The sequence below is a fragment of the Ruegeria hyattellae genome, assembly GCF_041537925.1.
GTDB lineage: Bacteria > Pseudomonadota > Alphaproteobacteria > Rhodobacterales > Rhodobacteraceae > Ruegeria_C.
Genome location: NZ_JBGOSH010000004.1, coordinates 281,871 through 338,751, shown reverse-complemented (window position 1 = coordinate 338,751; position 56,881 = coordinate 281,871). Strand labels below are relative to the sequence as shown.

At 60.7% G+C, this 56,881-nt stretch carries 51 protein-coding genes and 2 pseudogenes (2 of these 53 only partly in view); 23 read left to right on the top strand and 30 right to left on the bottom strand.

Annotated features, from left to right (window positions below; all coding sequences use genetic code 11):
• The 4 genes from purB to AB1E33_RS12410 form a co-directional block, all read left to right on the top strand.
• On the top strand, nt 1-1,007 hold the 3' portion of the coding sequence (gene purB, locus AB1E33_RS12425; RefSeq protein ID WP_372577595.1) for an adenylosuccinate lyase. Its footprint begins 298 nt before the window's first position; only the last 1,007 of its 1,305 coding nucleotides appear in the window; its start codon lies beyond the left edge, outside the window; it ends in the stop codon at nt 1,005-1,007.
• 429 nt (nt 1,008-1,436) lie between these two features.
• Nucleotides 1,437-1,982 carry a tetratricopeptide repeat protein gene (locus AB1E33_RS12420; protein ID WP_372577594.1) on the top strand — a complete coding sequence of 182 codons (546 nt, stop codon included), beginning with the start codon at nt 1,437-1,439 and terminating at the stop codon, nt 1,980-1,982.
• Between the two features lie 69 nt (nt 1,983-2,051).
• On the top strand, nt 2,052-3,146 hold the full coding sequence (locus tag AB1E33_RS12415; RefSeq protein WP_372577593.1) for a flagellar motor switch protein FliG: 1,095 nt from the start codon (nt 2,052-2,054) through the stop codon (nt 3,144-3,146).
• Between the two features lie 105 nt (nt 3,147-3,251).
• On the top strand, nt 3,252-4,166 hold the full coding sequence (locus AB1E33_RS12410) for a lysophospholipid acyltransferase family protein (RefSeq protein WP_372577592.1): 915 nt from the start codon (nt 3,252-3,254) through the stop codon (nt 4,164-4,166).
• A 4-nt stretch (nt 4,167-4,170) separates the two neighbouring features.
• On the opposite strand, the gene AB1E33_RS12405 is transcribed toward AB1E33_RS12410, so the two are convergent.
• On the bottom strand, nt 4,171-4,872 hold the full coding sequence (locus AB1E33_RS12405; RefSeq protein ID WP_372577591.1) for a DUF1223 domain-containing protein: 702 nt from the start codon (nt 4,870-4,872) through the stop codon (nt 4,171-4,173).
• 230 nt (nt 4,873-5,102) lie between these two features.
• On the opposite strand from AB1E33_RS12405, the gene acnA reads away from it, so the two are divergent.
• From acnA to AB1E33_RS12390, 3 genes are all read left to right on the top strand, one after another.
• Nucleotides 5,103-7,793, top strand: coding sequence for an aconitate hydratase AcnA (acnA, locus tag AB1E33_RS12400; RefSeq protein WP_372577590.1), 2,691 nt, complete (start codon nt 5,103-5,105; stop codon nt 7,791-7,793).
• Between the two features lie 72 nt (nt 7,794-7,865).
• Nucleotides 7,866-8,570 carry an SDR family NAD(P)-dependent oxidoreductase gene (locus AB1E33_RS12395; protein ID WP_372577589.1) on the top strand — a complete coding sequence of 235 codons (705 nt, stop codon included), beginning with the start codon at nt 7,866-7,868 and terminating at the stop codon, nt 8,568-8,570.
• A gap of 21 nt (nt 8,571-8,591) precedes the next feature.
• Nucleotides 8,592-9,461: a DMT family transporter gene (locus AB1E33_RS12390; RefSeq protein WP_372577588.1), complete on the top strand. Its 870-nt coding sequence runs from the start codon at nt 8,592-8,594 to the stop codon at nt 9,459-9,461.
• Here AB1E33_RS12390 and AB1E33_RS12385 read toward each other — a convergent pair whose 3' ends face one another.
• From AB1E33_RS12385 to yajC, 10 genes are all read right to left on the bottom strand, one after another.
• On the bottom strand, nt 9,462-10,010 hold the full coding sequence (locus AB1E33_RS12385) for a DsbE family thiol:disulfide interchange protein (RefSeq protein WP_372577587.1): 549 nt from the start codon (nt 10,008-10,010) through the stop codon (nt 9,462-9,464).
• On the bottom strand, nt 10,003-10,161 hold the full coding sequence (gene ccmD, locus AB1E33_RS12380; RefSeq protein WP_372577586.1) for a heme exporter protein CcmD: 159 nt from the start codon (nt 10,159-10,161) through the stop codon (nt 10,003-10,005). The genes AB1E33_RS12385 and ccmD overlap by 8 nt, the downstream gene beginning before the upstream one ends.
• Nucleotides 10,158-10,931, bottom strand: coding sequence for a heme ABC transporter permease (locus tag AB1E33_RS12375; protein ID WP_372577585.1), 774 nt, complete (start codon nt 10,929-10,931; stop codon nt 10,158-10,160). The genes ccmD and AB1E33_RS12375 overlap by 4 nt, the downstream gene beginning before the upstream one ends.
• Before the next feature lie 45 nt (nt 10,932-10,976).
• Nucleotides 10,977-11,633 (bottom strand): heme exporter protein CcmB, encoded by a 657-nt coding sequence (gene ccmB, locus AB1E33_RS12370; protein WP_372577584.1) that lies wholly within the window; start codon nt 11,631-11,633, stop codon nt 10,977-10,979.
• On the bottom strand, nt 11,630-12,244 hold the full coding sequence (ccmA, locus tag AB1E33_RS12365) for a heme ABC exporter ATP-binding protein CcmA (RefSeq protein WP_372577583.1): 615 nt from the start codon (nt 12,242-12,244) through the stop codon (nt 11,630-11,632). Before ccmA ends, ccmB begins: the two co-directional genes overlap by 4 nt.
• Nucleotides 12,245-12,390: 146 nt before the next feature.
• On the bottom strand, nt 12,391-12,744 hold the full coding sequence (locus AB1E33_RS12360) for an Mth938-like domain-containing protein (RefSeq protein WP_372577582.1): 354 nt from the start codon (nt 12,742-12,744) through the stop codon (nt 12,391-12,393).
• Nucleotides 12,745-12,747: 3 nt separating this feature from the next.
• Nucleotides 12,748-13,497 (bottom strand): sulfite exporter TauE/SafE family protein, encoded by a 750-nt coding sequence (locus AB1E33_RS12355; RefSeq protein WP_372577581.1) that lies wholly within the window; start codon nt 13,495-13,497, stop codon nt 12,748-12,750.
• A gap of 36 nt (nt 13,498-13,533) precedes the next feature.
• A complete protein-coding gene (gene secF / locus AB1E33_RS12350) occupies nt 13,534-14,502 on the bottom strand; it encodes a protein translocase subunit SecF (protein ID WP_372577580.1) in 969 nt (322 codons plus the stop codon).
• Between the two features lies 1 nt (nt 14,503).
• Nucleotides 14,504-16,165: a protein translocase subunit SecD gene (secD, locus tag AB1E33_RS12345; RefSeq protein WP_372577579.1), complete on the bottom strand. Its 1,662-nt coding sequence runs from the start codon at nt 16,163-16,165 to the stop codon at nt 14,504-14,506.
• A 33-nt stretch (nt 16,166-16,198) separates the two neighbouring features.
• The gene (gene yajC / locus AB1E33_RS12340; RefSeq protein ID WP_372577578.1) at nt 16,199-16,483 is read right to left on the bottom strand and encodes a preprotein translocase subunit YajC; all 285 of its coding nucleotides are present in this window, start codon (nt 16,481-16,483) and stop codon (nt 16,199-16,201) included.
• Between the two features lie 220 nt (nt 16,484-16,703).
• On the opposite strand from yajC, the gene serS reads away from it, so the two are divergent.
• Entirely contained in the window at nt 16,704-17,996 is a 1,293-nt protein-coding gene (gene serS / locus AB1E33_RS12335; protein ID WP_372577577.1) for a serine--tRNA ligase, read from the top strand.
• Between the two features lie 30 nt (nt 17,997-18,026).
• Here serS and AB1E33_RS12330 read toward each other — a convergent pair whose 3' ends face one another.
• From AB1E33_RS12330 to AB1E33_RS12310, 5 genes are all read right to left on the bottom strand, one after another.
• The gene (locus tag AB1E33_RS12330) at nt 18,027-18,788 is read right to left on the bottom strand and encodes a helix-hairpin-helix domain-containing protein (protein ID WP_372577576.1); all 762 of its coding nucleotides are present in this window, start codon (nt 18,786-18,788) and stop codon (nt 18,027-18,029) included.
• Nucleotides 18,789-18,882: 94 nt separating this feature from the next.
• Complete coding sequence (locus AB1E33_RS12325) at nt 18,883-19,869, bottom strand: fatty acid desaturase (RefSeq protein WP_372577575.1); 987 nt, start codon at nt 19,867-19,869, stop codon at nt 18,883-18,885.
• A 162-nt stretch (nt 19,870-20,031) separates the two neighbouring features.
• Nucleotides 20,032-21,489 carry a ribosome biogenesis GTPase Der gene (gene der, locus AB1E33_RS12320; RefSeq protein ID WP_372577574.1) on the bottom strand — a complete coding sequence of 486 codons (1,458 nt, stop codon included), beginning with the start codon at nt 21,487-21,489 and terminating at the stop codon, nt 20,032-20,034.
• 48 nt (nt 21,490-21,537) lie between these two features.
• The gene (locus tag AB1E33_RS12315) at nt 21,538-22,854 is read right to left on the bottom strand and encodes a PQQ-like beta-propeller repeat protein (RefSeq protein ID WP_372577573.1); all 1,317 of its coding nucleotides are present in this window, start codon (nt 22,852-22,854) and stop codon (nt 21,538-21,540) included.
• A 50-nt stretch (nt 22,855-22,904) separates the two neighbouring features.
• Complete coding sequence (locus tag AB1E33_RS12310) at nt 22,905-23,576, bottom strand: tetratricopeptide repeat protein (protein WP_372577572.1); 672 nt, start codon at nt 23,574-23,576, stop codon at nt 22,905-22,907.
• 242 nt (nt 23,577-23,818) lie between these two features.
• Between AB1E33_RS12310 and AB1E33_RS12305 the strand changes: the two genes are divergently transcribed.
• Both AB1E33_RS12305 and AB1E33_RS12300 read left to right on the top strand, forming a co-directional pair.
• A complete protein-coding gene (locus AB1E33_RS12305) occupies nt 23,819-25,063 on the top strand; it encodes an efflux RND transporter periplasmic adaptor subunit (protein WP_372577571.1) in 1,245 nt (414 codons plus the stop codon).
• Nucleotides 25,060-28,884 (top strand): efflux RND transporter permease subunit, encoded by a 3,825-nt coding sequence (locus tag AB1E33_RS12300; protein WP_372577570.1) that lies wholly within the window; start codon nt 25,060-25,062, stop codon nt 28,882-28,884. Before AB1E33_RS12305 ends, AB1E33_RS12300 begins: the two co-directional genes overlap by 4 nt.
• Nucleotides 28,885-29,131: 247 nt before the next feature.
• On the opposite strand, the gene AB1E33_RS12295 is transcribed toward AB1E33_RS12300, so the two are convergent.
• The gene (locus AB1E33_RS12295) at nt 29,132-30,136 is read right to left on the bottom strand and encodes an AraC family transcriptional regulator (RefSeq protein ID WP_372577569.1); all 1,005 of its coding nucleotides are present in this window, start codon (nt 30,134-30,136) and stop codon (nt 29,132-29,134) included.
• A 307-nt stretch (nt 30,137-30,443) separates the two neighbouring features.
• Between AB1E33_RS12295 and AB1E33_RS12290 the strand changes: the two genes are divergently transcribed.
• The 5 genes and pseudogenes from AB1E33_RS12290 to AB1E33_RS12270 all read left to right on the top strand — a co-directional run.
• A complete protein-coding gene (locus AB1E33_RS12290; RefSeq protein ID WP_372577568.1) occupies nt 30,444-31,676 on the top strand; it encodes a metal-dependent hydrolase family protein in 1,233 nt (410 codons plus the stop codon).
• A 27-nt stretch (nt 31,677-31,703) separates the two neighbouring features.
• Nucleotides 31,704-32,468 carry a DUF3299 domain-containing protein gene (locus AB1E33_RS12285; protein WP_372577567.1) on the top strand — a complete coding sequence of 255 codons (765 nt, stop codon included), beginning with the start codon at nt 31,704-31,706 and terminating at the stop codon, nt 32,466-32,468.
• The gene (locus AB1E33_RS12280) at nt 32,465-33,646 is read left to right on the top strand and encodes a carbohydrate porin (protein WP_372577566.1); all 1,182 of its coding nucleotides are present in this window, start codon (nt 32,465-32,467) and stop codon (nt 33,644-33,646) included. The genes AB1E33_RS12285 and AB1E33_RS12280 overlap by 4 nt, the downstream gene beginning before the upstream one ends.
• Before the next feature lie 97 nt (nt 33,647-33,743).
• Nucleotides 33,744-34,290, top strand: a pseudogene (locus tag AB1E33_RS12275) (IS5 family transposase); the annotation flags it as partial.
• A 6-nt stretch (nt 34,291-34,296) separates the two neighbouring features.
• Nucleotides 34,297-34,563, top strand: a pseudogene (locus AB1E33_RS12270) (IS30 family transposase); the annotation flags it as partial.
• 106 nt (nt 34,564-34,669) lie between these two features.
• Here AB1E33_RS12270 and AB1E33_RS12265 read toward each other — a convergent pair.
• The 3 genes from AB1E33_RS12265 to AB1E33_RS12255 all read right to left on the bottom strand — a co-directional run bounded on the left by AB1E33_RS12265 (nt 34,670) and on the right by AB1E33_RS12255 (nt 38,579).
• Nucleotides 34,670-35,077 (bottom strand): DUF2147 domain-containing protein, encoded by a 408-nt coding sequence (locus AB1E33_RS12265; protein WP_372577565.1) that lies wholly within the window; start codon nt 35,075-35,077, stop codon nt 34,670-34,672.
• Nucleotides 35,078-35,213: 136 nt separating this feature from the next.
• Nucleotides 35,214-37,040 carry an ABCB family ABC transporter ATP-binding protein/permease gene (locus AB1E33_RS12260; protein WP_372577564.1) on the bottom strand — a complete coding sequence of 609 codons (1,827 nt, stop codon included), beginning with the start codon at nt 37,038-37,040 and terminating at the stop codon, nt 35,214-35,216.
• Nucleotides 37,041-37,064: 24 nt separating this feature from the next.
• On the bottom strand, nt 37,065-38,579 hold the full coding sequence (locus AB1E33_RS12255; protein ID WP_372577563.1) for a LysM peptidoglycan-binding domain-containing protein: 1,515 nt from the start codon (nt 38,577-38,579) through the stop codon (nt 37,065-37,067).
• A 129-nt stretch (nt 38,580-38,708) separates the two neighbouring features.
• Here AB1E33_RS12255 and AB1E33_RS12250 point away from each other — a divergent pair, with 129 nt between their 5' ends.
• A complete protein-coding gene (locus AB1E33_RS12250; protein WP_372577562.1) occupies nt 38,709-39,260 on the top strand; it encodes an LOG family protein in 552 nt (183 codons plus the stop codon).
• A gap of 40 nt (nt 39,261-39,300) precedes the next feature.
• Here the strand turns inward: AB1E33_RS12250 and AB1E33_RS12245 are convergent, their stop codons facing one another.
• Nucleotides 39,301-39,648 (bottom strand): hypothetical protein, encoded by a 348-nt coding sequence (locus tag AB1E33_RS12245; RefSeq protein WP_372577561.1) that lies wholly within the window; start codon nt 39,646-39,648, stop codon nt 39,301-39,303.
• Nucleotides 39,649-39,829: 181 nt separating this feature from the next.
• Between AB1E33_RS12245 and AB1E33_RS12240 the strand changes: the two genes are divergently transcribed.
• Nucleotides 39,830-41,035 (top strand): MFS transporter, encoded by a 1,206-nt coding sequence (locus AB1E33_RS12240; protein ID WP_372577560.1) that lies wholly within the window; start codon nt 39,830-39,832, stop codon nt 41,033-41,035.
• Nucleotides 41,036-41,060: 25 nt separating this feature from the next.
• Here the strand turns inward: AB1E33_RS12240 and AB1E33_RS12235 are convergent, their stop codons facing one another.
• The 8 genes from AB1E33_RS12235 to AB1E33_RS12200 all read right to left on the bottom strand — a co-directional run bounded on the left by AB1E33_RS12235 (nt 41,061) and on the right by AB1E33_RS12200 (nt 49,628).
• Nucleotides 41,061-42,551 carry a mannitol dehydrogenase family protein gene (locus tag AB1E33_RS12235; protein ID WP_372577559.1) on the bottom strand — a complete coding sequence of 497 codons (1,491 nt, stop codon included), beginning with the start codon at nt 42,549-42,551 and terminating at the stop codon, nt 41,061-41,063.
• Entirely contained in the window at nt 42,551-43,318 is a 768-nt protein-coding gene (locus AB1E33_RS12230; RefSeq protein WP_372577558.1) for an L-iditol 2-dehydrogenase, read from the bottom strand. The genes AB1E33_RS12235 and AB1E33_RS12230 overlap by 1 nt, the downstream gene beginning before the upstream one ends.
• A complete protein-coding gene (locus AB1E33_RS12225) occupies nt 43,315-44,319 on the bottom strand; it encodes an ABC transporter ATP-binding protein (RefSeq protein ID WP_372577557.1) in 1,005 nt (334 codons plus the stop codon). Before AB1E33_RS12225 ends, AB1E33_RS12230 begins: the two co-directional genes overlap by 4 nt.
• A 12-nt stretch (nt 44,320-44,331) precedes the next feature.
• Nucleotides 44,332-45,162, bottom strand: coding sequence for a carbohydrate ABC transporter permease (locus AB1E33_RS12220; protein ID WP_372577556.1), 831 nt, complete (start codon nt 45,160-45,162; stop codon nt 44,332-44,334).
• A gap of 10 nt (nt 45,163-45,172) precedes the next feature.
• Complete coding sequence (locus AB1E33_RS12215) at nt 45,173-46,051, bottom strand: carbohydrate ABC transporter permease (RefSeq protein ID WP_372577555.1); 879 nt, start codon at nt 46,049-46,051, stop codon at nt 45,173-45,175.
• Nucleotides 46,052-46,178: 127 nt separating this feature from the next.
• Nucleotides 46,179-47,483: an ABC transporter substrate-binding protein gene (locus AB1E33_RS12210; protein ID WP_372577554.1), complete on the bottom strand. Its 1,305-nt coding sequence runs from the start codon at nt 47,481-47,483 to the stop codon at nt 46,179-46,181.
• A gap of 94 nt (nt 47,484-47,577) precedes the next feature.
• Nucleotides 47,578-48,609, bottom strand: a complete 1,032-nt coding sequence (locus AB1E33_RS12205; RefSeq protein ID WP_372577766.1) for a LacI family DNA-binding transcriptional regulator — start codon at nt 48,607-48,609, stop codon at nt 47,578-47,580.
• Between the two features lie 140 nt (nt 48,610-48,749).
• Complete coding sequence (locus tag AB1E33_RS12200; protein WP_372577553.1) at nt 48,750-49,628, bottom strand: haloalkane dehalogenase; 879 nt, start codon at nt 49,626-49,628, stop codon at nt 48,750-48,752.
• Here AB1E33_RS12200 and AB1E33_RS12195 point away from each other — a divergent pair.
• Together AB1E33_RS12195 and AB1E33_RS12190 are read left to right on the top strand one after the other, a co-directional pair.
• Nucleotides 49,627-50,310 (top strand): TetR/AcrR family transcriptional regulator, encoded by a 684-nt coding sequence (locus AB1E33_RS12195; RefSeq protein WP_372577552.1) that lies wholly within the window; start codon nt 49,627-49,629, stop codon nt 50,308-50,310. The genes AB1E33_RS12200 and AB1E33_RS12195 overlap by 2 nt on opposite strands.
• Nucleotides 50,307-50,891 (top strand): exonuclease domain-containing protein, encoded by a 585-nt coding sequence (locus tag AB1E33_RS12190; protein ID WP_372577551.1) that lies wholly within the window; start codon nt 50,307-50,309, stop codon nt 50,889-50,891. Before AB1E33_RS12195 ends, AB1E33_RS12190 begins: the two co-directional genes overlap by 4 nt.
• A gap of 15 nt (nt 50,892-50,906) precedes the next feature.
• Here AB1E33_RS12190 and dctP read toward each other — a convergent pair whose 3' ends face one another.
• On the bottom strand, nt 50,907-51,923 hold the full coding sequence (gene dctP / locus AB1E33_RS12185; RefSeq protein ID WP_372577550.1) for a TRAP transporter substrate-binding protein DctP: 1,017 nt from the start codon (nt 51,921-51,923) through the stop codon (nt 50,907-50,909).
• Between the two features lie 480 nt (nt 51,924-52,403).
• Between dctP and acs the strand changes: the two genes are divergently transcribed.
• The 4 genes from acs to AB1E33_RS12165 form a co-directional block, all read left to right on the top strand.
• Nucleotides 52,404-54,368, top strand: coding sequence for an acetate--CoA ligase (acs, locus tag AB1E33_RS12180; protein WP_372577549.1), 1,965 nt, complete (start codon nt 52,404-52,406; stop codon nt 54,366-54,368).
• Entirely contained in the window at nt 54,368-55,051 is a 684-nt protein-coding gene (locus AB1E33_RS12175) for an adenylate kinase (protein WP_372577765.1), read from the top strand. Before acs ends, AB1E33_RS12175 begins: the two co-directional genes overlap by 1 nt.
• Before the next feature lie 171 nt (nt 55,052-55,222).
• Nucleotides 55,223-55,507: a DUF4212 domain-containing protein gene (locus tag AB1E33_RS12170; protein WP_249711378.1), complete on the top strand. Its 285-nt coding sequence runs from the start codon at nt 55,223-55,225 to the stop codon at nt 55,505-55,507.
• 5 nt (nt 55,508-55,512) lie between these two features.
• Nucleotides 55,513-56,881 carry the 5' portion of a sodium:solute symporter family protein gene (locus AB1E33_RS12165; RefSeq protein ID WP_372577548.1) on the top strand. It continues 422 nt past the right edge of the window, so 1,369 of the gene's 1,791 nt are visible here — the first part of the coding sequence; its start codon is at nt 55,513-55,515; the stop codon falls past the right edge of the window.

Sequence of the window (56,881 nt, the reverse complement as noted above, 5' to 3'; positions counted from 1 at the left end):
TTCTGGACACCTGTTTCAACGTCCAGTTGACCCGCGCCGCCGATATCCTGATCGAGGACATGAAAGGGTTGCTCGCCGCGCTAAAGCGCCGCGCGCATGAACATAAAGACGCGGTACGCATCGGGCGCAGCCACGGCATCCATGCCGAGCCCACCACGATGGGGCTGACATTCGCCCGCTTCTATGCCGAAATGGATCGTAACCTTAACCGGCTGGAAAAGGCCCGTTATGAGATCGCAACCGGCGCCATCTCGGGCGCGGTCGGCACCTTTGCCAATATCGACCCGCGCGTCGAAGAGCATGTCTGCGCCAAGCTGGGCCTTGAGCCCGAGCCGATCAGCACCCAGGTGATCCCGCGCGATCGCCACGCGGCGTTTTTCGCCGCCCTCGGTGTTGTCGCCTCCTCGATCGAGAATGTAGCCACCGAGATCCGCCACATGCAGCGCACCGAAGTTCTGGAAGCCGAAGAGTTTTTCTCGAAAGGTCAAAAAGGCTCGTCCGCCATGCCGCATAAGCGCAACCCGGTGCTGACCGAGAACCTGACCGGTCTGGCGCGGCTGGTCCGCATGGCCGTTGTTCCGGCCATGGAAAACGTGGCGCTCTGGCATGAACGCGACATCTCGCACAGCTCGGTCGAGCGCAATATCGGCCCCGATGCGACCATTACGCTGGATTTCGCGCTAGCACGTCTGACCTCGGTGATCGACAAGCTAGTGATCTATCCCGACAACATGATCGCCAACATGAACAAGTTCCGCGGTCTGGTGATGAGCCAGCGCGTTTTGCTGGCGTTGACGCAGGCCGGAGTCAGCCGCGAGGACGCCTATAAGCTGGTTCAGCGCAACGCGATGAAGGTCTGGGAAGAAGGCAAGGACTTCAAGACCGAGCTGTTGGGTGACGCGGATGTGACGGCCGCTCTCAGCCCGGACGAGATCGAAGAAAAATTCGATCTGGCCTATCACACCAAACATGTCGACACGATCTTTGCGCGTGTATTCAAGGATTAGGCCCAGGCCCCTCCAACATCGCCAACCATGATTGCACGGACCTGCACTTGGCAGGGCCGCGCCCATGCAACGCTCCGCCGCTTATTAGTGACGACGCAAGGCCTCACGGGTGTTATGCTGCGATAGCCGGTTGACCGGTTGTTAAAAGGAGCGCGACCATGACACTCAGGACTATTCTGATCGCAACTGTACTGACCCTTGCGCCCGGTCTGGCGTTGGCGATGGGGTGTAATTTTGGCCAAGACCAGCAGACGCAATCCTGTGCACCGGGTACGGTATGGGACGCCGAAAGCCAAAATTGCGCGCCTATTGTAAATAGCTGAGGGAGACCTCACCTTAGTTTGAAGCGCCGGGATCAAATCCGGTGCTCGTCTTTTGATAAAATGTACTATCTTGGTTCTAAGTTGATTTGTTAAAGGGAGATCCCCAATGCGTATTCTTCTCGCCGTTGCGCTTGCGCTGCCCAGCTATGTTGCGATGCCCCATGCCGGATTGGCGGCAGGCGGCGGATCAAGCCCGCCCAAACCCACAAACACCACGCGCAAATGCCTGTTTGGCCGGGTCTGGGACCAGAATGCGGGCCGCTGCATGAAGCCGAAAAAGACCAGTTTTTCGGATGATGCGCTGTATGATGCGGTGCGCGAGCTAGCCTATGACGGCCAGTATGAACACGCTCAGGCCGCCCTGTCCGAAATGCGTGATCAGGACGATGACCGGGTCCTGACCTATTGGGGGTTCACCTATCGCAAGATGGGCGAGATCGAACTGGCCAACATGTTCTATGAACAGGCCATCGCGGCCAATCCCGACAATCTGCTGGCCCGCAGCTATATGGCGCAGGGCTTTGTCGAGGAAGGCAAGACCGATCTGGCCGTCGTCCAGTGGCGCGAGATAAAGGCGCGCGGCGGCGAAGGCAGCTGGGCCGAGGTCTCGCTGCGGGATGCGATCCGTACCGGGCTGACCTACAGCTACTGAGTTTCAGGGTTTCTTTACGCCCCCTGCCCTATCCTGTCCGCGACAGACCTTAATGGATGACGCGGACAGATGCAGCACGATACCGCCTTGATGCCGCTTGGCATGAACACTGTGGATCCCGGAACGATGGATGCGGCGCCCGAAAAGCGGGTGCCGCGCCGTTTGGACGGGCGCCAGAAGGCAGCTGTGATCGTTCGGCTATTGTTGACCGAAGGGGCTGATATTCCGATCGAGGAGTTGCCCGAGGATTTGCAGGAAATCCTCACTCATCAAATGGCAGACATGGGGCTGATCGACCGGCTGACGCTGGACGCGGTCGCAAATGAATTTGTCGAAGCGCTCGAAGGGGTCGGGTTGTCCTTTCCGCATGGGATCGCCGACGCACTGACAACGATGGATGGCAAGATTGCGCCCGGCACTGCTGCGCGCCTGCGCCGGGCAGCCGGTGTGCAGCAAACCGGTGACCCATGGCCAAAACTGCGCAAGCTGGATGCCGGGGAACTGGCCGCGTTCGCCCAATCCGAAAGCACCGAAGTGGCCGCCGTCCTGTTGTCAAAGCTTGACACGCCCAAGGCCGCCGAATTGCTGGGTCTGCTGCCCGGCCCGACGGCGCGGCGGATCACCTATGCGATCTCGGGCACCACCCATATTTCTCCTGACGCGGTGGACCGGATTGGCCGCGCCTTGCTGACACAGGCCGAGACGCGCCCGCCCACCGCCTTCGAAGACCGGCCCGAAAAGCGGGTTGGCGAAATCCTCAACCAGTCTCCTTCGACGACAAGGGATCAGGTGCTGTCGGCTCTGGATGAAGAGGATGCCGATTTCGCCACCTGCGTGCGCAAGGTCCTGTTCACCTTTGCCGATATCGCCCGGCGCATCGCTCCCAAGGATGCCACAACCGTCGCCCGCGCGGTCGAGCAGGACGTCCTGGTCACCGCGCTGGTTGCCGCAACGGAGCCTGACGACGTCAGCACGGCGGAATTTTTGCTCAGTAACTTGTCCAGCCGCATGGCCGACGCCCTGCGCGAAGAGATGGCCGAGAAGGGCAAGGTCAAACAGGCCGACGGCGAACAGGCCATGACCGTCATCGTCGCCGCCATCCGCACGCTGGAACAGGATGGCGGCCTGACACTGCTTTCCCTTGAAGAGGAGGATGACGGCTAATCCGTGATCGGCACTGCTGCCCTTGCCCTGTTCGACACGCTTGTGATCGCCTATGCAGGGCTATATGTCTGATCAAACGATAGAAACAGGCAATGAGACGGCAGAATGCCCGCAGAAAAGTCGGAACTGAGTAAATCCAAACTGGCCGGGTATTACGTCTCGAACCTGTTCCTGCAGGCCCTGATCGGCGGGTTGCGGCTGTTGCCCTATGAGACCAGACTGGCGCTGATGGCACGCATCACGCGGGCGGTCTCGCCGCTGGTGGGGTTTCGCAAACGGGTGCGCGACAACCTCGCGCTGGTCTGCCCCGACCTGCCCGAAGCCGAGGTCACGCGCATCTGCGGCGCCGTGCCAGACAATGCCGGGCGCGCCATCATGGAGCATTTCTCGCCCGAGGAGTTCACCGAACGCCATAAAACCGCCAAGGTCAGCGGCCCCGGCATCGCCGCATTCGAGGCGGCGGTGGCAGAAGGCAAGCCGATCATGATGATCACCGCCCATTTCGGGCATTACCTGGCCGCGCGCATCGCGCTGCAGGCCCGCATCGGCAAACCCATCGGCGCCCTCTATCGCCGCATGGCCAATCCCTATTTCAACGACGCCTATGTCGAAGCGTTTATGCGCACCGGTGGACCGATGTTCGAACAGGGCCGCCGCGGCATGATGGAAATGGTTCGGTCACTGAAACAAGGCGGCATCATTGCCATCGTCTCGGACCTGCACGCCCATGGCGGGGAAGAGCTGATGTTTTTCGGCAAACCTGCCGTAACTTCGGTTCTGAACGCGGAACTGGCGATGAAATACGATGCGGTGATGATCCCCTGTTATGCCATCCGCCAGCCCAACGGCATCGATTTCGAGATTGTGCTACACGATCCCGTGCCTCGTTCCGATGCCAGGACCATGACCCAGTACATCAATGACGACCTGGAGGCTCTGGTGCGCCAGCATATGGGTCAATGGTTCTGGATTCACCGCCGCTGGAAACCCTGGTACGGGCTGGGCGTACAGGACGTCTGAGGCGCTATTGCACCCGCGCCGCCGCCACGATCGGGCCATGCCCGGCCACTTGAACCAACACCACCGCCGGCAGATCGCCCTCCAGCGCCGTGGTCAGCTCTGCCGGCGCGACGCCGTCCCACTGCCCGACCTGATCCCAGCTTTCGACCACGTTGGCGTAGTCCAGCTCATGCCCGGCCAGCTCACCCCGCTTGATCGAGGCGTGTTTCATCGGCGTGTAGCGGACCAGTTGCACCACATATTCGCCGCGCGTCGCGCTTTCATAGGGTTCGACCGAGATCGACAACGCTTCTCCACTGCGCGTGGCAGTGACCACCGCGCTGTCGGGTGCAGCCAGATGAGTGTCGATCAACGCCATCAGCTCTCCTGAGCGCGCACCGACCACATCCTCTTGCCCGGCCACGATCATCTGCGGTGTGTAGATCATCGTACGCCCGCCGCTGCGGGCATAGCCCTGCTGGCGCTTGGTATGGGCAGGATCGGCAAACTGGTCCTTCCAGCCAATATAATCCCAGTAATCCACATGCAGCGCCAGTCCGATTACATCGTCTCGCGCGGCCAGTTCGTGCATCATCGCATCCGCGGGTGGGCAGGATGAGCATCCTTGCGAGGTGTAGAGCTCGACCACCACCGGGTTGTCCCCGGCGGCAAGCGGTGCCGCAAGGCTGGCAAGCAGGAGGGCAAGGGTCAATCTGCGGGTTTTCATGGCACGACTTTCGGCTTTCTCTCTCTTGGGTCTACCCATCGGGGTCCGGTTTGACGAATCAAGGTTTCTTGAAATTTTGGTGATCGGCGGCGTTGTTTTGGTAAAATTGTGTGCGATGGTATACAAAAATGCCGCACTTGGCCTGTTGAGCCTTGAAGTACGGTCCCGCGTAATGCAGATACCCCTCAGCGAATCCCGCAATCCACCACATTTGAGAGGGAGGCCATCAGATGCCCATCAAAGTTGGACAGGACACCGCCAAGACACGCCGCAGCCTGAGCGTGAATGGCAAGACCATCTCCTATTATTCGATCCCCGCCGCGCAGGATGCCGGTCTGGGCGATTTTTCCCGCCTTCCCGCCGCGCTCAAAGTGGTGCTGGAAAACATGCTGCGCTTCGAGGATGACGGGTTCTCCGTCTCGGTCGACGACATCAAGGCATTTGCCGAATGGGGTGCCAAGGGCGGTAAGAACCCTCGCGAGATCGCCTATCGCCCGGCCCGCGTGCTGATGCAGGATTTCACCGGTGTGCCCGCCGTGGTCGATCTGGCCGCGATGCGCGACGGGATCGTCGGTCTGGGCGGTGACGCGCAGAAGATCAACCCGCTGAACCCGGTCGATCTGGTCATCGACCACTCGGTCATGATCGACGAGTTTGGCAATCCGCGCGCGTTCCAGATGAACGTTGACCGCGAATATGAGCGCAACATGGAGAGGTACCAGTTCCTGAAATGGGGCCAGTCGGCCTTTGACAACTTCCGCGTTGTGCCCCCCGGAACCGGTATCTGCCACCAGGTGAACCTGGAATATCTGGCCCAGACCGTCTGGACCGATACCGACCAGAATGGCGAAAACGTGGCCTATCCGGACACGCTGGTGGGAACCGACAGCCACACCACCATGGTCAATGGCGCAGCCGTTCTGGGCTGGGGCGTTGGCGGGATCGAGGCAGAGGCCGCGATGCTAGGGCAGCCGATCTCGATGCTGATTCCCGAGGTCGTGGGCTTTGAGTTGACCGGTGATCTGGTCGAGGGCACCACAGGAACCGATCTGGTTCTGAAGGTCGTGGAAATGCTGCGTGAAAAAGGCGTGGTGGGCAAATTCGTCGAATTCTACGGCAGCGGTCTGGATCGCCTGCCGCTGGCCGACCGGGCAACCATCGCCAACATGGCCCCCGAATACGGTGCGACCTGTGGCTTCTTCCCGATTGATGCCGAAACCATCCGCTACCTGCGTAACACCGGCCGGGACGAGGACCGGATCGCACTGGTCGAGGCCTATGCCAAGGAGAACGGCTTCTGGCGCGACGCGGATTATGCGCCGATCTACACCGACACGCTGAGCCTCGACATGGGCACCATTGTTCCGGCGATCTCCGGCCCCAAGCGCCCGCAGGACTATGTCGCACTAACCGATGCGAAGACCGCCTTTACCAAAGAGATGGCGGAAACCTTCAAGCGTCCCATGGGCAAGGAAGTCGCGGTCAAGGGCGAGGATTACACCCTGGATTCCGGCAAGGTGGTGATCGCCTCGATCACCTCCTGCACCAACACCTCGAACCCCTATGTGATGATCGGCGCCGGTCTGGTGGCGCGCAAGGCCGCCGCTCTGGGGCTCGACCGCAAGCCGTGGGTGAAAACCTCGCTCGCACCGGGCAGCCAGGTCGTCAGCGCCTATCTTGAGGCAGCTGGCCTACAAGAGGATCTGGACAAGGTTGGCTTCAACCTCGTGGGCTATGGCTGCACCACCTGTATCGGCAACTCCGGTCCCATTCAGGCCGAGCTGTCCGAGGCGATTGCCGAGGGCGATCTGGTCGCAACCGCCGTACTGTCGGGCAACCGCAACTTCGAAGGTCGGATTTCGCCAGATGTGCGCGCCAACTATCTGGCCTCGCCGCCGCTGGTGGTGGTTTATGCGCTGGCCGGCACCATGGATATCGACCTGACATCCGAGCCGATTGGCACCGACAAGGACGGCAATGATGTCTACATGAAAGACATCTGGCCGACCCAGAAGGAAATCGCCGATCTGGTCCAGCAGACCGTGACCCGTGATGCGTTCCTGTCTAAATACGCCGATGTCTTCAAAGGCGACGAGAAGTGGCAGGAGGTCGAGACCACCGACGCCGAGACCTATGACTGGCCGCCGACCTCGACCTATATCCAGAACCCGCCCTATTTCCAGGGCATGGGGACGGAACCCGGCACGATCTCGAATATCGACGGGGCCAAGGTGCTGCTGATCCTCGGCGACATGATCACCACCGACCACATCTCACCCGCGGGTTCGTTCGCCACCACCACTCCGGCGGGCACATATCTGACCGACCGGCAGGTGCAGCCGCGCGAGTTCAACTCCTACGGATCGCGCCGTGGCAACCACGAGATCATGATGCGCGGCACTTTTGCCAATATCCGCGTCAAGAACGAGATGCTGGACGGCGTCGAAGGCGGCTATACCAAAGGCCCCGATGGCGCGCAGACCTCGATCTATGATGCGGCCATGGCTTATCAGGATCAGGGCACGCCGCTGGTCGTGTTCGGTGGCGAGCAATATGGCGCGGGGTCCAGCCGTGACTGGGCTGCAAAAGGCACCGCACTGCTGGGCGTAAAAGCCGTGATCGCCGAAAGTTTCGAACGAATTCACCGTTCGAATCTGGTGGGCATGGGCGTCATCCCGTTCGAGTTCACCGGCGGTGACACCCGAAAATCGCTGGGTCTGAAGGGCGACGAGACCGTCTCGATCCACGGGCTGGACACGATCGAACCGCTGCAGGAAGTGCCCTGCACCATCACCTATGGCGATGGTAGCGAAAAAACCATCTCGCTGAAGTGCCGGATCGATACCGCTCCTGAGATCGAATATATCGAGCATGGCGGCGTGCTGCATTATGTGCTGCGCAATCTCGCGAAGGCCAGCTGATCCAGCCGGATATCCGCTTGACGGGCGCCCCACGGGGCGCCCTTCTTCATTCAGGCATGAGAAGGATATTGGATGCAGAAAGTTGCCCTTGTCACCGGTGCGGCACGCGGCATCGGACGCGCGATTGCCGAAGATCTGGCCCGCGACCATAAGGTTGCGATCACCTGGCGCAGCAGTGATCCCGAACAACTTCTGCAATCCTGCACCGACATCCTGGCGATCAGGGCCGACCTGACCGAAACGGGCACTCCGCAGAAGGTCATAGATCAGATCATCGACCGGTTCGGGCGTTTGGATGTCATGGTGAACAATGCCGGGCTGGTGACGCTGACCCCAGTGGACGCGTTCGACCATGCGGCCTACCGCGCCACGTTCGACACCAACCTGACCGCTCCTGCTGCACTGCTCGCTGCCGCATTGCCGCATCTAACGCCGGGGGCGGCCATTGTGAATATCTCCTCAACCGACGGAACAACAGGACCTGACATTGCCGGAGCTTATGGCGCGAGCAAAGCCGCGCTAAATCTCTGGACGCGGAGCATGGCCAAGGTGCTGGGACCGAAGGGCATTCGCGTGAACGCCGTTGCGCCCGGTGCGATCAGCACGCCCGAAAAGCCCAGAACAGAAGAGGTCTTGCAGGAAATCAGACAGATGGCACCGCTTGGGCGGGTCGGCGCCCCGCAGGACATTGCGCGGGCCGTGCGCTTTCTGGCCTCGGATCAAGCCGATTTCATTACCGGAGAGGTTCTTTCAGTCTCTGGCGGAGCACAACTCTGAACCACGAAAAGGACTCCTGATTTGGACATCCGCGCTTTGATCATGGGGCTGGCGTTTGCCCTGATGTGGTCCTCGGCCTTTACTTCGGCGCGAATCATCGTGGCGGACGCCTCGCCGCTGTTCTCGCTTGCGTTCCGGTTCCTGATTTCCGGCCTTCTGGGCGTCTGGATCGCGCGGCTGATGGGGCAGAGCTGGCATCTGACCCGGGCGCAGTGGCGAGCGACAATCATCTTCGGTATCTGCCAGAACGCGCTGTATCTGGGTCTGAACTTCTATGCGATGCAGACGGTGCAGGCCTCGGTCGCGGCCATCATTGCCTCGACCATGCCGCTATTGGTGGCACTGGCGAACTGGCTCATTCTGGGTCAGCGGTTGAACCTGATGGGGGTTCTTGGCCTGCTGGCGGGACTGGTCGGCGTGGCGCTGATCATGGGCGCACGGATCAGTGCCGGAGTTGATCTATTTGGCGTGATGCTCTGCGGGATAGGTGCGGTGGCGCTGACATTTGCCACGCTCTCGGTGCGCAATGCCACCACCGGCGGGAATTTCATGATGGTGGTGGGGCTGCAGATGCTGGTGGGCTCGGCGATCCTGTTCGTGGCGGCCCCTGTCTTCGAGACGATCCGTGTCACGCCCAGTTGGCCGCTTGTGGCGGCCTTTGCCTATACGACGCTGATCCCCGGTCTCGCGGCGACCTATATCTGGTTCCGGCTGCTCGACCGAATCGGAGCGGTCCGCGCAGCGACCTTCCACTTTCTCAATCCGGTTTTCGGGGTCGGCATCGCGGCGCTGCTGCTGGGCGAGCGGCTGACATTGCTGGACGTCATTGGAGTGCTGGTCATCACCGCCGGAATTCTTGCGGTGCAACTGGCCCGGCAGCCGAAAGCCTGATCAGTTGCCAGCGCGGGCGCGAGCCTCGGACAGAATCGGCTCGATCCGCTCCTTGTAGGCACGCTGGGTGACCGGCCCGGCAAAGCGCAGCAGGATCGTGCCATCGCCATCGACCACATATGTCTCGGGTACGCCATAGACACCCCAATCCAACGCCATGCGCCCCTGCGGGTCGCGACCCAGAGCGGTATAGGGATCGCCCAACTCGTCTAGAAAATCGGCGGCGTTCTGCGGCTGGTCTTTGTAATTGACGCCATAAACCGGGATGCCCTGTTTCGCCAGCGCGTCCAGATTGGGATGCTCGACGCGGCAGGGCGCACACCAACTGGCCCAGTAATTGACCAGCTTCACCTCGCCATCACGCAACGTCGCGTCGTCAAATCCTGGTTTGTCGCCAAATGGCTCCATCACCACCGGGGGCGCGGGTTGACCGGCGCGGGCCGAAGGCAACGCGTCTTTGTCATCTCGAAACATGCCCACGGCGGCCAACAGCACAAAAGCCCCGAAGATCAACGGCGGCGCGATCATCATTGGTGAGATCTTAGCCATTACGCGACACCCTCTGCTCGGTCTGTTCCATCTCGGCCCGGACCTTGCGCCCACGCCACAGGCTCAGCACGACCAGCAGCACCAGCATGAGTAGCGACAGCGCATAGGAGGACAGGACCGCATCAGCATATTTCCCCAGATCCGGCATCATGCACCCGCCCTTTCCCGTGCCAGCAGCGCCCGAATGCGACGCGCGCGAATCTCTGTCCCGGTGCGGTAGAGCACCAGCGCAATGAACAGAAACACGAAGCCGATGATGCACAATAACAGCGGGTAGAAGAACACGTTGGAGACCTTTTCGGTGGTATCCGTTCCGGTCACGGCCCCCGCCCGCATCACCGAGGCCCCCTGATGCAGGCCCTGGTTCCAGAAGTTCACCGCATAGCGGCTGAGAATGGCAAAGACGCTGCCCACCAGACACAGGACCGAGGTCAGGTCGGCGGCGGTATCGGGGTCCTCGATCGCCTCCCAGAGCGCGATATAGCCCAGGTAGAACAGGAACAGAATCAGGAACGAAGTCAGGCGCGGGTCCCAGGCCCACCAGGTACCCCACATGGGTTGACCCCAGATTGCGCCGGTAATGAGCGCAATTAAGGTCATTACCACCCCGATTGGTGCGGCAGCACGGGCCGCCAGCGCGCTGACATGGTGGCGGCGCACCAGCCAGACCAGCGAAGTGACCAGCATCATCAGCCAGCAATTGATAGCCATCAACGCAGAGGGCACGTGTAGGTAGATGATCTTGACCGTCGATCCCTGCCGGAAATCATCGGGCGTGAAGAAGAAACCCCAGACCAGCCCCACAACAAGGCAGATCGCGGCAGAGGCCCAGAAAAACGGCAGCACCCGTTCGGTGGTGGCCAGAAATTTCTTGGGATTGGCATATTGCCAGATCGTGTTGGCTTTGGCGGCTATCGACATGGGGGTTATCTAGCCCGACTCAGGGGCATTCTCAATTGACACATATCAACGCAGGTTCACGCGCAGCACCGCCGCGCTGGCAAAAGGCAACAGCGCGATGGTCGCCAGCGTGATCCCTGCCAGCATCAGCAGCGGTGTGCCGGTCTCCATCTCTTGGGCGCCGCGCCGCGCCACCTCGGCCCCGAAGATTAACGTTGGCACGTAGAGCGGCAGCACCAAGAGCGACAACAACAGCCCGCCGCGTTTCAGCCCCACGGTCAGCGCCGCCCCAAACGTTCCCACCACGCTGAGCGCGGGTGTGCCCACTGCCAGCGACGCCACCAGCCAGAAGAAGCCCGGCCCCGGCAGGTTGAGCAGCACACCAAAGACCGGAGCTGCCAGAACCAGCGGCAAGCCGGTTGTGATCCAGTGTGCCAGCGCCTTGACCGAGACGACGGCCTCCAGCGGCAAGGGCGCGGTGGCTAGCAGATCGAGCGTGCCATCCTCCCAATCCAGCGCCAGCAGCCGGTCGAGCGACAAAAGGCAGGCCAAAAGCGCGCCCAGCCACAGCACACCCGGCGCGATGCTGGCGAGAAGGTCGGATTGCGGACCGACCGCAAAGGGCACAAGCGTGGTCACGATCAGGAAAAAGACCAGCCCCAGACCAAAGCCGCCCCCAGCCCGCATGGCCAGTTTCAGGTCCCGGAGCAACAGCGCGATCACAGGAAATCTCCATCGAAATCATCCACTGGTTTCGGCACGGCACGGAACGGCCCAACATCCAGCGTTGCGGCATCGAGCCCCAGATCGATATGGGTGGCGATCAGCGCCGACCCGCCCAGCCCCAGATGCGCCCGAACGGCATCAGCAAATTTGCCGACGGCCTCCTTGTCGAGCGAGACGGTGGGCTCGTCCAGCACCCAGATCGGTCGACCGGTGACCAGCAGGCGCGCAAGGCCCAGACGGCGCTTCTGCCCGGCCGAAAGGTTGCCCGCATGGCGATCCGCCAGATCATGCAGGTCATAGGCGGCCAGCGCGCCCTCAATGGCGGGCGCGCCAAAGACGGCAGCCCAGAAAGTCAGGTTTTCGGTTACAGTCAGGGTCGGCTTGATTCCGTCGGAATGACCGGCATAGGCAATCTGGTCCTCGGCTCCGTCGATCCGACCCGACAACGGCGGCTGCAACCCGGCAATGGTACGCAGGAGCGTTGTCTTGCCGATCCCGTTCGGCCCGCGCACAACCAGCGCCTGCCCCTGTTCAAGGGCAAAGCCAAGCCCTTCGAGCACGGGCACGCCCCCTCGGGCAATGGCAAGGTCTGTGACGGTCAGGGTCATAAAGCCCGCTTAACGGATTGCCGGGGCGTGCAAAAGGCCAGAGTCGCGCAAGGACGGAGTGTCGCGCCGGTAGTGCCGGAAAGGAGTGAGGGACCAGCCCCTGACACTCCCCGGGATATTTTCAGCCAGATGAAGAGCGGATCGGGTCACACCGGCAGCGCCGCCAGCGCGATGCGGCGACCTTCGGAGAGCAGGACGTTATAAGTGCGGCAGGCAGCGGGTGAGGACATGTTCTCTACGCCAATCCCGGCCTCTTCCAATGCGCGGCGCAGTTCGTCGGGCAGATGCGCCATCTCACCCCCGGTACCGATGAACAGTACGTCGACTTGCCCGGCCAGTTCCAGCAGCGGCGCGGAATCGTCGTAGCCAGCCCATGGGGCGGTGCCGGATGGACCGGTCAGGATGGGACCATAAAGAACCTCGCCCGCGATACGGAAAAACCCCGGGCCATAGCCGTCGACGGGTTGGGCATCGGTAAAGGCGATCTCGTTGAGGCGCATGGGTCAGGTCCAGATCGGCATCCCCGCAAGTGCCACACCGAAGATCAGCGCATAGGCGGCGGAGCGGTAGAGTTTCTCTCGTTCCGGCACAAATAGCGCGCTGCCGATCAGGTTGCCAAGCATATTCGGGACAGTCAGCAGTAGCCCGGTCAGCGCAATTGCCGGGTCAAGGCGGCTGGCCAGCGCCAGAAATGCAACCAGCAGGATGTCATAGCCCAGCAGGAACAGCGTGGTATTGGCCCGGATCACCTGCGCCGGGTGCGGGCTGGCCATGTATATGAAGATCACCGGCGGGCCAGGCATGCCCACCGCGCCACCCAGAAATCCCGCCATCAGCCCGGTTCCGAACACCGCGCGCGGTCCCAGCGAACCGGCATAGCGCCAGCCCAGCAACAGCCCCGCCAGCATCAAGATGGCCACCGACGAAACTAGCACGCGGAACAGGTCCGGATTCATCACAAACAGCGCGGCAAGCCCCAGCGGTGCGGCAATCACGGTCCCTGCCAGTAACCGCAGCAAGTCTTTGCGATGGGCGTGCGCAAGAACCTTGGGCACTATTGGAACCGGCCCCAGAATATCCATCATGATCAGCGTGGTGATAGCGGAAACCGGGTCCAGAACCATGCCTGCCAAGGGCAGATAGACCATCGCAGTGCCGAAGCCGGTAAACCCCCTGACACAGCCCGCCGCCAGTGCCGCGAGAAACAGCACTGCCAGATCGTTGGCACCCAGTGAAAGCAGATGCTCGGTCACCCGATCCGGCCCTTATGCCAGACGGGTGACCGGGGATCAGGCATCGATATTGGCGTATTGGTTTCCGGCAGTGTTGGACGGTTTCGTCCAGTCGCGCTTGACGCCCAGATAAAGCAGGATCGCCGAAGCCACGAAGACCGACGAATAGGTTCCCACGATCACGCCCCAGATCATCGCAAAGACAAATCCTTTGATCACATCCCCACCCAGCACATAAAGCGAGATCAGCGCCAAGAGCGTGGTGACCGAGGTCATCACCGTCCGGCTCAATGTTTCGTTGATCGAGACGTTCAGTACATCCTTGAGCGGGGTTTTCTTGTATTTCCGCAGGTTCTCGCGCACCCGGTCAAAGACCACCACGGTATCGTTCAGCGAATAACCGACAATGGTCAGAAGGGCTGCGATAATCGCCAGGTCAAACCGGATCTGCAGTTCCGAGAAGACGCCGATGGTCAAGATCACATCATGCACCAGCGCGGCCACGGCCCCCAGCGCGAACTGCCATTCAAAGCGCAGCCAGATATAGACAAGCACCGCCCCGATCGCGAGTACAACCGCGATCACCGCCGTCTGGATCAACTCGCCCGAGACCTTGGGGCCAACGGATTCGACCGATACGAACTGGATATCGGGCACCGCGCCCTGCATCGCGCCTTCGACCTGAGCGACCATCGAAGCGGTTGCGGCCTCTTCGCCTTCCTGCGCCTGAATGCGCAGCATGGCGACGTTCTGGTCGGGGCCGAAGGTCGGGTCGAAGACCTCGGTAATCGTAATATCGCCCAGCTCAAGCGGGTCCAGCGCACCGCGATAGACACCTACATCCACCGGCTGCGCGCTTTCGGTACGGATGGTCGTCCCACCGCGGAAGTCGATGCCGTAATTCAGACCCTGATACAGGAACGACCCCGCAGCCAGCAGCATCATGAAAGCCGAGATACCCAGCCAAAGTTTCCAGCGGCTGAAGAAATCGAACGAGGTGTTCTGGGGGACAAGCTTCAGTCTCATATCACACCTCTATCATTTTTGGACGGCGGCGTTCGAACCAGATTATCACCAAAAGCCGCGTCACGAATATCGCGGTGAAGACCGAGGTGAGAATGCCCAGCCCCAGCGTGATGGCAAAGCCGCGGACCGGGCCCGAGCCCATGGCAAACAGGATCACCGCCGTGATGAAGGTGGTGATGTTGGCGTCCAGAATGGCGCTCAGCGCCTTTTCATAGCCTAGTTCGATGGCGCGGGCGGGTCCCTTGGCGGTTTTGAGTTCTTCCCGTATCCGCTCGAAGATCAGCACGTTGGCGTCCACCGCCATACCCACTGTCAGCACGATACCGGCAATACCCGGCAGCGTCAGCGTCGCTCCGATCAGCGACAGCAGGCCAAAGATCAGCCCGATATTGATGATCAGCGCCGCATTGGCAAAGAGGCCAAACAGTCCATAGCTGAGCGCCATGAAGACCAGTACCGCAGCGAAGGCCACCATGGTCGCCACCTTGCCCGCGTCGATGCTGTCCTGCCCCAGTTCGGGGCCGATGGTGCGCTCTTCGAGGAATTCCAGCCCTGCGGGCAAGGCCCCTGCCCTGAGAAGCACGGCCAGATTGGTGCTTTCCTCGACCGTGAAATTTCCGGTGATGATGCCCGAGCCGCCGGGAATGTGGCTCTGGATCACCGGAGCCGAGATCACTTCGTCATCCAGCACGATGGCAAAGGGCGCGCCGACATTGTCGCGGGTATAGTCGCCGAATTTGCGCGCGCCGGTGGTGTTGAAGCGGAAATTTACCGCCGGACGCCCGTTCTGGTCAAAGGCGGGCTGGGCATCGACCAGTTCCTCGCCGGTGACCACGGGGGCGGATTCGATGATGTAGAACGTGCCTGTCTCATCGAGCGAGGGAACGAGTTTTTCCCCCGGACCGACACGGGCCTCGGCGTCGCTTGAACGCGAGACCACCGGGTTGAAGGTCAGCTGCGCGGTGGTACCGATGATCTCTTTGAGTTCCGAGGCGCTGCCGATGCCCGGCACCTGGATCAGGATACGCTTCGGTCCCTGCCGCTGGATCGTCGGCTCGCGGGTGCCAACCTCGTCGATCCGGCGGCGGATGATTTCAAGCGCCTGCCGTACGGTGCGGTCGTCCGAGGCCAGCTTCTCGGCCTCGCTCAGTGTCACGACAATATCGCTGCCCTGGCTGGAAACCTCGATATCGGTGCCGGTAGGCCCGGCGAGGGTCTGGATCGGAGTTGCCAGATCGCGCACCACCTGCAGGGCGCGTGACATGCCCTCAGACTGGCTGATGCGGACGCGAATCTCGCCCGGCGCGCTGTCCTGGCGGCGGATGGTGCCGACCGTCGCACGCTCATCGCGCAGCGCGTCGCGGATTTCCGGCCACATGGCATCCATGCGGGCCTCGTACACATCCTCGACCTGAACCTCGGCCAGCAGGTGCGCACCGCCGCGCAGATCAAGACCCAGATTGACCAGCGACGACGGCAACCAAGACGGCCATTGTGCCGCCTCGGCCTGCATCTGCGGCGTGTCGATGCCCAACTCGATGGCGGCAAGTGCGTCGTTGGATTGTTCCACACGGGTGTAGAACGCATTCGGCAGGGCCATCAGCAGGCCAGCCACCACGACCAGCCAGATCAGGACCCGTTTCCAGGTATCGATTTGCAGCATTACCCTGCCTTTTCAATAGGTTGACAGGCGTACTTATTTCGCCGGTTCGGTCTTGTTCAGCACCTGGGAAATCGTCGACTGCACAACCCGCACCTTGACGCCATCGGCGATCTCGACCTCAAGCTCGCCGTCATCCTTGACCTTGGCAACCTTGCCGATCAGACCGCCTTGGGTGACCACCTGATCGCCCCGGCGCAACGCGTTGACCATGGCCTGATGTTCCTTGACCTTTTTCTGCTGCGGGCGGATCAGCAGGAAATACATGATCGCGAAGATCAGGATAAGCGGGAGAAACTGGGCAATAGCGCCACCGTCCATGGGATGTTCCTTTGTTTAGAGAAGCGGGCCGCACCCGCGAATTTTGCGGGAACCTATGCGCTGCAGCGAAAAGGTTCAAGCGGCGTGGAGGTCGGCGTGTTCGAAAGTTGTGTTGGCTTGCACCTCTGAAGCTGTTCGAACGAACGAGGTGTTGTCAGTCGCCGCAGAATTGGGTCTAAGGGCGCTACTTACAGGGACCCAATCTGAAGGACGCTGACCCATGCATGACATCCGCGCAATCCGCGAAAATCCAGCCGCTTTCGACGCCGCATTGGCGCGGCGGGGGGATGCGCCGATGTCGCCGGAATTGCTGGCGGTGGATGAGGCCCGTCGGGCCAAGATCCTGGCCGCCGAGACGGCGCAGGCTGAGCAAAACAAGGCCTCCAAGGAGGTTGGCGCCGCCAAGGGCCGGGGCGATGAGGCGGAATTTCAGCAGCTGCGGGCGCTGGTCTCGGACAAGAAGGCCGAAGTGACGGCGATGCAGGGTGAGGCCAAGGAGCTGGACGCCAAGCTGACCGACATGCTGGCCCGGATCGCCAACGTGCCTGCCGAGGATGTGCCCGAGGGCGCGGATGAGGATGACAATGTCGAGGTCAACCGTTGGGGCGAGCCTGCGTCCTTCGCCTTCGCGCCCAAAGAGCACTACGAAATCCCCGCCGTTGCAGCGGCGATGGATTTCGAGACCGCGGCCAAGACCAGCGGCAGCCGGTTTGTGAACCTCTCCAAAGGTGTGGCGCGCATTCACCGGGCCTTGGCGCAGTTCATGATCGACACTCATGTGGACGAAAACGGCCTGACCGAGATGCAGACGCCGGTTCTGGTGCGCGACGAGGCGATGTATGGCACGGATAAACTGCCGAAATTTGGCGAGGACAGCTATCAGACCACCAATGGCTGGTGGCTGATCCCGACCTCCGAGGTGACGCTGACCTACTCGGTGGCAGGCGATATTCTCGACGAGCGCGACCTGCCGATCCGGATGACCGCGCATACGGTCTGCTTCCGCTCCGAGGCGGGCAGCGCGGGCAAGGACACGGCGGGCATGCTGCGCCAGCACCAGTTCGAAAAGGTCGAGATGGTCTCGGTTACACATCCCGATGCCTCCGACGATGAGCAGAAGCGCATGCTGCGCTGCGCCGAAGGGCTACTGGAGACGCTGGGTATCGCCTATCGCACCGTGGTGCTGTGCACCGGTGACATGGGCTTCGGCGCGCGGCGGACATTTGATATCGAGGCCTGGCTGCCGGGGCAGGATGCCTATCGCGAGATCTCCAGTGTCTCGACCACCGGCGATTTCCAGGCGCGGCGGATGAATGCACGGTTCCGGCCCGAGGGCGGTGGTAAACCCGCCTTTTTGCACACACTGAACGGTTCGGGTCTGGCCGTGGGCCGCTGCCTGATCGCAGTGCTGGAGAACGGCCAGAACGAAGATGGTACCGTCACCCTGCCCGACGTGCTGGCGCCCTATCTGGGCGGCAAGACCACGCTGGGACTGGATGGTCAGCTGCGCTAAAGCAGCTCTGACCTGAGAGGCGAAGAAGGGCTACTTCTTCGCCTTTTTCTTGCCTTTGCCCTTTTTCTTGCTGTCCTTGGCTTTGGCCTTCGCCTCTTTGGCTTTGGCTTTGGCCTTTGCGTCTTTGGCTTTCTCCTTCTTGGCCTTCGCCTTGGCCTTTTCCTTGGCTTTCTTGAACTCGGCCTCCAGCGCCTTGGCCTTCTTGGCGGCCTTTTCGGCCTTTGCTTTCGCCTTGGCTTTCTTGGTCTTCTTGGCGGCGTCCGCGTCGGCTTTGGTCTTTCCACCGGAAGGTTTCGATGGTGTCGGCGCAGCAGCGGCTTTGCTTGCGGCAGGTCTGGTCGCAGTCACTTTGGGTGCGGACGCCTGGGCGGCCGCCGGTTTGGCGGCAGCAGGTTTCGCAGCGGCTGACTTCGCCGAAGCGGATTTCGCGGCAGCAGGTTTCGCGGCAGCAGGTTTGGCAGCAGCAGGTTTCGCAGCAGCAGGTTTCGCAGCAGCGGGTTTCGCGGCAGCGGGTTTCGATGCCGCGGCTCTCTTTGCAGGCGCTTTTCTTGGCGTTGACCGGGTTCTCGGCTTGGCAGCGGCGGCGCGTTTGGTGCGGTCCGTCGCCGGCGCTGAAGCGTCAGCCTTGGCCGAAGCGATCATCTTTGCGGCACGCACTTTGCCCACTCGGGGCAGCGCAATCAATTGTTCGGGCTGCGCTTTGGCCAGATCGGCAGGGGTCTTGATGCCGATGCCGCCCATCGCCTTTTCAAGCGCGACACCAACGCCGCTCAGATCAGAAAGTTTGGTCATTCAATTGTCCTTCGTTCCGTTGAGGTCGCCCTCCCATCTTCCAAGGGCCGGTGACCGATTGCTGAAACCCGGGCGATCCAACTGGCTGGTGCGCTCAGCCAGCTTGGGGCACATCCGGATGGTGCGAGGGTTTCTGGAATGGGACCAGCCTTTTGCGGTCCTCATCCCAAAGCTTCAGATTGAGCGCCGCCAAAGCTTCTGGGAACTTGATCCGGCGCGGGGCATACTCGGGCGGCAGGTTATAGTGGCAGGCACGCAGCCGGTAAGAGGGGATGCGCGCGTTGAAATGGTGGATATCGTGCAGGGTGATACAGGCCACGGCCATGTCGAACCACCAGCCGAAATCCAGCGCCGACGAGCCCTGCAGCGCGGCGATCTGTGGATCGAGATCTGGACGGCGGTCCCAGTAGGTATCCTCGAAATTATGCTGCAGATAGACGAGGAACACGCCCAGCATCCCACCCAGAAACGAAAAGGCCAGCCAGACCCATATTCCAGTCATGCCCGCCACCGCATAAAGCAACCCCAGCATCACCACGATGGACAGGTTGTGCAGAGCCACGCCCCTCCAGCCGAAGCGCAGCGTGTTCTTGGGCCAGCGGTAGCGGATGAAATAGGTGAAGGCGGCCCCGACCGGCACCAGGATGAACGGGTTGCGATAAAGCCGGTAGACCAACCGCGTTTTCCAGTCCGCCGTGTTCCATTCGCGGACGGTCATCGTGTTGATCTCGCCGGTTTCGCGATGTTCCAGATTACCGATCCCGGAATGATGCAGGTTGTGATTCTGCTTCATCACTTCGAACGGCGCGAAGGTGAAAGGCGACAACCCATGGCCCGCCCATTCGTTCTGCTGGCGGGTCTTGAACAGGGAATGGTGGCCACAATCATGCTGCAGGACATAGAGCCGCACTGCCGCAAAGGCAAATACCAAGCCTGCTGGTAGCATTATCAGCCAAGTGTCCACATAGCGGATCGCCAAGTAGAGCGATGCGAAATAGGCCGCAAACGTGCCGAAATAGCTGAGTGATGCCAGCCTGTTGTCCTGGATGGCGTATTGGCGCGTATAAGCTCTTAGATCCATTCCGCCCGTCTCCTGCGCGTTTGGTCTGGTGTGTTGCACGACCTTGGATAGCACCCTGTTCAACGTCAGGATGCAATCAAAATGACACTCTCTCGCCATGCATAACGCCCCTTTCCAGGGCTTGTCACGCCTTGAGATGAAAAATGCAGCAAATTGGCGCGGTTACGCGCGTCCTTTGAGATGTTTGCGCAGTTTCGACGGCCCTGCCTTCTTTTTTCCCTTATAGGGGTTCTTGTCGCCCTGCCCGCGCATGGTCAGCCGGATCGGCGTGCCGGGCATGTCGAAGTCCTCGCGCAGACCATTGACCAGATAGCGGGTATAGCTGTCGGGCATCTTGTCGGGATGGCTGCACATTACCACGAATCCCGGCGGGCGGGTCTTGGCCTGGGTCATGTAACGAAGCTTGATCCGGCGACCGGCAGGCGCTGGCGGCGGGTGCTGTTCCAGCATCGCGGTAAGCCAGCGGTTCAGCGCCGCCGTGGTCACCCGGCGGTTCCACACGTCATGGGCCCGCAGGATCGCGTCATGCAGCCGGTCCAGCCCCCTGCCCGTCTTGGCAGAGACCGTGATCAGCGGCGCGCCGCGCAATTGCGGCAGCAGCCGATTGAACGCCTCTTTCAGGTCGCGCAGTTTTTCCTGCTTGCTGTCTTCGATATCCCACTTGTTGACGGCGACCACCACGGCGCGGCCCTCACGCTCGGCCAGATCGGCGATGCGCAGGTCCTGCTGTTCGAAAGGGATCGCGGCATCCAGCAGCACCACGACCACTTCGGCAAACTTGACCGCGCGCAACCCGTCGCTGACCGAGAGCTTTTCCAGCTTTTCCTGTACTTTGGCCTTCTTTCGCATTCCGGCGGTGTCAAAGACCCGCATCGGCGTGCCTTTCCAATCAATCCGCAACGAGATCGCATCGCGGGTGATCCCGGCCTCGGGACCGGTGAGCAAACGCTCTTCGCCCAGTATCTTGTTGATCAGCGTGGATTTTCCCGCATTTGGCCGGCCTACGACGGCAACCTGCAGCGGCTTGGCGGCGGTGATTGCGGGCGCAGCGCCCGCTTCGGCCGCCTCGTCTTCGTCCAGATCCACATCGGTCTCTGGTGCGATCCGCTCGGCCTCTTCGGCCATCCGGTCGGCCACCGGCATCAGTTGCGAATAGAGATCGTTCAGCCCCTCGCCATGCTCTGCGCTCAGCCGCACCGGCTCGCCCAGACCCAGCGCATAGGCTTCGATCACACCGGCATCGGCGGCAGACCCTTCGGCCTTGTTTGCGGCCAGGATCACATGGTCGGAGCGTTTGCGCAGGATATCGGCAAAAAGCTCATCCGTGGGCGTCACGCCCGCGCGGGCATCGATCATGAACAGGCACACATCGGCCATGTCAACGGCACGTTCGGTCAGACGGCGCATCCGGCCCTGCAGGCTGTCATCGGTGGCCTCTTCCAGACCGGCGGTATCGACCACGGTAAAGCGCAGGTCGCCCAGCCGCCCCTCGCCCTCGCGCAGATCACGGGTCACGCCGGGCTGGTCATCAACCAGCGCCAGCCGTTTGCCGACAAGGCGATTGAAAAGCGTGGATTTGCCCACATTGGGGCGCCCCACAATGGCGAGGGTCAAGGACATCGGGCTTCACTTTCAAAACTCAGACGCGCCCTTTAGCGCATGTTTGCGTCAACGGAAAGCGTGTAGATCACCTTTGGCACTGACAACATAAAGCGTGCCCCCCGCCACGACAGGCCCGGTGGTGGCGCCGCCGGGCACCTCGACCTGGTTCAGCAGCGTGCCGTCCTCGGGGCGGAAGAACCGCAGGAAACCGTCATTGGAGGCGACCACAAGGCGCCCACCCGCCAGGACCGGACCGTAATTGGCCACAACCTCGCCCCGCTTACGCGGCTTGTCCCGCAGAAAGCCCGGCAGGTCCCGCGCCCAGATGACCGATCCGTCGCTGGTACTGAGGCGCATGAGCTGACCGCGATCGCTGATCTGGAAGATGCTGTCGCCCGCAGGCCAGACCGGCGAGATTGCGCCCTCATCCGCTGTCCATTGCCGTTCGCCCAGTTGGGTTTCCAGCGATAAGGTGCGGCCCGAATGGTTGCCGACATAGACGCGGCTGCCCACCACAACCGGCCCGCCGGTCACATCGGCGATGCGCGCCACGGCGCGGCCCTTGCGCTGGCCCGAGACCGAGGCGCTCCAGCGCCGCAGCCCGCCCTTGCGAAAGCTCGCGATGATATCGCCTGAGGCAAAGGCAAAGATCACCAGATCCGAGGTCAGCGCCGGGGCCGGTGCGCCCAGAACGTTGCCGATGCTGGGCGTGCCCTCGATCTGCCAGGCGATGCGTCCGTCTTTGGTGTTGATGGCCCAGCCGGTCTCGTCCCCGGCGATCAAGTAAAGCAACCCGTCGCGCACGGTCGGAGTGCCACTGCCAGTTGCATTGAGCCGCTGCTGCCAGCGTACGGCGCCCGAGGTGGCATCCAATGCGCTCAGGCGGCCGAAGCCGCTGGATACATAAAGCGTGCCATTGTCATAGGCCATGCCACCACCGGTCGCCTGACCGTCACCCTCGCCCGCCGGGACGAGGTTGCGGGTCCAGACCACGCCACCATTTGGCGAGACGGCAGTTACCTGAGCTGCGGCGTCCAGCGTATAGATCAGCCCGCTGCCGACCACTGGGTCAGCGGTGATGCGCTGGCGGCGGCTGTCGCCCGCGCCGATCGGGGTGGTCCAGATGTGCTGCGGCGTCGCCCGCAAAGCGGGATTATCGGTGCGATAAGCTGGCGTGCCGAAGCTTTGCGGCCAGGAGGCGTTGCTCTTCTGCGCAGGCAGGCGGATTGGTTTCGAGGCCGACACCTCGCCCTGCCCGACTTCCGCACCGCGCAGTGTTTCGCGCTTGCCGGGCAGAACCGGATCGGGCTCCTGACAGGCGCCGAGCAGCAACACGGCGCCAATCGCGGCAAGTCCGCTGCGCGAGAGTGAGAGTTTTGCCATGCCCGATCCTGCCTGTCCGTTACCAATTGCCGGTCCCCGCGGGGACCGGATCAACCCCGTTGACCGGGCGCCTGTTCCGGCGTTCCGCCCAGCGCGACAATCAACTGTGCGGCGCGCTGTTGCAAGTCCGTGCTGGCCTCAGCGTCCTGAATGAGGGCCTGGAGCCGGGTGATCGCCGCTTCGGCCTCACCATGGGCGATGTCGATCAACGCCAGTTGTTCGTTGGCCAGCAGACGCAGCGGCGCGCCGGGCTGCGCCAAAGCTTCGAACCGTTGCCGCAGGTCTTCGACCGCCAGGGTCTCGCTCTGCAGGGTCAGTGCCTTGAAACTGGCGATATCGCGGTAGATGCGGGGCAGTTCGCCATTTGCGGCAATCGCATCAAGGCTTTGCACTGCGGCATCGGCCTGTTCCGATCCGGCCTGTGCCGAGGCGGTCAGCATCTTTAGAATTGCGTCGCCACCGCTGGAAGAGGCACCGATCTGTGAAAGCTTGTCGGCCCGCGCCGCCGTGTCATTCTCGCTCAGCGCGGCGATGATGCCGTCACCCAACTGTTCGGCCTGCGAGCGCACCTGCGCCTTGGAATATTCATTATAGGCCGCACCGCCGACGATCGCGACAACGGCCAGCGCGCCAACCCATCCCCAGCGCTTGAGCAGCAGGAACATACGGTCGCGGCGGACCTCTTCGGTCACTTCATCGATGAAACTGTCAGTGTCGCTCATGCTTGTCCCCGGTCCGGCCCCAATGCGTTTTCTGGCGGTTGTCATAGCGTGCCCCACCGGGCAAGCCAAGGGCCGTAAGGCACGGGAACAGCAAGCGCTTGCACAGCGCGCCGAAAAAAAATAATCTGAACTGGTCAGTTTAGCGTAGACATCATGGAAACGAGACACCATGTCACAAGTCGCAGTGCAGGTCTGATTGGACCACCCCTGCTGCGCCGTGAAAAATTTGAAAGAGGCAAAAGATGCGTCTGATCCCCATAGTCACCGCGATTCTGGTGACAATTGCGCTTTATCTTTTGGTGTTTGAACGTGACGCGTTTCTGGCATTTGCCAAAGGGGACGCCGCCGCCCAGACCACCGCCGAGTCCGTCGAAGCCGAGGGCACCGACGCCACGCCCAAAGATGATACGGCCAGCCTGATCGGTGTCGTCGCGATGCAATCGACCGCGCGCGAGATCGATAGCGCGGTGGTTCTGCGCGGCCAGACGAAGGCGATCCGCCAGGTTGCGGTGCTGGCCGAGACCACCTCGACCGTGGTGTCCGAGCCACTCCGCAAGGGCGCATTTGTCAAGGCGGGCGACCTGCTGTGCGAGTTGGATGTGGGCACCCGTCAGGCTGATCTGCTAGAGGTCCGCGCCCGTCAGAGCGAGGCAAAAAGCAGGGTGCCCGAATCTCAGGCGCGGCTGGACGAGGCCAAGGCCCGTCTGGAAGAGGCACTGATAAACAACAACGCAGCTCAACGCCTTTCCGAGGGTGGTTATGCCTCGGAAACCCGCCGAATTTCGACCGAGGCAGGTGTACGTACTGCAGAAGCTGGTATCAAAACCGCCGAATCCGGTCTGGAAGCCACCCGCGCCGGGATCGAGGCCTCGACCGCCGCAGTGGCCGCAGCAGAACGAGAGCTTGACCGCATCACCATCACCGCCCCCTTCGACGGGCTGCTGGAAAGTGACGCGGCAGAACTGGGCAGCCTGATGCAGCCCGGATCGCTCTGCGCGACGGTGATCCAGCTTGATCCGATGAAACTGGTGGGTTTCGTCCCCGAGGCCGAGGTCAACCGGGTGCAGCTGGGCGCACAAGCCGGAGCGCAACTGGCGACCGGGTTGCAGGTCGCGGGGCAAGTGACCTTCCTCAGCCGTTCGGCAGATGAAACGACCCGCACCTTCGAGGTGGAAATCTCGGTCCCCAACCCCGAGCTGAAAATCCGCGACGGCCAGACTGCAACGATTTCGATCTCCGCCGAAGGGGCAAAGGCGCATCTGTTGCCGCAATCCTCGCTGACGCTGAACAATCAGGGCGAGCTGGGCGTGCGCGCAGTGGGCGAAGGCAATGTGGTGGATTTCATCGCGGTCGAGTTGCTGCGCGATGACGCCAATGGCGTCTGGCTGGCAGGACTGCCGGAAACGGTGAACGTGATCGTGGTCGGCCAGGAATTCGTCACCGCAGGTGTCGAGGTCGCACCGACCTATCGGGAGGCTGCGCAATGACAGGCATCGTCGACTGGGCCGCCTCGCGCGCCCGGATGGTTCTGGCCTTTATCGCGCTGTCGTTGATCATCGGCGGCTTCGCCTATGTGAACCTGCCGAAAGAGGGCGAACCGGATATCGAGATTCCGGCACTGTTCGTCTCGGTCAATTTCCCCGGTATTTCAGCAGAGGACAGCGAAAACCTGCTGGTCAAGCCAATGGAAACCGAGCTTGCCGATCTCGACGGGCTCAAGGAAATGACTGCAACCGCCGCCGAAGGTTACGCCGGCGTGGCGCTGGAATTCGATTTCGGCTGGGATAAGACCGCGATCACCGCCGATGTGCGCGATGCGATGAATACAGCGCAGGCCGAATTTCCGACCGGTGCCGAGCAATATACGCTGACCGAAATCAACTTCTCCGAATTCCCTATCGTTATCGTCAGCCTGACCGGTGCGGTTCCCGAGCGAACAATGGCCCGCATTGCCAAGGACTTGCAGGACGATCTTGAATCTCTCGACGCGGTTCTGGAAGCGGGGATCGCGGGCAATCGCGACGAACTGCTCGAGGTCATCATCGACCCGCTGCGGCTGGAGGCCTATAACGTTACCGCCGCAGAACTGATCACGGTCGTGCAAAACAACAATCAGCTGATCGCAGCGGGTGAGATCGACAGCGCACAGGGCGCATTCTCGGTCAAGATCCCGTCCTCCTTCACCACAGCGAAGGATGTCTATGGGCTGCCGGTCAAGGTGAATGGCGACCGTGTTGTGACGCTGGGCGAGCTGGCGCAGATCAACTACACCTTCGAAGACCGCGAAGGCACGGCCCGTTTTGACGGGCAGAGCACCGTCGCGCTGCAGGTGGTCAAGCGCAAGGGCTTCAACCTGATCGACACGGTCGATCTGGTCAAAGCCAAGGTCGCCGAGTCGCAGGAAAACTGGCCAAAGGAACTGCAGGCCGCTGTCGAGGTCGGCACTTCGAACGACCAGAGCCGGGTCGTGAATTCGATGGTCAGGCAGCTTGAGGGCTCGGTCCTGACCGCGATTGCCCTGGTGATGATCGTGGTTCTGGCCGCGCTTGGCAGCCGCGCCGCGCTGCTGGTGGGTTTTGCGATCCCGACCTCGTTCCTGTTGTGCTTCGTGCTGCTGGCGATCATGGGGATCAGCATCTCGAACATCGTGATGTTCGGTCTGATCCTTGCCGTCGGGATGCTGGTCGATGGCGCCATTGTGGTGGTAGAATATGCCGACAAGCGCATCCGGGACGGGATCGGCCCGATGCATGCATATGTCGAGGCGGCGCAGCGGATGTTCTGGCCCATCGTCTCGTCCACCGCGACCACGCTTTGCGCCTTCCTGCCGATGCTGTTCTGGCCCGGCGTGCCGGGTGAGTTCATGGGCATGCTGCCGGTGACACTGATCTTCGTTCTCTCGGCCTCGCTGGTGGTGGCGCTGATCTATCTGCCGGTGATGGGCGGGGTATCAGGGCGGATGAGCCGCATCCTTGGCCGCATCTCGGACTGGCTACGCGCCCGCGCCCCGTTCTGGCTGCGGGCGGCACTTGTTCCGGTCGCGCTCTACCTGGTGTTCTCGGGCGCGATGATTCTACTGCGCAGCGGTGACACCGGAACGGGCGGTTTGATCCTTGGAGCCCTCGTGTTTGTCCTTGGCGCTTTCTCTGCGTCCGTCACCATGGGAGCCGTCCAGCGCGTTCACGAGACGACCCATGTCGAACGCGCAAGCGAGCATACCGCCTTTGGTCGGGTAATCCAGTTCATCGCGGGTAACCCGATCATGCCCGTCGTGTCGATTGCCGTGGTCGGTTTCTGCGTCGTGATGACCGTGTTTACTTTCATGGGCAACAACCGCGGCGTCGAATTCTTCGTCGAAAGCGAACCGGAACAGGCCACCACCTATGTCCGCGCGCGCGGCAACATCTCGCTGCATGAAAAAGACGAGATGGTGCGTGAGGTCGAAGAGATCATCAAAGCCCACCCGGCGGTGATCAACGTCTTCTCCTTCGCTGGCGAAGGCGGGCTGAACACCGGCGGCCCCGGCGGCGGACAGTCGCCTGCTGACACCATCGGGCAGGTCCAGTTCGAGATCATCCCGTGGGAAGACCGCCCGACCAATTCCGAGCCGATCACAGGGTGGTTCTGGGGGCCAGTCACGAACCTGCTCGGGTTCGAAAAGGAAGAGATCGCGCCGGAATATGATGGCAATTTCGTCCTCGACCAATTGAACGCCGAACTGGTCAAGCTGCCCGGCATCATCGCCGAGGTCTCGGCGCTGGAACAGGGTCCGGGTCAGGGCAAGCCGGTGCATCTGCGGGTTCGGGGCGATGACTGGGAAGAGCTGACGCTGGCGGCGGAAACCGCACGGACGCAATTTGAAGCGACGCCTGGCTTGATAAAAGTCGAAGACAGCCTGCCCCTGCCCGGCATCGACTGGCAGATCGACGTGGATGTGGCCAATGCCGGTCGCTTCGGCGCCGATGTAGCGACCGTCGGCGCCATGGTGCAGTTGGTCACGCGCGGCGTGCTTCTGGGTGAGATGCGCCCCGAGGGCAGCGACGACGAAATCGAGATCCGCGTGCGCCTGCCCGAGGAAGAACGGGTGCTGAGCACGCTTGACAGAATCAAGGTGCGCACGCCTGACGGGCTGGTGCCGCTCAGCAACTTCGTGACCCGCAAACCGGTGGCCAAGCTGGCCTCGATTAACCGGGTCGATCAGAAACGGTATTTCGACATCAAAGCGGATGTAGAGCCGGGACTGGTCAAACTCACCACAGTTGATGCGGATGGTGTCGAACAGACGCTGGCCATGGTCAAGGAACTGCCCGAAGGGACCGCAGCCACTGGTCCCGTCCTGACCGCGCCGGGCGGCGCGCGCTATACGGTATTCGAACTGGTTGGGGCCGATACGATCCCGGCGGTTCAGGCCGCCCTTGACGATGGCGCTGCCAAGACCTTACCCGTCAATCCCAACGAGCGGATCGCCCAACTGACCACATGGCTGGACACAGATCCCCTGCCCGGTTCGATCGAGTGGCTCTGGACCGGCGATCAGGAGGAGCAGGAGGAATCCGGCGCTTTCCTTGTCAACGCATTCATGGGGGCGCTGGGGCTGATGTTCATCATCCTGCTGGCGCAGTTCAACAGCTTCTACAACTCGGTGCTGGTGCTGCTGGCGGTGGTGCTGTCGACCACCGGTGTGCTGATCGGGATGATGCTGATGAATCAGCCGTTTTCGATCATCATGACCGGCACCGGCATCGTGGCGCTGGCGGGCATCGTGGTGAACAACAACATCGTCCTGATCGACACCTATCAGGAATACAGCCGCTACATGCCCCGGATCGAGGCGATCGTTCGCACCGCCGAGGCGCGTATCCGCCCGGTGCTGCTGACCACGATCACCACCATGGCGGGCCTGACGCCGATGATGTTCGGGCTGAGCCTGAATTTCATCGATGGCGGCTATTCCATCGACAGCCCCACGGCGCTTTGGTGGAAACAGCTGGCGACGGCGGTGGTGTTCGGCCTGGGCATCGCCACGGTTCTGACGCTGATCCTGACCCCCTCGTTCCTGGCGCTGCGGGTCTGGATCGAGACCTATGCGGTCTGGCTCGGCCGCCTGCTGGCGCGCCTGACAGCCGGTCAGTCCAGCCGGATCGCGCGCGACATGCGCCTGTTCCGCTCGGCCAAGGATTTGAGCGCCACCGAGATCATCTGGGGCGCACCCGACAAGTCAAGCGCCGCCGTTTCGGAGTTCAAACTCCCCGAGTCTCCGGATTCGCCGGTCCCGCCCGGCACTCCACCCGTCAAGGCGGCGGAGTAAGGCTCACCTCCGGGCGCTTGTCACTTTAGCGACTGGTGCCCGGAACCATCCCTGCCGAGTTTCATCCTTGTGTGTAGTCATCTTGCTTTCAGCAACGAAGCGCGTGCATTCGATACAGAAAGCCCACATGCTCCTGTGCGCGATACAATTGCAATCTGGCCGCAAGGCGGAAATTTGTTGAGAGCGCGATTCCGGGCGCGTATTTAATGTGTTTCATCCATTAAGCTTGTTGGTCTGCCCACCACCATCAGGCGTTTGCTCTGAACGTGCTTGGTGTCATTCCGGTCTGGCTTCGAAAAAAACGGGTGAAGTGGGATTTGTCAGAATATCCCAGCAAGAGGCCGACTTCAGCGATCGTCTTTCCTCGCTGTTTTAGTTGCTCCTTGGCCACGTCGATTTTCAGGCGTTTGATTTCGCGGGGCAGTGTTGTGCCTTGTTGTTGCAACGCCCTCAGAAACCGGTCCGTTTGTATGCCTAACAAATCTGCCACCACATGTGGCCCCAAGTCCGCCTCGTCCAGCTTCTCACGCAATACAGATCGCATGGCCGCGACAACCGTTATTTCTTCGCCCTGCCGGGCGGTGACTTGCGGACTGGTTGTTACTTCTGGAAGCTGATCCCTAAACAACCACTCTACAGGAAAGCTAAGCTGCATTCCGGGATCCGCCCCAAGACCAACCTCGATCCCTTTGTAGCTGATGGGCACGCCATTGATGTACCGGCTTTCCCATCGCACCAAAGACGGATCCCAGGACGATCCAACCACGGTTTGCAGAAGCCTTACATAGATCGCAGCCCCAAAACCCGTGACCTGCACAGGCGGAACAGCTGGTTCCTGTTGCCGTTCAATTCGATAGGTCGCTTTGTCCGCATCGACAATCAGCCTATGCCGTACCGAACTGGACTCTTTGGGCACAAGTCGCACAAAGCGGGCAAAATACTCAAAAAGGGTCTTTGAGGACTGCTGGGCCTGGGCAACAGGCGGCCAAGCTTGCAGGTCGAACGTTTCCCCAACGTGAAGCCCCAGGTAGCGATCACCAGCCAAATCTGAAAAGGCATTTAAAAGGCCAAAAACCAATTCGGAATGCACGTAGACCGTCGGGTCCGTCAAAAGCTCGGCCCGAAGCCCGACTAGATCCAGTGCCGGTCGCGGATCAATCTTTTTTTCAGTGAGATGCTGCAAAAACGGTGCCGCCAAAGCGAGCCGCACAAACCCTTCGCTGTGGCCCAGAGTGATCGTGGTGAGGGGCATGATCCTCCATCTTCGGTTTGATCGTTAAACCTGATCAAGTTGCCAGTTATTCTGGCACATTCGTACATTTTTATTCAAAAGTGGCAACCGGGCTCACGGTTATTGGGTTAGCATCATACAAATCTGAATGTATTGAGGTTTTCGCATGTCTCGTTCACGCACCCACCGTCTTTCGGCTATCTTCGCTGTCACAGTTTTCTCTGCCGCGTCAGCTCTGGCTCAGGAGGCAGGCCACCCGCAGACACTTTTCACCAATGTGCACGTCTTCGATGGGACGAATGAACAGCGTATCGAAAATGCGAACGTTTTGGTCGAGGGCAACCTGATCAAAACAATAACGACCGATGGGATCGATGCACCAGGTGCAACTGTTATTGACGGAGGTGGGCGGACACTGACGCCAGGATTCATCGAAACCCACGCACATCTGATGTTGATGGGCCCCAGCCTGCCGTCGATGGAGGCCAACTCGACATGGGAGGATTTTGGCATCCATGGGACGCGAATGGCCCAGATGTACCTGATGCAGGGTTTCACGACGGTCCGTGATGCGGGCGGGGCTAATGGCGGGTTGCGACGCGCTATCGACTCGGGAGCCATTACTGGTCCACGCTATTACCCGTCCGGCGCTTTTTTGGGCACTCGCGGGGGCCATGCGGATTTTGCCAATTTCACCGCACCGCCAGAATCTGAGACGAACTTCAGCCGCCTCAACATGGCGCAGGAAGTCAGCGGTGTTGATGATGTTTACCGTTATGGGCGTAACAATTTCCGCATGGGAGCGACACAGCTGAAATTCATGCAGTCCGGAGGTGTGGTTTCAGCATTTGATCCCTGGCAACTTGTTGCCGGTTCGCAGGACGAAATTGAAGCGGCGGTGCAGGTAGCCAGCGAGTACGGCAGCTATGTCATGTCTCATTCTTATCGCAAGCAGGCCATCCTCAACGCGCTAAATGCAGGTGTTATGTCGATTGAACATGGTTTTTCTTTCGACTGCGAGATCGCGGAAGTCATGAACGAGAAAGGCGCTTACATCACGACCAATCTGACCGCGTTCGATCCAGGTCTATTGTCCATTCCTGCCGTCGCAAACGTTCCAGCCAGCCTGGCGAAGGCCAAATCCGCATCGGCAACATTTGCCAACTATATTCCGAACATGAAGGAATGCCCGGTCAAACGTGGGTTTCAGACGGATTGCGTCGGCTCAGTTGAGGCCTGCAACATTCAGATCGCATATGAGAAGAAGCTCAACAACGACTTCTTTGGCCCCTATACCTCTCTGGTCACGATGACTTCCACGGGCGGTGAGATTGTTGCGCTGTCTGGCGAATTCACCAACCCGTATACGCAAGGCAAGCTTGGTGTGATTGAAGAAGGTGCCTATGCGGACATCCTTTTGATTGATGGCAACCCGCTTGAAGACTTCTCGGTAGTCGGCACAGGGGATCAATGGTTTGGGGCCGACCCGCGGCCAGAAAGCCCTGAAACTCTGCGGCTGATCATGAAAGACGGCGTCATCTACAAGAACACGTTGGACTGATTCAGACAGGTGTGGTGGAGCGTAGTCATGCCCCAATGCTTCCTTTTCGCAGTTATCGCAGCACTGGCTTTGCTCGGTCACTCTGCCTTTGCGGCGTCGGGCACTGCGCTTGACTGGTCTGATCTGCCGGACCCGTCCGCGCAGGTCTTTGAAGACCCATACCGTGATCTAGGTCCTGAACAGTTGGAAGATGTGCTCATTGTTGTGCGCTTGCGACTCAGGTTGCAGCAAGATGTGGGCAGCGCTGAAGAACGGCAAAAATGGCAAGAGCTCCTGACAGTGACCGAAGACGCCTTGGCGGCAGATAGCATTGATGTCGACTGGTTGCTGGACCAGCGTCAGGTTGTCACCGAACGTCGTAAAAGGGCAGGCACAGCCGGCAACCCGCAATTCGAGGGTCAAACCATTACGCTGGCGGGGTTTGCAATTCCGGCGCCGCCGGATGCTGATGGTCAGCAAGTAGCGTATTTGGTGCCCAAACGTGGGATGTGCAGTCACATGCCACCGCCGCCACCAAATCAAATGATCCGAGTGCGGCTGAACGGGGACTGGACGCCCAGCTATTTCCACGAACCAGTGCGAATAACCGGGACGCTGACTATCGATCCGTCGGATCAAAACATGATGGTGGTGGATGGAGCTATGCCCATGCGCGCAACTTTCCAACTGGATGCCGACAATGTCGAAACACTGGAAACGCAGGGCGAGCGGTTGGAGTGGACGCGAAGCTTCGCCGATCACATCCGCGCAGCAGATAATCGCAAGACCGGTGGGGTTAAGGTTTCAGAATGATTCGACCACTGATTGCCGCCCTTCTGTCACTTGCTTGGGCATGCAGTGCCGTGGCGCAAGGCTTGTCCGGGCCGTCTTCTGTTGAGTCTGAGCTTGAGCCGGGTGATGGCCTGTCAGACCCGCAGTACCGCTCGGATTTCCCGCAAAACGTCACCCCGCGTTGGTTCAGATGGAAAAACCAGCTGGCCGAAAATGGATTTCGTTTCAATGTTGATTACTTGGCCTTGGGCCAGGCTTCAAACGCTGATCTGGGCACCGGAGAGGCCGCCAGCGGCATCGCTCGTTTCTACGGTACTTGGCAAGCGGCTGAGCGTGGATCTCTGACCTTCAAAATCGAAAACCGCCATAGCTATACAGATGTCGCACCGCAGTTTCTTGGACTGGATGGCGGGGCACTATCGATTACTGGAACGGCCTTCAACGACACCGGTTTGTTGCTGACCAACCTGTTCTGGACGCAAAGGTCAGAGGACGGAGGATGGACGCTGCAAGTTGGTCAAATTGACGTGACCGATTTCGTCGACGTCTACGGGCTGGTCAGTCCCTATAGTGGATTTCAGAACCTTGCCTTCAACACCAACCCGACGATCAATGCTCCAAACCAGGGTTTGGGGATCGCGGGAGGACTCAAACTTGGCAGCAACCTATACGCCGTGGCCAGCGTGGCTGATGCCAATGCTGACCCTTCAGACCCGAGTTTCGACGTGTTCAGCGACGGCAACTTGTTTAAGTCGCTTGAGCTCGGGTACACATCCGGCTTTGACCGCATCTACTTTGACAACATCCATCTGACCATTTGGCACGCGGATGCCGCCGAGGATGGCAGTCGCCCCGAAGACTACGGAGCCGCTTTTTCAGCCGCTTGGTTCGTAGACAACCAATGGATGCCCTTCTTTCGAGCCGGTGCATCCAAAGGTACGGCAGCGCTCTATGAACGTTCGGTTTCAGCAGGTGTCGGTTACTATGGCCGCAACACTGATCTGGCCGGGCTGGGCCTGAACTGGGCCAACGCCCGCGGCATTGACGGCGACCAATTTACGCTGGAAGCATTCTATCGGTTTTCGGTATCCCCCGGCCTACAGATCACACCATCGGTGCAGTATATAGTAGATCCCCTGTTAGATCCCACGCAGTCCAGTGTCGCACTAATTGGTTTGCGAACACGTATCGTGTTTTAGGTTTTTTGGGTTCGAAAAAGAGATAGTCAATCGAGGGTCAGGACCCATTGAATTCAGCTGCTCGGCATGATTCACCGCTGGAAAACAGAGCGGGGACATGTCTGATCTATTCTGGTTGAGCGATGCGCAGATGGCGCGTTTGGAATCCTATTTTCCGAAGTCCCATGGCAAACCACGGGTCGATAACAGGCGCGCATTGAGCGGCATTATCTTCATCAATCGCAATGGGTTACGATGACGGGATGATCCAAACGAGTACGGTGCGCACAAGACTCTGTACAACCGCTGGAAGCGATGGAGTGACAAGGGTATTTTCGCGCAAATGATGGTTGGCTTGGCGGCGGAACATCGCGAAGAGAAGACTGTGATGATCCCCTCTCGGGACATCACTGCGTGATGCCCTGCCGGTCAGTGGACACCACCTATCTGCAAGCTCACCGCACAGCGACCAGTATGGGCGAAAAAGGGGGCGTGGACGCCTGATAGAGCGCAACAAAGGCGGCATGGGCACCAAACTGCATGCTGTCTGCGACAGCCAAGGGCGCCCGATAAGCCTGTTCGTCACCTCCGGACAAGTCAGCGATTACATCGGCGCGCGGGCATTGCTGAGCAGCTTGCCGGATGTCGACTGGCTGCTCGGGAACGGCAGCAAGGAACTGGCGGATCATCCACGATTGACGCTTGCAACCGATGTTGATGTCTTTTTCTGAGATCCACACTCACGATGGCAGCGCGGATCTGACGAGAGTACCAACCGGGCGCTGAGACAGTATCTGCCGCGAGGAACCGATCTATCTGTGCATTCCCAAGCAAAACTGAGCGCGACCGCCCGTCAACTCAACGAACGACCGCGCAAGACTTTACAATACCAAACACCGGCCGGGAAATTCGAAGAACGTGCTGCGGCGATCAGTTGAAACCAACCCGCATTGCCGACATCCACCAATAATTTGGTTATGGGTTGCACCCAAGCGGCCCTTTTTTATGGATTTTTCGCTGGCCTGTCTCTGCCACCCCGACCAATTACAGCCGGGTCCAGGTCTGATGGCCGCAGATGTGGTGACTGCATCCCTTGACCTTTAGCTGATCGCCGTCCAGCGCCATGGTGGGAACCGCCTCGACATTGACCAGCGGCACCCAGAACTCACCACCGCCATATTTGCCGCCGCCCTCGCTGGCGACGTCCCAGAACAATCTCTTGCCGATGTTCTTGGTCTGAACTTCCTTGCCGGATTTGTCATAGGCGCTGAGGATCTTGCCGCAGAATTTACCGCCGCAGGCCGTGATCTGGATATGTGAGATCAGGTCCTTACGGTCCGGCTCGGTCTTCCATGTGCCGATGATGGGATCACCGGCGAGGGCTCCGGTGGCACAGGACATCGCGGCGCCAAACACCGCTGCGCTCAGAATTTTCCGCAGAACAGGTAACATGATCGAACCTCGTCAAATTGTCGAAACGAAACTTTGCCCAGTTTAACATGCAAACGGTGCCACTCAAAACTGTCCCCGCCCTGTCGCCAACAGAGCATGGCCGCAATGCGTCCGGAACTCAGGCACACAGCCGATGTCAGGCGGCCTCGTCGCTGTCCCTTTGCTGGCGCGACCAAAGCTGTGCGTATCGCCCGTCGCGACCGAGCAGTTCATCATGGGTGCCCTGCTCGGCGATCTTCCCTGCATCCAGAACCACTATCCGGTCGGCCTCGGCAATGGTGCTGAGGCGATGCGCGATAGTGATTACTGTACGCCCCTCACCGGCGCGGGCCAGCGCATCCTTGATCTCCTGCTCGGTTTCGGTGTCGAGCGCGCTTGTCGCTTCATCCAGCAGCAGAATGGGAGGATTTTTCAGCAGCGTCCGGGCAATGCCCACGCGTTGTTTCTCGCCGCCTGACAGTTTCAGCCCGCGTTCGCCGACCTTGGTCTCATACCCTTCGGGCAGTTGCGCGATGAAGTCATGGATTTGCGCCGCGCGCGCGGCGTCCTCGACCTCGTCCTGGGTGGCATCAGCGCGTCCATAAGCGATGTTGTAGCGGATCGTATCGTTGAAGAGCACGGTATCCTGCGGCACCACGCCAATATTCTCGTGCAGGCTTTGCTGTGTCACGTCGCGCACATCCTGCCCGTCGATCTTCAGCGCACCGCCGGTCACGTCATAGAACCGGAACAGGAGCCGCCCGATGGTCGATTTGCCCGACCCGGTGGCGCCGACAATGGCAACGGTCTGCCCGGCGCGCACTGCAAGCGAGACGCCTTTGAGGATCTCGCGGTCGGCATCGTAGCCGAAATGCACATCCTCCAGCGTGATCTCTCCGCCATTCACTGCGAGCGCGGGTGCACCGGGCTTGTCGCTGACCTCGGCAGGTTGTTCCAGCAGGTCGAACATCTCGCCCATATCGACCAACGATTGGCGGATCTCACGGTAGACCGTGCCGAGGAAATTGAGCGGCACGGTGATCTGGATCATGTAGGCGTTGACCATGACGAAATCGCCCACGGTCAATTGCCCGCTCTGCACCCCAAGCGCTGCCATAACCATCACACCCACCAGCCCGCAGGTGATCAGGAAGGATTGGCCGAAATTGAGGAAGGCCAGTGAATAGGCTGTCTTAAGTGCCGCTTGCGCATAGGCCCCCATCGACTGGTCATAGCGCAGCGCTTCGCGTTCCTCGGCGCTGAAATACTTGACGGTTTCGAAATTCAGCAGGCTGTCGATGGCCCGCTGATTGGCCTCGGTGTCCTGCTCGTTCATTTCCCGGCGCAGCTTCACCCGCCATTCGGTGACCGCAAAGGTGAACCAGATGTAAAGCCCGATGGTGACGGCAACGACGACCAAGTACCACACGTCAAAGAGCACCATCAGTACGATGGCGACCAGCAGCAGTTCCAGAATCAACGGGCCGATGGAAAACAGAAGAAAGCGCAGCAGAAAGTCCACGCCCTTGACCCCACGTTCGATGATCCGGCTGAGCCCGCCGGTCTTGCGGGTGATGTGATAGCGCATCGACAGACGGTGGATGTGCTGGAACGTCTCCAGTGCCAGCGCCCGCAGCGCGCGCTGGCCCACCGGCGCAAAGAGCGCATCGCGCAATTGCTGAAACCCAACGGTCATCATCCGCGCCACGCCATAGGCTATGGTCAGTCCAACCGCGCCCAGCAGCAGTTGCGATTGTGTATCACCCGCCAGCGTGTCCACCGCGTTGCGATAAAGGATCGGCGTGTAAACCGCGATCAGCTTGGCAACAACCAGCGCCGCCATGGCCCAGACCACCCTGCGTTTGACCCAAGACTCGTCTTCGGGCCAGAGATAGGGCGTTACCTTGCGGATCGTGCGCCAGCCCGAGCGGCGTTCAGAATCCGAGAGGTCCCGTTTGGTTTGGGTCGCGCTTGCTGGCTTCATGGCTGGCTCTGCTGGGACCAGAGATCACTCCGGCAGGTTGAAGATTTGCCCCGGATAGATCAGATCCGGGTTCCGGATGCTGTCCCGGTTCGCGTCGAACACTTTCACATAGAACACCCCGTCGCCATAGCGATCGCGCGATATCGCCCACAGCGTGTCGCCCTGCTGCACAGTGATTGCGCGTATGGTTGCGGTCTGGGTGGCGACGTCAGCGTCCGAGGCGACCAGAAGTTCAGGCGCTTCCCGGCGGAACGGAGTTTCCACCCGGTCGATCACCTTGCCGTCGGCGTCCAGCGCATCGAGGCGCAGCGTGTAGGTGCCGGGATCGATCCCGGCGATCTCGCCGCGCCAGCGGCCATCCTCACCAACGCTCAGGTCACGCAGCGCGCGATTGTTCAGATAGGCGCGCACCGTTGTGCCGGGCGCGGCGCGGCCGGTCAGTTCGACCTGACCCTGATCGGTATAACCGATCGTGTCCAGCTGCAGGCCCGGTGCCGCGGCGCCTTGTTCCTGCGGAGACTGCACCAGTTCGACACCTTCTTCGCTCGAGCGCAGGATGGCAGGCGCGTCCGCTGGCTTGTCCGCAGGAGCGTCGGGCGACGCCTCGGCCGAAACAATCTCGTTGCTGATGGTCTCCGCCTCGGGGTCGGGTTCCTGTGGTGTTGTCCGAGCCTCGCTCGCGGGTGCGGCATCGGCACTCTCGATGGCATCTGACTGCGCATCTGCGGTCTCTGTGGTCTGGGCGGGCGGCGTGGCGGTTTCGCCTTCGGCGTCTGATACAGGGGGCAGGTCGGCGTCGGCCACCTGCTCGGGCTCCGCCTCCGGTGACGCTGCGATCAGGAAATCGTCCGACAGGATACTTTGATCGCCCTGTTCTGTCCGCAAGGTCAGGGTCCGGGGCGCGTTACCCGGGGCAATCGGGAAGAAGGCCGCAAACTGTCCGCTCTGGTCGACCTCGAACGCATGTACCTCGTCCCCGTCCACCAGTACCCGCACCTTGCTGCCGGGTGTCCCACGTCCGGCCAGAATGGTCGCCCCATCCGGGGCGACCCGGATCAGATCAAGCTCGGGGGCTGCCAGATCGGCCGGGTCCTCGGATTCGACAGGGCTGGCCGAGGCGGGGTTCTGCGGTTCTGCGACAGGTTGTTCATCGGTCTGCGGATCGGTGCTTGCCTGAGCTTGTTCGTCGCTCTCGCCCTTTGCCTCGCTTTCATCGGGCAGCGGATCGTCAGTGACGGCGGGCTGTTCTGGTTCGGGCGTCTCGATATCGGGCGTCTCGGCCGCCTCAGAGCTTTCAGCGGTTTCAGCCGCGGTTGGTTGCGATGTCGCGGCCTCCGTCGGCGCCGATTCAGGCGCCTCTTCCGGCGCGGTTTCGGGCGCCACCACATCTGCAGATTCCGAGGCAGTCTCGGGAACCGGCGTGGTCGGGTCGGGCTGCGACAGAAAATAGATCACCGCAGCCCCTGCGACGGCAACGCACCCCCCGATGACGATCCACGTCGTTTTGCCTAATCCCGCGCCACCAGCGTTCTCGGCCATGTCGGTCCTTCCGTCGTTGCCACCCGGCTCCTGTCGCTGCAGACAGGAATTACGCGCCTGATATTGAGCCCGCCTTCGCGGCCCGTTATCAGGCAGTATCCTCTCATTCTGCCAGCGAAAGGCCCGACCATGAACAATAAATCCGTCTGTGTGTATTGCGGATCACGGTCCGGAGCAATGCCTGCCTATACGCAAGCTGCCCGCAGCTTCGGCACAATGCTTGCGCATGAGGGCTGGCGGCTGGTCTATGGCGCCGGTGATGTGGGCCTGATGGGAGAGGTCGCGCGTGCCGCGCAGACTGCGGGTGGCGACACGTTCGGCGTCATCCCCGAGCATTTGGTGCGGCGCGAGGTCGGCAAGTCTGACCTGACCACCTATGTGGTCACCGAAACCATGCATGAGCGCAAGAAGGTGATGATCATGAACGCCGAAGCGGTTGTGGTGCTTCCAGGTGGACCAGGATCACTGGACGAGCTGTTCGAGGCGCTGACATGGCGGCAACTGGGGCTGCATGACAAGCCAATCCTGGTGATGAATGTCGAGGGTTACTGGGACATGCTGCGCGTGCTGGTCGAGCGCACGATCGATCAGGGGTTTGCCGACCCGTCACTCGGCGCGTTTATGACCTGGGTGTCGTCGCCGGAAGAGGCGATAGCTGCATTGCGGCAGACCTTTGGCTGAGTGAGATTTCTGCAACCCGATCCGGAGTGAAACATGCGTGTCAATGTCTGCGCTTGCGACCGCGTGGATTGGCAGAGACGACCGTCGGCTCATCCAGCAGGTCCGGAGACGTATCATAAAGCGTTGGCAAGGCATTCAATTCGTCGGGCAACGGACCGTCTTCAATATCCATGTAGCAGATCAAAACATGGCGGTCCGCATCCCAATGACAGTCAATGCCCGGCCCATCGAAGTCCTTTGCCATCAACGGGACACGCAGGTAATTGCATCCGCGCGGATAGTTGGGATCGCCGATCAATTGCGCCTGCCGCACCGCCGTTTCGCGTACAAGGCCTTCGTGATCATGCGAGGGTGGCCCTTCCCATTCGATTTGATAATCCGTCTGCATATCAGCGACATAGTGAGCCCGATCCGCAGCGAAAATACCGGATCGCGCCATTGTGTCCGTGATTTGAGCCAAGGGTCCTGCCACGCAGAGCCGCCGCCGTTTGACATATGCACCGGGCCGGATAAGGCTGCGCCATGATCGAACTTTTTCCAATGGATTTCGCCCAACCTGGTGCCCTGAGATGCTGAGCGTTCTGCGCCACAGGACCTACCGAAATCTCTTTGCCGCGCAGGTGGTTGCGTTGCTGGGCACTGGTCTTGCCACCGTTGCGCTGAGCCTTCTGGCCTTCGATCTGGCCGGGGCGCAGGCGGGCATTGTGCTGGGCACGGCACTGACCATCAAGATGCTGGCCTATGTGGGGCTGGCACCGGTTGCGGCCGCCTTTGCCGAGCAGCTGGATCGCCGCAGAATGCTGATTGCCCTGGATCTGGTGCGGGCGGCGGCGGCGCTGTGTTTGCCTTTTGTCGATGCGATTTGGCAGATTTATGTGCTGATCTTCGTGCTTCAGGCCGCCTCGGCGGGGTTTACGCCTGCATTTCAGGCCACAATCCCGGACGTATTGCCCGATGAGCGCGACTATACCAACGCGCTGTCGCTTTCGCGGCTGGCCTATGATCTGGAAAACCTCGCAAGCCCGGTTCTGGCCGCCGCTTTGCTGGTGCTGGTCAGATTCGACACGTTGTTCTGGGGCACCGCGATCGGCTTCATTGCCTCGGCACTGCTGATCGGGGCACTGGTCCTGCCCTCGCCGAAACCGACCATCCGGCGGGGCATCTGGGACCGCACCACGCGCGGCATCCGCCTCTACCTGAGCCTGCCGCGCCTGCGCGGGCTGCTGGCGCTGAGCCTTTCGGCGGCGATGGTGAGCGGCATGGTTCTGGTCAACACCGTGGTCCTGATCCGAAGCACGTTGGGTCTGGGCGAGACGATGGTGGCGCTGGCGCTGGGCAGTTTCGGCGCAGGGTCAATGGCGGCGGCCCTAGCGCTGCCGCACGTATTGGAGCAACGCCCCGACCGAAAGGTCATGATGGCCAGCACGCTACTTGCGGTCGCAACCTGCTTCGGGTTGGGGTTCATCGCGGCATGGACCGGGCTGACGGCGGGTAGTCTGCTTGCCGGGTGGTTCGTGATCGGGATTGGCTATTCGGGGGTGATGACACCGGTGGGCCGCCTGTTGCGCCGCTCTGCCCCACCCGAGGACCGCCCGGCGCTGTTTGCCGCCCAGTTCACCCTGTCGCATGCCTGCTGGTTGCTGGCATATCCGCTGACCGGCTGGTTGCTGGCCCGATTTGGCCCTGCCCCGAGTTTTTTTGCGCTTGGCGCCATTTGCGGGCTCAGCCTGCTTGCCGCAAGGCGGCTCTGGAGTTCGCACACTGTGAAACAATAGCGCTCATGGTCATGCCTCAACCAGTCTATTGGGACCGGGTATAGGTTTCGAGAGCCGCTGACACACCCTCCCGCCAAATGAGAGTGAGCCAATGCTCAAAGGTCCGCACGACCCGCGCATCCGTTGCAAGCGAGCCATAAAGCCCGGTCTCTTCCAGCCAGACCTGCGGCCTGTCCTTCGCGCGTTTGGCAATGGGCACCAGACGGTCCCATGCGGGGTCGTTCGGTTCGATCCGCGTTCCATCCTCGCATGTTCCCGCGCACATGCGCGCCCAGAGCGCCTCGACCAGTACCAGCCCGTCGATGGAACCGCCTGCGGTAAGCGCATCGCGCAGGATCGGCAAAACAAAACCGGGATGCCGGGAAGAGCCGTCAAATGCCACTCGTCTTGTGGTGTCGCGGATAGCATCATTGGCAAAGCGTTGTTCGATCAGGTCGATATAGACCTCCGGCGTCATGCCGGGAACCGGGGCGACATAAGGCGCAATCCCGGTGCGTTGCACCTTGCGGAACAGCCCCTTGATAAGCGGATGGGACAGGCAGCTCGCGATGGTCTCGACGCCCAGCAGTACGCCCGCATTTGCGACCACCTGATGCCCGGCATTCAGAACCCGGATTTTCATCATCTCATAGGCGTGGACATTCTCTGAAAAGGTGGCACCTGCCTTGTCCCAGTCGGGGCGGCCCATGGCAAAGGCATCCTCTATCACCCATTGGCGGAAGTTTTCATGGGTGACCGGCGCGGCATCCCTCACGCCCATCTCGCGCGCAAGCGCCAGTTCGCCGGAGCCGGTGGCGGGCACGATGCAGTCGACCATCGAGTTCGGAAAGGCCCCCTCGGACTCGATCCAGAGGGCCAGATCGGGGTCGTTCATCCGGGCAAGTCCCACGATCAGACCCCGCAATATCCGGCCGTTGCCCTGCAAGTTGTCGCAGCTCAGCGCGGTGAAGGGCGGCACGCTTGCGGCGCGGCGCAAGCGCAGCGCTGCAACGATCGCGCCAAAGGCCGTTTTCGGGGCGTCCGGGTTGGTCGCATCATGTTGAATGTCTGGATGGCTGGCGTCGAACCCGCCGGTTGCACCGTCGATGTAATACCCGCCTTCGGTCACCGTCAGCGAGACGATCCGGATCGCCGGATCGGCCATGGCCCGGATCAGGGGCTGGTTCCCCTCTTCAATCGGCAGGTAGTCGACCATCGGACCGATGATTTCCGCCGCGCGGCTTTCGGGCGCCAATTCAAGGAGCGTCGTCAAGCAGTCCTGCGCGATCAGCTTCTCGCGCATCGCCGCATCGTAAGGCCGCACGCCCGCGCCGATGATCGCCCAATCCAGCGCCTCACCCAGTTGCATCAACCGGTGCAGAAACCACGCCTGATGGGCGCGGTGGAAATTGCCAAGCCCGATATGGACGATGCCGGGGCTGAGGTCGCGCCGGTCATAGTGCGGCCTGTCGATATGGTCCGGCATGGCGGCAAGTGTCGCCAGTTTCAGCCCGGGCACGGGAGATGTATCTTTCATCAGCTCATCCATTGCCCGCCATCCACGTTAAAACACTGGCTGACGATATAGTCGGCCTCGGAACTGGCCAGAAATACCGCCATGCCCGTCAGATCTTCTGCCACGCCCATCCGGCCATAGGGCACGGCCTGAGCCACCTCGCGCTTCTTCTGCCCCGGCGCCTTGCCTTCATAGCGGGCAAAAAACGCGTCCACACCGTCCCAATGCTCACCATCGACCACGCCGGGCGCGATGGCGTTCACATTGATCTCATGTTCGATAAGGTTGAGTCCCGCCGATTGCGTCAGGCTGATCACCGCTGCCTTGGTGGCACAGTAGACGGCCACCAAAGGTTCACCCCGGCGCCCCGCCTGCGAGGCCATGTTGATGATCTTGCCGCCCTGCCCGCGCGCAATCATGTGTCGGGCGACGGCCTGCAGCGTAAAGAGTGTGCCCGCGACATTGATATCAAAGGTGCGAGCGAATTCTGTGCGTGTGATTTCTGTGATCGGTGCGGCGGTGAACACGGCGGCATTGTTGATCAGGATGTCGATCTGGCCAAACTGGGCGACGGCCTCTGCCACGCCTGCCTCGATGCTGGCCTGATCTGTTACATCCATTTGGATTGCAACCGCGCCGATCTCACCGGCGGTTTCGCGGGCGCGGGCGATGTCGATATCGGCAATCGCCACCTTGGCACCCTCGGCGCGATAGGCCTCGGCGAAGGCGCGCCCGATGCCTCGGGCCGCGCCGGTGATCAATGCCGTTTTGCCGTCCAGCCGTTTCATTCGATCCTGAGCCCGTGCTGGTCAAACCGATGCAGGTGTTCGGTCTGGGGCGTCAGGTAGACTTCGGTTCCATATTTCAGCTTGCGTTCACCACCAGCCCGAACTGTCAGCGGCTCCGGGCTCAGCCCGCTCTGGATGTGAAAGAACGTGTCGGAGCCCAGATGTTCGGACACGCCCACGGTGCCCTGCCAGGTACCCTCGGTTTCCGAGATGTCGATGTGCTCGGGCCGGATGCCGATGGTCGCCGCATCGTGCTTGGCCGCCTCCGGGCCCTCGATCAGATTCATTTTGGGCGAGCCGATGAAACCGGCGACAAAGGTGTTGCCGGGCCGTTGGTAAAGCTCAAGCGGGCTGCCCACCTGTTCGACGATACCGGCGCGCAGCACTACGATCTTGTCGGCCATGGTCATCGCCTCGACCTGATCGTGGGTCACGTAGATCATCGTGGTCTTGAGACGTTCATGCATCTCGCTGATTTCCAGCCGCATACCGACGCGCAGCGCGGCGTCCAGGTTGGACAGCGGCTCGTCAAAGAGGAAGGCCGCCGGTTCACGCACGATGGCTCGCCCGATGGCGACCCGCTGGCGCTGCCCGCCCGACAGTTGGCCGGGACGCCGGTCAAGATAGTCGGTCAGGTTCAACGCCTTGGCCGCAGCGTCGATCCGCCGGTTCTGCTCGGCCTGGTCGATCCCGGCCATGCGCATCGGAAAGGCGATGTTCTTGCGGACCGACATATGCGGGTAGAGCGCGTAGGATTGGAACACCATGGCCAGGCCGCGCTTGGCCGGAGGCACATCGGTGGCGTCTGTGCCGTCGATGGCGATGTGCCCGGATGTGATGTCCTCCAGTCCTGCGATCAACCGCAGGAGGGTCGATTTACCGCAGCCAGACGGGCCGACAAAGACCGTGAACTCTCCGTCTTCGATGGTCAGATCCAGTGGCGGAATGACCTGGACGTCGCCGAAGCTCTTGGTCACTTGGTTCAGTTGAATTTGTCCCATTGGTCTGTTTCCTTATTTGACGGCGCCGAAGGTCAGGCCGCTGACAAGTTGTTTCTGGCTGAACCAGCCAAGGATGAGAATTGGTGCAATCGCCATGGTCGAGGCCGCGCTGAGCTTGGCGTAGAACAGGCCTTCGGGGCTGGAATAGCTGGCAATGAAGGCCGTAAGCGGGGCCGCCTTTGCCGCGGTCAGGTTCAGCGTCCAGAAGGCTTCGTTCCAGGCCAGGATAACGTTGAGCAACAAGGTCGAGGCGATGCCGGGGATGGCCATGGGGGTCAGCACATAGAGCACTTCGTCCTTCAGGCTGGCCCCGTCCATCCGTGCTGCCTCGAGGATTTCACCGGGGATTTCCTTGAAGTAGGTGTAAAGCATCCAGACAATGATCGGCAGGTTGATCAGCATCAGCACGATGGTCAGACCGAACTTGGTATCCAGAAGCCCCAGTTTGATGAACAGCAGGTAGATCGGATAGAGCACACCAACCGCTGGGAGCATCTTGGTCGACAGCATCCAGAGCAGGATGTCCTTGGTGCGTTTTGAGGGCACGAAGGCCATCGACCAGGCGGCAGGCACCGCGATGATGATCCCGAGGATGGTCGAGCCGCCTGCGATGACGATCGAATTCCACAGGAACCGCATGTAATTCGACCGCTCCATGACCACGCCGTAGTTTTCCAGCGTCCAGTCAAAGGCCAGGAATACTGGCGGGTCGGAAATGGCCTGCGCTTCGGTCTTGAAGCTGGTGAGGATGGTCCAGAGGATCGGGAAGAAGATCAGCAATCCGACGGCCCAGGCGGCGGTGGTGTTGATGATCTTGCGGTTTTGCGTAACAGAGCGTGCCATTGGGTCCTCCTCACGCGTCCAGGTTCTTGCCGACGATGCGCATCAGGAAGATGGCAACGATATTGGCGAGAATGATTGCGTAGACACCGCCAGCCGATCCGAGCCCGACATTCTGGCTTTCCAGCACGCGCTGGAAGATCAGGTAAGACAGCGTCTTGGTTCCGAAGGCGCCACCGGTGGTGACAAAGATCTCTGCAAAGATCGCCAGCAGAAAGATGGTCTGGATCAGGATCACGATTGTGATCGCCCGGCTCAGATGCGGCAGGACGATGAACCAGAAACGCTTGATCGAGGGCGCGCCGTCCATTTCCGCCGCTTCAAGCTGCTCGCCGTCCAGCGACTGGATCGCGGTCAGCAGGATCAGCGTTGCAAAAGGCAGCCATTGCCAGGACACGATCATGATCAGCGAGGGCAAAGAGGCCTGGCTGAGCCATGCAATCGGTTCGGCACCGAAAAACTTCCAAAGATACGCCAGCAGTCCGTTGGTCGGGTCCATGAACATGTTCTTCCAGACCAGCGCAGAGACTGTCGGCATGACAAAGAACGGGGCAATGACCAGAATTCGGACCACGCCCTGCCCCCACATCGGCTGATTGAGCAGGAGCGCCAGCAGGACGCCCAGAACCACCGTGATGACCAGAACGCCGCCAACGATGACCAGCGTGGCCTGAACGCTGGGCCAGAACGCGCTGGAGCCGACGAACCGCGTGTAGTTTGCGAAGCCGACCCATTCGAGGCCGTTGGCCATCGAGTCGCCGCGCAGTGGAAGGTATTTCTTGAACGAGAAGAACAATGTCATTGAAAGCGGGATCAACATCCAGCCGAGAAGCAGGACAACCGCAGGGGCCATCATTAGGCGGGCGGCTGATCTGGAATGCTGCGTAGCCATGGAAACACCTCCTCTGTTGACGGTCAGGGGACCGCCTCGGGCGAATCTTACAGTGAATTTGAAGGGATGGGGGAGCAGAGGGCGGGCGTGGCGCCCTCTGCGTGTTTATTTGGGTCGACCGGTCGCCTTAGCGGTACCCTGCCGCTTCCATGGCGTCGTTGGTCAGTGCCTGAGCCTTGGCCAGCGCTTCGTCCACGGTCTGCTGACCAGCATAGACAGCCGAGAATTCCTGGCTGACCTCGGTTGCGATCCCAGCAAACTCGGGGATAGCCACGAACTGGACACCGACATAGGGCACCGGCTTGACCGTTGGATTCTGCGGGTCAGCCGCATTGATCGAGTCGAGCGTCATCTTGGCAAACGGCACGGCCTGATAGTCCGGGTTTGCATAAAGCGACGTCCGGGCACCCGGAGGCACATTGGCCCAACCTTCGTTTGCAGCGACCAGTTCGATATAGTCTTTCGATGTCGCCCATTCTAGAAACGCTTGCGCCGCATCCACTTTCTGCGACCCAGCCGGGATGGCCAGCGCCCAAGCCCAGAGCCAGTTGGCGTTTTTGCCCAGACCGGTATTCGGCGCCAAAGCGAAGCCAACCTTGTCGGCCACGGTAGAATCGTCAGGATTGGTCACGAAGGATGCTGCAACGGTCGCGTCGATCCACATGCCGCATTTGCCCTGCTGGAACAGCGACAGATTTTCGTTGAACCCGTTGGTCGCATAGCCCGGAGGTCCGGATTCCGACATCATTCCAACAAAGAAGTTCAGCGCGTCAGCCCATTCTGGCTGATCGAACTGCGCATTCCAGTCCTCGTCGAACCAGCGGGCGCCAAACGAGTTTCCGGTGACGGTGATAAAGGCACCGCCCTCACCCCAGCCAGCCTTGCCACGCAGGCAGATGCCGTTGATCTCGGCGTCGCGATCGGTCATTGCCGCAGCCGCTTCGCGAATGAACTCCCAGGTCGGGGCCTCGGGCATTTCCAGCCCGGCCTTTTCCATCAGGTCCTTGCGGTACATCACCATAGAGCTTTCGCCATAAAACGGCGCGGCATAGAGCGTGCCGTCATGGCTCAACCCGGCGCGCATCGCGGGCAGGATGTCATCGACGTCGTATTCCTCGGACAGCCCGTCAAGCGGAACCAGCCAGCCATTGGCGCCCCAAATCGGCGTTTCGTACATGCCGATAGTCATGATATCGAAGGCGCCGCCCTTGGTGCTGATATCGGTCGTGACCCGCTGACGCAGCACGTTCTCTTCCAACGTTACCCATTCAACTTCATGGCCGGTCTTGGCCGTGAAATCATCCGTGTAACCCTGCATGCGGATCATGTCGCCGTTGTTGACGGTCGCAATGGTTATGGTGTCGGCAATAGCTCCCGAGCCCATGACAAGCGCCATGGCAGTTGCCGCACCCAATGATGCCTTGAGATACATCCTGTTCCTCCCTGTGTTGGATGTTGGGTATGACCCTACGTCCTGTTCAGCAGGCGAGTCAACAAAAACTTTACGCGCGTAAACTTTTATCCGATCAGGCCGAAGACCGAAGGACGAGCTTTGCCGGGTAGAGGTGCTCTGACCTGCTCTCGAAATGTCCACCGCTTTCAATCAGTTGAAACAACATCTCAATGACCTTGTTCGAGACCTGGTCATAATCGTGGGCCACAGTTGTCAGCGATGGGCAGGTGAACCGCGAAAACGGATGATCGTCATGTGCCGCCACGCGCAAGGTGCAGGTCTCGCCGCGCCCTACTGGTATGCCGCGTTCGAAACAGGCCGACAGAAACCCGATCGCAAGCCGGTCGTTGCTGCACAGCACGGTATCGGTCCGACCCGGTTTCTGATCCAGAAACCGCAGCCCCTCTTTGTATCCGATTTCCTCGAATCCCCAGCCGTCTCCCTCGGCCTGAAAAATCTGAGGGTCAAATCCCAACCGCTCCATCATCGACACATAGGCCTTCCGGCGTTTGTTTGCGTTGGGGTTGGCCGGGCGGACCATCTCGAACAGGATCGGCGGGTTTCCCGTGCGTGTCAGATATTCCACGCTTTGCGAAACAAAGCTGAAATTGTCTGATCCTACAAAGGCTTCACCAATGCCGTCCAGGTTGCTGTCAAACAGGATCGTCGGCACATCGCGGCAAAATTTCTCGATCACGATGCGGTCGGAAATACGCCCGAGCGGGGCAAACAACACACCGGCTGGCTTCATCGAGCGCAGACTGTCCAGAATATCGATCTCCAAGTCCTTCTCGCCATGCGAACTGAAGAGAATTGGAGACCAGCCCGCTTCGATGCAGCGCAGCTCGATCTTTCGGGCGATTTCGGCAAAAAACGGGTCGGCCAAATACGGCACCACAATGCCGATATTCTTGGTCAGGCGGCGGTTCTGGTTGACCGCATAGATGTTGGGGCGATAGTCGTGCTCTTCCAGCGCGGCCTCGATCCGCGCCCGTGTCGAGGCACGGACACTGCCGGGATCATTGAAGTATTTTGAGACCGTCGGGCGCGAGATGCCGCTGAGCGCGGCAAATTCTTCCATGTTGCGAATCTTGTTCCCACCCATCGCGCGCGCATCCATTCCAAGCCTTCATCACGGCGACACTATACGTCCCGCCCGCCGATGAACATATCGCAAAAAATAACGCGAGAAAAGTTTTGTCGCTTCTGTGACCGGCGCCCTCCCAGTCAAATACCGCACGCGGATCAGAGCGCCGCGTGCCAATCCCGAATGGCTTTGCCGATCTGATCTGGTGAATCTTCCTGAATGAAATGGCTGCCCGCCACGGTCACCTCGGACAGGTTCGGCCAGGCCCGGACATAGTCGCGCACGGGTCCCGCGATCAGCGCGCCGGGCTCTGCATTGACGAACAGTTTCGGGATCGGGGTCTGTGCCAACCAGGCGGAGTAGCTCGCAACGATTCCGGTCACATCTGCAGGATCACCCCCAATGGGGATCTGGCGTGGCCAAGTCAGCGTCGGGCGCCGATCCTCGCCGAAAGCGGCAAAGGGGCGGCGGTATTCGGCCATTTCCTCGTCACTCAGATCGCGCAAGATCGAGCCAGGCAGAATCGCCTCGACGAACAGGTTTTTCTCCAGCACCATTTCGTCTCCGGCTGGCGAGCGCAGGGCCTGAAATATGTCGCGTGCAGCTTCGGGGAAGCTGTCCCATCCCGGTACAGGCGCGACGATGGCTTCCATGAAGGCGATGCCCTTGATCGCCTCCGGATGGGTATGGGCCCAGTGAAAGCCCAGCCCGGATCCCCAGTCATGCAGCACAAGGGTCACGTTTTCGCGCACGCCCAGTTGGTCAAGCAGGGCAAACAGGTATTTGCGGTGGTCCACATAGGTGTAGCGGTCGGGGCCGCTGTCCTCCAGCTTGTCGGAATCGCCCATTCCGATCAGGTCGGGCGCGATCAGACGGCCCTTTCCCGTCAGATGCGGCAGGATGTTGCGCCACAGGTAGGACGAGGTCGGGTTGCCGTGCAGAAACACGATCGGGTCGCCCTCACCTTCTTCGAAATAGGCCATCCGCTTGCCGTGGACGGTCGCGAATTTCTTTTTGTCACGAAAACCCGTAGTCATGATGCTCTCCTCAGCCCTTGCGCTTGAGTCGGTGAAAAGTTATTGGAACGAACATTCCAAAACAAGAGGAAACATGCCCAGGACCCGATCATACTCCCGCGCAGCCCTTGTGGACAATGCCATGAAAACCTTCTGGAGGGTCGGCTATCATGCTGTTTCCATGGGCGATTTAGTGCGGGAAACAGGGGTCAGCCGGGGTGGAATATATAGCGATTTCTCCGGCAAGCAGGAGCTTTTTCATGCCTGTCTGGACCGCTATCAGGACAGTGTCGTGACGCCCGTTTTCGCTCCGGTCGAGGCCGAGGATGCCGGGATCGACGCCATCCGCGCCTATTTCGACAATCTGCTGACCGGGTTCGAGTCGATGGGCGGGGTCGGCATCGGCTGCCTTGTGGGCAACACGCTGACCCAGATCGACCCCGCCGAAGAAGCCACGCACGAAAAGCTTGAAGCCCATTGCACGCGGCTCTTCATCGGCTTTCGCAGGGCGCTGGCCCATGAGAACGGGCCGGACGGCTCTCTGAACGCCACCGATCTTGACGATTTGGCCCGCTACACAATGATTTCGGCGCAGGGGCTGTGGTCATATTCGCGGCTGACCGACGACGCCACCATTCTGCGCCGCTACACAGACACGCTGATGGCCTCGCTCAAGGCGCGCCTGTGTGGAGTGTCGCGGTGACAGTGCCCCTGCCCGGCGGCACGTTCCGCTTCATCGCGCTGGATGTGGAAACCTCCTGCGGCGACAGCGCCAGCATATGTCAGATCGGCCTGGCCTGCGTGCGCGCTGATCACAGCATTCAGACTTGGTCGACGCTGATCGACCCACAGATGCCGTTTGCACGCTTCAATATCGAGTTGCACGGGATTGGCCCCGCCACGGTGCGGAATGCGCCGACATTCGCGGACGCATGGCCCGACCTGCTGCCCCTTCTCGCACGTCATCCACTGGTCCAGCACAGCCGGTTCGATGAACTCGCCATCGCTGCCGCCTGCCGGGCGCATGGGTTGCCGCGCGCCCGGCTATCTTGGAATAACAGCGTCTCCATCGCCCGCGCGGCGTGGCCTGAGTTGAAAGGCAATGGCGGGCACGGGCTGGGCAATCTCAAAACGGTGCTCGACCTAGACTTCCAGCATCACGACGCCGAAGAAGACGCGCGCGCGGCGGCGCAAGTGGTCTTGCGGGCCGAGCAACACCTTGCCGACACACCGGGCAAGGCGTCTGCGGTGCTTGCGCCGTTCCAACTGCCCCTGCCGCTCTGATCCGCGGCGCTGATCTCAGTTGCCGCCGCGCTTCGCGTTCAGGGTGAACTGCACCAAATCATAAAGATCCTGCGCTGGCAGCCCCTGCGCGCTCATATCGGAAATCCACTTCTCGCGGATCGGATCGGCGGCCTTGGCCTGAAATTCGGCGATGACATCGTCAGGGATCGTGGCCTTGGTCACACCCTTCTCGTCCAGAACGCTGTCCCATGTATCAAGAAGATCGCCGTAGTTGACGAGGTAATGCGCAATCGCCTCTTCGATCGAGCTGTTCAGCGCGTCGCGATGTTCCGGCGGCAGCGCCTCATAGGCAGTGATGTTGACAACCACCGGACAATTCACGGTGCCGGGATTGAGGTTCTCGGTCCACCAGTCGGCCTCGTTGATTGTGCCGAAGCTCAGATGCGCATGCTGGGCAAAGGCGACCGTATCCACGACGCCCGACTGCATCGCGCCATAAGCCTCGGTCGCCGCGACCGAGGTCGGCACGCCCCCCACTGCCTCGAAAGCCTGACCCAGACCGCCGGTGGCCCGCACCCGCATCCCGTCGAAATCAGCCAACGCATCGGGCGGCGAGCCGGTGCCCACCAAATTGTATTGCGGCATGGGCGAGGTCATGATGATCCGCGCATTCCATTTCGCCATCTCGCCCAACACCGCGGGATGATCATAGACCGCGTGGCTGACCGCCACCTCTTCCTCCAGCGTGTTCACGCCGAGAAAGGGCAATTCCAGAACCGTGATCGCGCGGTTCTTGTCGCGGTGGTAACCCGCACAGAACTGCGCCATCTCGAAAGCACCGATTTCGATCCCGTCAAGGTTTTCGCGCGGTTTCGACAAACCGCCATAGCTGACATTGATGGTGAAGTCGCCGCCCGTTTTTTCGCTGACCAGTTCGGCCAGCTTTTCCACATGTTCGGTAAAGGCGCGGCGCTTGCCCCAGACCGATGCGTTCCATTCGGTTGCCGCGGATTGCGTCGCAAGGGCAACACCCAGCGCCGTGCATGCGGCTGCAGTCAGACAGGTTTTCATCAGTTTCCTCCCGGTCGGTCCGTCGTAGCTGCGGACATGTCTTTGAGGGCAGACTAGGTCGACATCGCGCCGCTGCCAAGGTCCGGGATATGCGCGACTCAGAACTGGTCGGGCAGGATCGATTACAAGACCTCTCCGCCCGCACTTCCAGCCCGCAGCGCCCGATTTCTGCCGGATTTCCGTCCGGTAACGCGAGAATCACTACAAAGCGTGCCTTTCATCACGCGGCAGGTCCGCGCCGATGTTGACAGTAATTTTCTTATGATTTCAGCGGTATTGTGGTCATTATTATCAATTCATTTACACTTGATTGGAGCTCAGTAAAAATTCTTTACAGACAAATCGTTAATTTTCATGACTTTATTTTAATATTTTCAAACTCGCCTATACTTTCAGCAAGGAAGGAACATGATCGACAATCCCCTGCCACTTGGGTGAAAAAAGGCGATCAACGAAAACAGTCTTTGGGAGGAGCCTCAGATGACGACCGACACGCTGACCGGAAACCGGACCTATGCGCCATCGGCAGAGACCGTTTCGCATGCCCATGTGGACGCAGCCAAATACGACCAGATGTATGCTGCCTCGATCGCCGACCCCGACGCATTCTGGGGCGAGCATGGCAAGCGGATCGACTGGATCAAGCCGTACACGCAAGTAAAGGATGTCAGCTATGATTTCGGCAATGTAAATATCAATTGGTACGCCGACGGCACGCTGAACGTCGCGGCCAATTGCATCGACCGGCATCTGGCGACCCGGGGCGACCAGACCGCGATCATCTGGGAACCCGATGATCCGAACGATCCGGCCCAGCACATCACTTACAAGCAATTGCACAGCAGCGTCTGCAAGATGGCCAATGTGCTGTCCTCGCTTGGCGTGCGCAAGGGCGACCGCGTAGTGATCTATATGCCGATGATCCCCGAGGCCGCCTATGCCATGCTGGCCTGCGCCCGGATCGGGGCCATTCACTCCATCGTTTTTGCAGGCTTCTCCCCCGATGCGCTGTCCGCCCGGATCAACGGCAGTGACGCCAAGGTTCTGATTACCGCCGATGAGGCCCCGCGCGGAGGTCGCAAGACGGCGCTGAAATCCAATGCCGACGCCGCCTTGCTGCACTGCAAGGACAGCGTGAAATGCCTTGTCGTAAAGCGCACCGGCGGTCAGACCACCTGGGTCGACGGACGCGATTTCGATTATAACGAGATGGCGCTGGAGGCGAGCGACACTTGCGCGCCTGCTGAGATGAACGCCGAGGACCCGCTGTTCATTCTCTATACCTCCGGTTCGACCGGTCAGCCCAAGGGTGTCGTGCATACCACCGGCGGCTATCTGGTCTACGCGTCGATGACGCAAGAGATCGTCTTCGACTACCATGATGGCGATGTCTACTGGTGTACGGCAGATGTGGGCTGGGTCACCGGGCACAGCTATATCGTCTATGGTCCGCTGGCCAATGGCGCGACCACGCTGATGTTCGAGGGCGTGCCGACCTGGCCCGATGCCAGCCGCTTCTGGCAGGTCTGTGAAAAGCACAAGGTGAACCAGTTCTACACCGCGCCCACCGCGATCCGTGCGCTGATGGGCCAAGGCCCGGAATTTGTCGAGAAATGCGACCTGAGCGATCTGAAGGTGCTGGGCACCGTCGGCGAGCCGATCAACCCCGAGGCGTGGACCTGGTACAATGACGTGGTCGGCAAGGGCAAATGCCCCATCGTCGACACTTGGTGGCAGACCGAAACCGGCGGTCACCTGATGACCCCGCTGCCCGGTGCACACGCGATGAAGCCCGGTGCGGCGATGAAGCCCTTCTTTGGCATAGAACCGGTGGTTTTGGACCCGCAATCCGGGGTCGAGATCAGCGGCAACGGTGTCGAGGGCGTCCTTTGCATCAAGGACAGCTGGCCCGGTCAGATGCGCACCGTCTGGGGCGATCATGAGCGGTTCGAGAAGACCTATTTCTCGGATTACAAAGGGTATTACTTCACCGGCGATGGCTGTCGCCGCGACGAGGATGGCGATTACTGGATCACTGGCCGCGTCGATGACGTCATCAACGTCTCGGGTCACCGGATGGGCACCGCCGAAGTGGAAAGCGCGCTGGTTGCACACCCGGCAGTGGCTGAATCCGCCGTGGTCGGCTATCCGCATGACATCAAGGGTCAGGGCATCTATTGCTATGTCACCCTGATGAACGACCGCGAGCCCAGCGAAGATCTGCGCAAGGAGTTGCGCACATGGGTCCGCACCGAGATCGGCCCGATTGCCAGCCCCGACGTGATCCAGTGGGCTCCGGGCCTGCCCAAGACCCGCTCGGGCAAGATCATGCGCCGTATCCTGCGCAAGATCGCCGAGAATGATTTTGGCGCTCTTGGCGATACATCGACCCTTGCCGATCCGTCGGTGGTCGAGGACCTGATCGAAAACCGGGCGGTGAAATGATGGACACGGAAGTTCTCAGCACCCCCGCCGTTCTGATCCTGCTTGGGCCTCCGGGCGCAGGCAAGGGCACGCAGGCCCGCAAGCTCGAAGAGCAGTTCGGGCTGGTTCAACTATCGACCGGCGACTTGCTGCGCGCCGCCGTGGCTGCCGGAACCGAAGCCGGAAAACAGGCCAAAGCGGTGATGGAAGCAGGCGATCTGGTCAGCGACGATATCGTCATCGCCATCCTGCGCGACCGGTTGGCCGATCCCGATTGCGCCAGGGGTGTCATCCTGGATGGCTTCCCCCGTACCGATGCGCAGGCAAGGGCGTTGGATGTGCTGCTGGCCGAGACCGGCCAGAAAATCAGCGCCGCCATCAGTCTTGAGGTCAACGACGACGCAATGGTGACCCGTATCTCGGGCCGCTATACCTGCGCGGGTTGCGGCGAGGGCTATCACGACACGTTCAAGACTCCGCAAACCAAGGGCGTCTGCGACAATTGCGGCGACACCGAATTCAAGCGCCGCGCCGATGACAACGCCGCAACGGTTGCCAGCCGGTTGCGCGCCTACCACGCCCAGACTGCGCCGCTGATCACCTATTACGACGGCCAGGACGTTCTGGAGAGAATTAACGCCATGGGCGGGATCGACGAGATCGCCCGCGGCCTTGCCACCATCGTCAAGGGGGCGATGCGCTAGGCGGGAAAGACCGGGGCCGGATCAAACCGCCCCACCCCCTGAAGAAAGAACCGGACTAACCGCTTTGGCGGACCGGTGAAGTCATGCCTGATGTCAGTAAGACGGCGCAGGCAAACGGAGGAGGTTTGCCCGATCCCCGGGCAAATCAGGAGGAAGCAAGGAGGACCCGCGATGGCGGATCAAACCACAAACTCCGCGCAAGTTGCCGAGGCTGACAAAGGCTATTGGCAGGCAAATGTGCGGATCATTCTTGTGAGCCTGGTGATCTGGGCTCTTGTCTCGTTCGGATTCGGCATTCTGCTGCGCCCGATGCTCTCGGGCATCAGCGTCGGCGGCACCGATCTGGGCTTCTGGTTCGCGCAGCAAGGCTCGATCCTGGTCTTTCTGGGCCTGATCTTTTTCTACGCCTGGCGGATGAACAAACTCGACGCCGAATATGGCGTGGATGAGGAGTAAGCGTCATGGATCAGTTTACCATTAACCTGCTGTTTGTAGGCGCGAGTTTCGCAGTCTATATCGGCATCGCGATCTGGGCCCGCGCGGGATCCACATCGGAATTCTACGCCGCCGGTCGCGGCGTTCACCCGGTCACCAACGGTATGGCCACGGCGGCCGACTGGATGTCGGCGGCCTCGTTCATCTCGATGGCGGGTCTGATTGCCTTTACCGGCTATGACAACTCGTCCTTCCTGATGGGCTGGACCGGCGGCTACGTGCTGCTGGCACTGCTGCTGGCGCCTTACCTGCGCAAGTTCGGCAAGTTCACCGTGTCCGAGTTCATCGGCGACCGGTTCTACAGCCCGACCGCACGGATCGTGGCCGTGATCTGCCTGATCGTCGCCTCGGTCACTTACGTGATCGGCCAGATGACCGGCGTTGGCGTGGCCTTTGGCCGCTTTTTGGAGGTGTCCAACACCACCGGCCTGCTGATCGGTGCCTGTGTGGTCTTTGCCTACGCGGTCTTTGGCGGCATGAAGGGCGTGACCTACACCCAGGTGGCGCAGTATTGCGTGCTGATCACCGCCTACACCATCCCGGCGATCTTCATCTCGCTGCAGCTGACCGGCAATCCGATCCCGGCGCTTGGCCTGTTTGGTGATGCCGCTGGCACCACCGAACCGCTGCTGACCAAGCTGGACGCGATTGTCTCGGAGCTCGGATTCGCGGAATACACCGCACATCACTCTGACACGCTGAACATGGTGCTCTTCACCCTGTCGCTGATGATCGGTACCGCCGGTCTGCCGCACGTGATCATGCGCTTCTTTACCGTCCCGAAAGTGTCCGATGCCCGCTGGTCGGCTGGCTGGGCGCTGGTGTTCATCGCTCTGCTCTATCTGACGGCCCCTGCCGTGGGTGCCATGGCGCGTCTGAACATCACCGACATGATGTGGCCCAATGGTGGCATCGATGGCGGCGCGGTGAAGGTCGAACAGATCGACAATGATGCGCGCTATGACTGGATGGCCACGTGGCAAAAAACCGGTCTGCTCGACTGGGAAGACAAGAACGGCGACGGCAAGATCCAGTACTACAACGACAAGTCGGAAAAGATGCAGGAACTGGCCGCTGAAAAGGGCTGGGTCGGCAACGAGTTGACCAAGTTCAACCGCGACATCCTGGTTCTGGCCAACCCCGAGATTGCCAACCTGCCGGGTTGGGTGATCGGTCTGGTCGCGGCTGGTGGTCTGGCGGCTGCTCTGTCTACCGCTGCCGGTTTGCTGCTAGCAATCTCTTCGGCTGTGTCCCACGACCTGATCAAGGGTTCTATCAACCCGGCAATCAGCGAAAAAGGCGAGCTTCTGGCGGCGCGGATCGCAATGGCCGTGG

Excerpts from the sequence above, each read along its gene's own strand:
- AB1E33_RS12415 (WP_372577593.1), top strand. The coding sequence starts at position 2,052 with ATGCAGCACGATACCGCCTTGATGCCGCTTGGCATGAACACTGTGGAT.
- ccmA (WP_372577583.1), bottom strand. The coding sequence starts at position 12,244 with ATGACCCTGACCGTCACAGACCTTGCCATTGCCCGAGGGGGCGTGCCC.
- AB1E33_RS12215 (WP_372577555.1), bottom strand. The coding sequence starts at position 46,051 with ATGGCTACGCAGCATTCCAGATCAGCCGCCCGCCTAATGATGGCCCCT.
- AB1E33_RS12175 (WP_372577765.1), top strand. The coding sequence starts at position 54,368 with ATGGACACGGAAGTTCTCAGCACCCCCGCCGTTCTGATCCTGCTTGGG.
- AB1E33_RS12170 (WP_249711378.1), top strand. The coding sequence starts at position 55,223 with ATGGCGGATCAAACCACAAACTCCGCGCAAGTTGCCGAGGCTGACAAA.
- AB1E33_RS12230 (WP_372577558.1), bottom strand. The coding sequence starts at position 43,318 with ATGAAACGGCTGGACGGCAAAACGGCATTGATCACCGGCGCGGCCCGA.
- AB1E33_RS12255 (WP_372577563.1), bottom strand. The coding sequence starts at position 38,579 with ATGGCCGAGAACGCTGGTGGCGCGGGATTAGGCAAAACGACGTGGATC.
- yajC (WP_372577578.1), bottom strand. The coding sequence starts at position 16,483 with ATGGACGGTGGCGCTATTGCCCAGTTTCTCCCGCTTATCCTGATCTTC.
- AB1E33_RS12300 (WP_372577570.1), top strand. The coding sequence starts at position 25,060 with ATGACAGGCATCGTCGACTGGGCCGCCTCGCGCGCCCGGATGGTTCTG.
- secF (WP_372577580.1), bottom strand. The coding sequence starts at position 14,502 with ATGAGACTGAAGCTTGTCCCCCAGAACACCTCGTTCGATTTCTTCAGC.
- AB1E33_RS12240 (WP_372577560.1), top strand. The coding sequence starts at position 39,830 with ATGCTGAGCGTTCTGCGCCACAGGACCTACCGAAATCTCTTTGCCGCG.
- AB1E33_RS12405 (WP_372577591.1), bottom strand. The coding sequence starts at position 4,872 with ATGAAAACCCGCAGATTGACCCTTGCCCTCCTGCTTGCCAGCCTTGCG.
- der (WP_372577574.1), bottom strand. The coding sequence starts at position 21,489 with ATGTCCTTGACCCTCGCCATTGTGGGGCGCCCCAATGTGGGCAAATCC.
- AB1E33_RS12305 (WP_372577571.1), top strand. The coding sequence starts at position 23,819 with ATGCGTCTGATCCCCATAGTCACCGCGATTCTGGTGACAATTGCGCTT.
- AB1E33_RS12235 (WP_372577559.1), bottom strand. The coding sequence starts at position 42,551 with ATGAAAGATACATCTCCCGTGCCCGGGCTGAAACTGGCGACACTTGCC.
- AB1E33_RS12330 (WP_372577576.1), bottom strand. The coding sequence starts at position 18,788 with ATGACCAAACTTTCTGATCTGAGCGGCGTTGGTGTCGCGCTTGAAAAG.
- AB1E33_RS12285 (WP_372577567.1), top strand. The coding sequence starts at position 31,704 with ATGCCCCAATGCTTCCTTTTCGCAGTTATCGCAGCACTGGCTTTGCTC.
- AB1E33_RS12395 (WP_372577589.1), top strand. The coding sequence starts at position 7,866 with ATGCAGAAAGTTGCCCTTGTCACCGGTGCGGCACGCGGCATCGGACGC.
- AB1E33_RS12310 (WP_372577572.1), bottom strand. The coding sequence starts at position 23,576 with ATGAGCGACACTGACAGTTTCATCGATGAAGTGACCGAAGAGGTCCGC.
- AB1E33_RS12220 (WP_372577556.1), bottom strand. The coding sequence starts at position 45,162 with ATGGCACGCTCTGTTACGCAAAACCGCAAGATCATCAACACCACCGCC.
- AB1E33_RS12295 (WP_372577569.1), bottom strand. The coding sequence starts at position 30,136 with ATGCCCCTCACCACGATCACTCTGGGCCACAGCGAAGGGTTTGTGCGG.
- acnA (WP_372577590.1), top strand. The coding sequence starts at position 5,103 with ATGCCCATCAAAGTTGGACAGGACACCGCCAAGACACGCCGCAGCCTG.
- acs (WP_372577549.1), top strand. The coding sequence starts at position 52,404 with ATGACGACCGACACGCTGACCGGAAACCGGACCTATGCGCCATCGGCA.
- AB1E33_RS12245 (WP_372577561.1), bottom strand. The coding sequence starts at position 39,648 with ATGCAGACGGATTATCAAATCGAATGGGAAGGGCCACCCTCGCATGAT.
- AB1E33_RS12205 (WP_372577766.1), bottom strand. The coding sequence starts at position 48,609 with ATGGGTGGGAACAAGATTCGCAACATGGAAGAATTTGCCGCGCTCAGC.
- secD (WP_372577579.1), bottom strand. The coding sequence starts at position 16,165 with ATGCTGCAAATCGATACCTGGAAACGGGTCCTGATCTGGCTGGTCGTG.
- AB1E33_RS12315 (WP_372577573.1), bottom strand. The coding sequence starts at position 22,854 with ATGGCAAAACTCTCACTCTCGCGCAGCGGACTTGCCGCGATTGGCGCC.
- AB1E33_RS12325 (WP_372577575.1), bottom strand. The coding sequence starts at position 19,869 with ATGGATCTAAGAGCTTATACGCGCCAATACGCCATCCAGGACAACAGG.
- dctP (WP_372577550.1), bottom strand. The coding sequence starts at position 51,923 with ATGAAAACCTGTCTGACTGCAGCCGCATGCACGGCGCTGGGTGTTGCC.
- AB1E33_RS12280 (WP_372577566.1), top strand. The coding sequence starts at position 32,465 with ATGATTCGACCACTGATTGCCGCCCTTCTGTCACTTGCTTGGGCATGC.
- AB1E33_RS12195 (WP_372577552.1), top strand. The coding sequence starts at position 49,627 with ATGATGCTCTCCTCAGCCCTTGCGCTTGAGTCGGTGAAAAGTTATTGG.
- AB1E33_RS12250 (WP_372577562.1), top strand. The coding sequence starts at position 38,709 with ATGAACAATAAATCCGTCTGTGTGTATTGCGGATCACGGTCCGGAGCA.
- serS (WP_372577577.1), top strand. The coding sequence starts at position 16,704 with ATGCATGACATCCGCGCAATCCGCGAAAATCCAGCCGCTTTCGACGCC.
- AB1E33_RS12420 (WP_372577594.1), top strand. The coding sequence starts at position 1,437 with ATGCGTATTCTTCTCGCCGTTGCGCTTGCGCTGCCCAGCTATGTTGCG.
- AB1E33_RS12410 (WP_372577592.1), top strand. The coding sequence starts at position 3,252 with ATGCCCGCAGAAAAGTCGGAACTGAGTAAATCCAAACTGGCCGGGTAT.
- AB1E33_RS12375 (WP_372577585.1), bottom strand. The coding sequence starts at position 10,931 with ATGTCGATAGCCGCCAAAGCCAACACGATCTGGCAATATGCCAATCCC.
- AB1E33_RS12200 (WP_372577553.1), bottom strand. The coding sequence starts at position 49,628 with ATGACTACGGGTTTTCGTGACAAAAAGAAATTCGCGACCGTCCACGGC.
- AB1E33_RS12225 (WP_372577557.1), bottom strand. The coding sequence starts at position 44,319 with ATGGGACAAATTCAACTGAACCAAGTGACCAAGAGCTTCGGCGACGTC.
- AB1E33_RS12260 (WP_372577564.1), bottom strand. The coding sequence starts at position 37,040 with ATGAAGCCAGCAAGCGCGACCCAAACCAAACGGGACCTCTCGGATTCT.
- AB1E33_RS12360 (WP_372577582.1), bottom strand. The coding sequence starts at position 12,744 with ATGCGCCTCAACGAGATCGCCTTTACCGATGCCCAACCCGTCGACGGC.
- AB1E33_RS12210 (WP_372577554.1), bottom strand. The coding sequence starts at position 47,483 with ATGTATCTCAAGGCATCATTGGGTGCGGCAACTGCCATGGCGCTTGTC.
- ccmD (WP_372577586.1), bottom strand. The coding sequence starts at position 10,161 with ATGATGCCGGATCTGGGGAAATATGCTGATGCGGTCCTGTCCTCCTAT.
- AB1E33_RS12385 (WP_372577587.1), bottom strand. The coding sequence starts at position 10,010 with ATGGCTAAGATCTCACCAATGATGATCGCGCCGCCGTTGATCTTCGGG.
- AB1E33_RS12265 (WP_372577565.1), bottom strand. The coding sequence starts at position 35,077 with ATGTTACCTGTTCTGCGGAAAATTCTGAGCGCAGCGGTGTTTGGCGCC.